Below are 57671 nucleotides of genomic sequence, written 5' to 3' on the forward strand. Positions count from 1 at the left end.
CATGTGTCCTATTTTATAACACTTTTTTTACTCTGCTTACTTTTTTTCTCTGCTACCCCTACTTATTGAGCGGATACAAAAAAGAGGCGATCGCTTAGCTCAAAGAGCGATCGCACGCTGATCAATTTACCAGCGACGTTACGCTTGAACTACCGGATCGAACACCACACTCAATCGATCCGCCGGAACCATCCGTTTGAGAATTTTCAAGTGACCGTCTGCATCAGACCAACTGCGAAACTCACCCACAACAACCTTTTCCACATTTGGAAGCGAGCGAACTATAGTCCACGGCTTGAGACGTTTTTCTTGCAACATACTAAATAAATCTCCTTGGTAAATTGGAGCCAAAGCCAGTCCCCCTGCTTTTGCAGGGCCGAGGACTGGCTTTTGACTTTGCAAACTTGCCCTTCTCTAAGAACATAGCACAAAAAAAAGGGTTTGTGATTATATCTTATTTTTCGCTTTTTTTAGGGCTATTTTCTACATAACAGATAATTAAACTCAAAACTTGTTAACTCTTTAATTCGCAACTCAAAACTATTTCATGACTATAGCAATCCTCGCATCATTTGTGAATTTCTTACTCCCTCCCCAAGGCATCGGGGAGGGTTGGGGTGGGGTAAAAAAATTACGACTCCTGCAAGGATTGCTATAACACTTGGACTACGCTTGGGGTGCAGCCTGACTAATAAATTCTGCCTTCTACCTTCTACCTTCCCTTTACAAATCCCGCCGCGACAGCAGAAACCAGATCCCACCCAAACCCAAAACACCGCACAAAACCCCGCCTTCCCACCCAAAAACAGTCCCCCCCGGCAAATGTCCAGGCTTTGCTTTAGAAGTAAAATTCAGCTCCGAATAGTATACCCACTGACTGTTAACCCGCCAGCCCACGCGATCGCCAAACTTCTCCCAAACTGTAGCATCATAAACACCAGGCTTTCCCCCCAACTTGAGCCACAAACCCTTTTGCACAGAAAAACCAAATCTGCGGTGACTGTGCCGCACCCAAAGTTGATCGATAGTCTGCAAATCCTTAGCTGGAAACTTCCTAATATCTTCCTCACTCAAATAACCCCGTGAATTTTGCTGCATCACCTCCAGCATTTTCGCAGAAGTTTCCTCATCAGCACCACGCCAATTTTTAGCAGCCAGCAGCCTTGCCAAGTGAGAATAATCAATACCTTTTTCCGACTCTAAATTCACAGAAACTAGCTGAGTATCAGTCACAGGTTGAGTAGGAACCGAAGGACTAACAACAGTTGCCTGCTGCGACTTTTCCAGCACGGGGACAACAACAACAGGAGGTTTTAAAGCATCCAAAACTTCCACAGCAGATTTGTAGCGATCTTTAACATATTCCTGAATCAACTTATCCAAAACCTGACCTAAATCTTCGCTAATTTGTGTTCCTTTTGGCAAAGCCTCTCTCCAAAGCCACCGGCCTTCAAGGGGATCGTAAAGGTCATCGTGAATGTCCCCGTAGATATCCAGATAAGGCATAACAGAAGTCAGCAAGCGAATGCAAGTCACCCCCAAACTATAAAGGTCGCTAGCAGGAACAGCCCTACCGTGACGCTGTTCGAGAGCCGCGTAGCCGGGAGTTCCCAACTTCGTTCCTGTTTTGGTCGGAGCAGCAGCTACTACCTGTTTGGAAACCCCAAAATCTATCAGCACTAACTTACGATCGCGAGCTCTGCGGATCACATTCTCCGGCTTAATATCGCGGTGAATTACATTTCGGTCGTGAACAAACTTCAATAAAGGCAACAAATCTAACAGCAGTTCGCAAGTTTTAATTTCGCTATAAGCACCGTACTTATCTAACTCATCCTTTAAATTATTGCCATCAATAAACTCTTGCACTAAATACAAGCGCCCATCTTCCTCAAAATAAGAAATTAACTGAGGAATTTGCGGGTGCTTCAGTTCGTATAACCGCCTTGCCTCTTGTTCAAACAGTCGAACATATTTTTTAAAATGACCGGGCTTCCGCTGAAACTCTTGAGGTGGTGACAACTGTTTAATCACGCACAATTCCTCAAATTTTCCATGATTAACAGCTCGGAAAGTCCTGCCAAATCCCCCATCGCGCAGCGGTTCAGTTGCTGCATAAAGGTCTTTTAGCAGCAGCTTTGAACCACAATTAAGACAATACTTTGTGCCTGGTGGGTTCTGACGCTTGTCTCTTGGGCAATCGAGATTAAGGCAGTATGTCATATATTAAAAAAATGCGAACAAAATTAGTAGGAAGGGTTTTATATTATTCAAGAGTCCGATCGCGAGCTGGTTTTTGTAGAGGCGAAACCTCGAACCTTACGGAGGCGGCAGCCACCCTCGCCATCAGAGGGGGCGCTCTCACCAGACTGCCGCCCCTGAGCAAGTATAACTCTCTTGAGGGTTTGACCTCAAACTCGAAGTCCACATCTAACCTTAGACTCCGCTGCGTGCAATACATTTGATTTAGCGGTCAAATAGCCCGTATATCAAACAGAAATAGTCATTTATTGCCAGCCCCGTGAGCACTGCAACGCCAAAAAAACTAAGGATTCCGCCTGAGATATAATTTTATTGCCAGAGAGAAGCACACTAACGGGAGCCACAGCTTCCGTCAAGTTCGATCGACCTTAATATTTTACCCGTAAAATATTTAACTTAACCAGGCATAATTAACAATCCAAAAATCCCCAACAAACGCACGTTAAAATAAAGACTAGCTTCCGCGATCGCCATCCGAGCTCGATCGGACACTTAGCCAGTTTTCCCTGTTTCCTTTTTTCAGCTATTACCAGTTACATCTATTTCGATCGGTCTACTTAATTAGGAACCGCTAGTGACACCAAAACTACTGCCCTCTCCAACTCCAAACTCCCGCAAAAAATCACCAAAAGTACCTTGGTTCGAGCGGTTCATGGCACTGGTCGCCCTAGGAAATTTAAGCCTAGTATTATTTGACATAACTTACGTCCCCGGACGAGATTTCTACTTCCGGCAACTCCCAGTTCTAACTCAAGTATACGACCCATTTAAAGGAATTAAACCGCACCGAGACACCCAGCAATATCTGGAAACCTTAGAAGAATTAAAAATTCAAGTAGTGCAAACAGGATTGCCCTCTCCCCAAGTAGCAGCAAAATTGCAGGAAATAAACAATCTGAGCGCGAAAATGATCGATGAAGATCCCTTTCGAGTAGCATCAAAAAGTGGCACCCTAGAAAAAATAAAAGACCGGATGCGCGATCGCGTCCCGAATCCAGAAGACTCCGCTAAACAATCATTCCAAAGATTTTGGAGCCCTGACTATTTAAACAAACAAGACTGGCAAAAAGAAATCCAGTGGTTTGACTCCAAAATCAAGCCATTAATCGCCACCAACTATTACCGCGCGATCGGAGACAACGGCGAATTCACCGATAACTTCTGGCTAATTGACCTGCCATTCATTGCCATATTCGCGATCGAATTTCTAGCCCGTACCTACTCGATCAGCCGCCGCCACCGCAGCGTCACTTGGCGATCGGCCATGCTCTGGCGATGGTACGACATCTTCCTGCTGCTCCCATTCTGGCGCCTGTTGCGAGTATTACCCGTCACAATTCGCATCCACCAAGCCAAAATGCCGGATCTCCAACCCATACGCACCCAAATCAGCCGAGGTTTCGTCGCCAACTTCGCTCAAGAATTGACCGAAGTTGTAGTAATTCAACTCATCAACCAGATGCAACAATCAATCACCACAGGCGAACTCGCTCGTCAACTCTTTAAATCCCCAAAACAGCGCTATCTCGACATCAACAATATCAATGAAATAGAAGCGATCGCCACCCATCTCGTCCAAATAACCGTCTACAAAGTCCTCCCCCAACTCCAGCCCGACCTAGAAGCCCTCCTCCGGTACAATATTGAAAGCTTCCTCAAACAATCCCCCCTCTATCAAGGATGGAAGCAAGTACCCGGCCTGGGAAACCTGCCCGAACAGCTAGCACAGCAATTAGTTGCAGAACTCTCAAAATTAGCCACCCTCGGCCCCCAAGATGCCTACGAAGCCTTCAAAATCGCCACCGAAGACCCCATAGGCATGAAACTCTCAAGCCAGCTAGTCCAACATTTCGGGCAAGCTTTAGGAACCGAACTGCAACAGCAGCAAACCTGGCAAGAAATACAACTGCTGCTGTGCGACTTTCTAGAAGAGTTCAAAATCAACTACATTCAGCGGTTGAGCGAAGAAGACTTCGAGAAAATTTTAGAACAAGCCAAAGAACTGCAACGGATAGCCCCGCGTTAGGGCAAGTCTCCACCGCTTTACTTATTTTTTTCTTCCCCAATTAGCAATTAGCAATTACCCTGCTTTAACTCCTGCCAATGAAACTTGCTGGAATTTTAAAGTTTCATGTGCGATGCCCTTGTCTACGAGAGTCATTCACAGGGTTGTGCATCAAATCTTCAGCGCGGTAGTGAGTTAAACCGCCGTTAGGGTTCTCAGCGGCCTGGCGTTTCATGTTTTTAGCGAGAAAGGTCAATCGATTTTCGATTTTCGATTTTCGATTTTCGATTTTCGATTTTCGATTTTCGATTGAAGCATTGACCCCACGGATAAATTCGGGGGCAAGTTTCATCGGATACAGGTTTTTTATTTCTGGACGGATGAATCGGGGGGCTTGTATCCTGGATGCTTGATTGTCAATCGATTTTAGATTTTAGATTTTAGATTTTAGATTGACTTGCGCGAGATAAATGCGGGGGCTTGAGGATTTTCGATTTGCGATTTTGGATTGATTCCACGGATAAATCACGTGGCGGGTACCATCAAGAAATTTGTGGTCAGTTTTTTTAGACGTACATTATATCAATTTATATGTAAGTTTGATGAGATTCTACTTTTTAGAGGCTCTCTGTAAAGTAAAGTTAAAAACTGCTACACATAGCTCTAAACCAAGTAATCTATTAGATATGATTGCTAACTGGTTTCCTAAAGGCTCAAATAATTTACCAATGCTAGAAAAATAAGGCGCATCAGTATCTTTAGTCAGATATTATTATACCCCTGGCATAAAAAATACGTAAGTAGCCCTTCTTGTTTAAGCAAGTTACTGTCTCAAACTTTTCACTAACTATTATAGATGGCTTTTCAAGATATATTTCCTCAGCCTCATTTCACTCAATCCACTGAGATTTTTCAGCCAACTCGTTACCCCAGGAGTAACACCAATAAATGTCACAGACCTCTGCAACCACTTTCCTGTCAAACCGTTATAAAAAAAAGGTGTCCCTGCGCCTGATTTTAGTATTCCCATTCGTTCTGCAAATATTTGCTGCCGTCGGGCTCACAGGCTGGCTATCCTTACGCAACGGGCAAAAAGCAGTCAACGAAGTTGCTAGTCAGTTGCGGAGTGAAATTACGGCCCGTATCCAGCAGCAGCTCAACACTTACCTAGACACAGCTCCTCGCGTCAATCAACTGAATGCCAATGCCCTTCGCCTAGGATACTTAAATCCAGACGAATTGGAGAGTATGGAGCGCTATTTGTGGGAGCAAATTCAAGCCTTTCCTTCTCTGCCGCAGATGGGTTTTGCTACTAAAACGGGAGAGTTCATTGCCATTGAACGCCAAGAGAATGGCAAAATTTTTTTTAAAAGAGTACATAAGGATAGTCGTACTGAATTTCATATTTACGAATCGGATAGCAACGGCAATCAAACAAAGCTCTTAAACATTTCTCCTAGCAACAATATACTCAACCGTTCTTGGTATAAAGACAGTGTACGCTATAGCCGGCCCACATGGAGCGAAATTTTTCCGCTTACAGGTCAGAAAACGCTCTCCCTCCCTGCCGGACATCCAGTGTATGACGAAAGTGGCGAACTGCGTGGAGTATTCGTTGCTAATTTATTGATCTCTTTCCTCAGCGACTTTCTGCAAAGCTTAAAAATGGGTCGATCGGGACAGACATTCATTATGGAACGTTCGGGACTCCTAGTAGGCAGTTCAACTCTCAAAGAAGCCTTTATCACCAACAATGGCAAACTCGATCGCCTGAATGCTTTAGACAGCACAGATGATTTAATTCGGCTGACAACAGCGCATTTAAAAGAACACTTTGGCGACCTAACTAAAATTAATAGCTCTCAGCAATTGGATTTTACGATCGCCGGCCAGCGGGAATTCCTCCAAGTTATGCCCTTTCAGGATAGCCGAGGATTGGACTGGCTGATCGTCGTCGTCGTTCCTGAAAGCGATTTCATGGATCAAATTAACGCCAATACCCAGACTACCATTTTGTTGTGTTTGGGAGCCTTGGCGCTGGCTACCGTTCTGGGAATCTTAACCGCACGCTGGATTACCAGCCCGATTCTCCGTTTGAGCGAAGCTTCTAGGGCGATCGCCAGTGGCGACTTAGAGAAAAATGTGCAGGTAAAAGGCATAGAAGAACTAGAAGTCCTGGGTCAGTCTTTCAACCTTATGGCACAACAGTTGCGCGAATCCTTTGAGGCGCTAGCCAAAACCAATTCCGAGCTAGAAATCCGAGTAGAAGAACGCACCGCCGAACTCACGGAAGCCAAACAAATCGCTGATACTGCCAACCAAGCTAAAAGTGAATTTTTAGCGAATATGAGTCACGAATTGAGAACGCCACTCAATGGAATTTTAGGATACGCTCAAATCCTAGAACGCTCAAAAACGATGGCTCCGAAAGATATCCAAGGCATCAGTATTATTCACCAGTGTGGTTCCCACCTGTTAACCCTGATCAATGACATCTTAGACCTCGCTAAAATTGAAGCCCAGAAATTGGAACTGTACGCGAAAGATTTCCATTTTCCTTCCTTTTTGCAGGGAGTCGCGGAAATCTGCCGCATCCGAGCCGAACAAAAAGGAATTGCTTTTGTTTATCAACCCAGTTCGGAAATTCCTGCTGGCATCTACGCTGACGAGAAACGCTTGCGACAGGTACTAATTAACTTGCTGAGCAATGCAATTAAGTTTACCGACTCGGGACGAGTGACTTTTAAGATAGAACATCTGGAAAAGGGGACAGGTGAAAAGGTACAAAGCCATGACCAAAAGCCAGCCTCACCAATTCACAAAATTCGGTTTCAAATAGAAGATACTGGCGTTGGTATGACACCAGAACAATTAGAAAAAATATTTTTGCCTTTTGAACAGGTAGGAGACAGCAAGCGTCAGGCAGAAGGAACCGGACTCGGTTTAACAATTAGCCAGAAAATTGTCGAAATGATGGGTAGTACAATCCAAGTAAAAAGCCAGTCAGGAGTCGGCAGTGTTTTTTGGCTAGATTTGGATTTACGGGAAGCGGCCGACTGGGCAAATACAGTCACGATTGCCAAGCAAAGAAAGCTGGTTGGCTACCAAGGTAGAAAACAGAAAGTTTTGGTTGTGGATGACAAATGGGAAAACCTCTCGGTGATTGTCAACCTGCTGGAACCCCTCGGCTTTGAAGTAACCGAAGCTAAAAACGGTCAAGAAGGTTTAGAAAAAGTAGAAGAGTTTAAGTTCGATTTGATTATCACTGACTTAGTGATGCCAGTGTTAGATGGCTTTGAGATGATGCGCCGTATCCGAAATTTGTCACACTATAAAGATGTGGCAATCATTGCTTCATCTGCCAGTGTATTTGCTACCGACCAACATAAAAGCTTGGAGGGGGGAGCCAACGATTTTCTCGGTAAGCCTGTGCAGGCAGAAGAGCTATTTGAGATGTTGCAAAAGTATTTAAAACTTGAATGGATATATGAGGAACTAAAGAATGAAAAAATCAGCACTATTCCTTTTTCATCAGATGGTCAATCACTTTCTGAATCGCCCTCTGTAGTCGCTCCCCCGCCCGAAGAAATTGAACTTTTATTTGAACTGGCGATGAGAGGCAACGTGAAAGGAATTGTGAAGCGCAGTGAGCACCTAGAGAAGTTAGATCAGAAATTTGTGTCCTTTGCTGTTGAGCTGCGCCAGTTAGCCCAAGGCTATCAGGTGAAAAAAATAAAAGAGTTTATTACATCCCACAGGATAGAAACAGAATGAAGGCAGCAAATATTGAAACAAGTAGCATCTTAATCGTCGATGATAATCCTAGCAATCTGGACGTGCTTTCTGAAGCTTTAGCGGGTTTTGGATGGGAGATATTGGTAGCAACTGATGGCGAAACTGCCATCGAACAGGCTGAATATACTCAGCCGGATTTGATTCTGTTAGATGTAATGATGCCAGGAATTGACGGGTTTGAAACCTGCCATCGCCTGAAGGAAAGTCCGTTGACGAACGAAATTTCGGTAATTTTTATGACGGCTCTTTCTGACATAGGAGATAAGATCAAAGGCTTTAATCTAGGGGCGGTGGATTACATTACTAAGCCCTTTGAACAAAAGGAGGTGTTAGCTCGCGTCAACCTCCATTTAAAACTGCGTTCTTTGACTAAAACTCTCGCCGACCAAAATCTGCTTCTCAAACGGGAAATTGAAGACAGGCTCGCAGCAGAAGCAGCGTTACATCAGCTCGCACAGGAGTTAGAAAAACGGGTGGAAGAACGAACGGCTGAACTTTCTCAAGCTTTGGATAATCTTAAAAAAGCTCAGGTGCAAATCGTTCAAAGTGAAAAGATGGCTTGTCTTGGTCAACTTGTAGCTGGGGTAGCTCACGAAATTAACAATCCAGTTAGTTTTATCTCCAATAATATCCCTATTGCCAAGGAATATATTGCCGATTTGATCGAGATGACTCGGCTTTGCCAGCACAACGTTACTTCGACATCAGAATTTGAGGAGAAGTCCCAGGAGATTGAGTTAGATTTTATTGTTGAAGATTTGCCCAAAATTATTGATTCAATGGCGCTAGGAACAGAGCGACTTTACAATCTTTCTATGTCACTGCGTAATTTCTCTCGCTTGGATACATCGGCACTAACGCCAGCTAATATTCACGATGGGCTAGAGAGTACCTTATTAATTTTAGGGCATCGACTGAAACCTAAAGGAAGTTTCCCAGGAATTGCCGTGATTAAAGAGTATGGCGAATTGCCGCTAGTAGAGTGTTATCCGGGGCAACTTAATCAGGTGTTTATGAATATATTGGCGAATGGAATTGATTCTTTAGAAGAGTCTACGATTAGTTGTCCGCTGTGCGGAGAAAAGAAACAGAGCAATGACACTCCACAGATTCGGATCTGCACTGAAATGCTTCAGGATGACAGAGTGGTGATTCGGATTGCTGATAATGGGGTTGGCATAACTCAGGAAGTAATGCAGCATTTATTCACGCCGATGTTTACTACTAAATCAGTAGGTAAAGGGACAGGTTTAGGTTTGTCTATTAGCCGTGAGATCGTAGAACGAAAACATGGTGGTAAGCTGACCTGCATTTCCTCGCCAGAATGGGGGGTAGAGTTTGTTATTGAGCTTCCTATTCAGCATTAGTAATGGGGATTTTTTAGGGTGAATCTTAGTTGGGCTATTTTGTCAATATATCGTTAATCTGGCGATCGCCCATGTCTAATCTACCAATCACCATCACTGTCAAACTCTTGGCCGCCTATCAAGAAGCAGAGGGCTTGTCCCAAGTGAAATTAGAATTTCCCAAAGCAACTCCCGTATCGCAAGTCCTAGAACGCCTGAGTGCCACTTCCCCCCTGTTCTAGGCTCGATCGCACATCTTGCACCATTGTCAATAAGCTTTTTAGGAACAGGCTGGACGGCCTGTTCCACAAGAAAATCTACTCTTTGTGGAACAGGCCGTCCAGCCTGTTAAGCGAGAATGGTGCAACATCTCAGATTGATCGCACCTGCTTGAATATCAACCAGGAATTTGCCCTCGCCCCACCCCACTCCAAAACGGTGATGAAGTCGTCCTCATTCCCCCTGTGATCTCTCCCCTTCTGCCCTCGGACAGCCCGCCGATGGCGATCAGTTTGTCACCGGGCGGGCGATCGAGCTAAACTGAGAACTGAGGCCTCCCTTCGATCGGAAGAAGTCCTCAAACTTCTTGGAAGAAATTGTTTTACCTAGGAGTGGGTCAAGCCCACTTTTTTTGTTGCATTAGTCGCAGGAAAAGAGATCAGGGCGTCTGACTTGCAAGTTGAGGACTGATTTAGTAGGGGTACCCCCCCGCTTGAGATCCCTGCTGGGATGTTGGGTAAGTCCCAAAGTTGAAGACGAAAGTCGCAGCCACCTAATCAAACCACCTCAAAACCAAGCAATCTCAACAACAAATTTTTCCTTGCCGTGTCCGAGTTTAGGAGTTTTAACTTAAGTATTCGATATGACTCATCCCCTAATCCCACAAATCATTGACTTAGCTACCCCCGTTGCGGAAACACTGGGATTGGAAGTAGTGGGAGCAGTGTTTCACACCAACCAAAATCCTCCCGTCTTGCGGGTAGACATCCGCAACCTCCAACAAGACACTGGTTTAGCCGACTGCGAGCGCATGAGCACAGCCCTCGATGCCGAGTTAGAGGCAGCCGACATCATACCCGATGCCTACGTGCTAGAGATTTCCAGTCCCGGAATATCCCGATTGCTCAGCAGCGATCGAGAATTTATTACCTTTAAAGGTTTCCCCGTGACAGCCAAAACCACCGAACCCGACTCGCGAATCAAAGAGTGGAAAGGCCTACTCCTGGGCCGGGATGAAACAGCGGTTTATCTCAATCAAAAAGGGCGACAGGTTAAAATTCCCCGCCCTCAGATTGTCAAAGTTGAACTAGACGAAGGAAAGGAGATGTAAAGGGAAATTTTGAGTTTTGAGTTGTGAGTTGTGAGTTTTGCGATTGCCTCGCAGCAAGCTGAAAACGCTTGGCTGCGAGTTAATTTTTAACAATCACATCTGTAGCAGCGGGTTGAAGAGGAACAACAAATAAATTGTTACTGCACCTAGCTTCCCTAATCCTATCCAGTAACTCATCACTCCTCGTCATCATTTTTCCTGAAAATTTTCCAAGTACCAATTACCGATTACCAGTTACTTATTACCACAGCAAAAAAGGAGAGTTTTATATGTCAATGGTTCCCCTGCCCGGACTAAAAGAAATGGTCGAAGGTATTAGCAAAGAACGCAATTTACCCAAACACGCCGTCCAAGCAGCCTTGCGAGAAGCCTTGCTCAAAGGATACGAACGCTACCGCCGTACCCAAAAACTCGATCACTTCAGCGAAGAATACTTCGACAACTTTGATGTAGAACTAGACGCAGAACAAGAAGGTTTCCGCGTTTTAGCCAACAAAACTATTGTCGAAGAAGTCATCAATCCCGATCACGAAATCTCACTTACGGAAGTGCAAGAAGTAGCCACGGAAGCTCAACCTGGGAGCATCGTGCTCGTAGACGTAACACCAAATCAAAAAGAATTTGGTCGCATGGCGGCGATCCAGACCAAACAAGTTCTCGCTCAAAAACTGCGCGACCAACAGCGCAAAATGATTCAAGAAGAGTTTAAAGATTTAGAAGAAACCGTTCTTCAAGCAAGAGTGCTCAGGTTTGAGAGGCAGTCGGTAATTTTAGCTGTCACCAGCAGCTTCGGTCAGCCAGAAGTAGATGCCGAACTCCCTAAGCGCGAACAGTTGCCCAACGACAATTATCGGGCCAACGCTACATTCAAGGTTTATCTCAAAAAAGTAGGCGAAGGCTCAACTCGTGGGCCGCAGTTACTTGTTTCTAGAGCGGACGCAGGTTTGGTGGTTTACCTGTTTGCTAACGAAGTACCAGAAATAGAAGATGGTGTGGTGAGAATTGTCGCCGTAGCCAGGGAGGCAAATCCGCCATCCCGGCACGTCGGCCCCCGGACTAAAATAGCAGTTGATACTCTCGATCGCGACGTAGACCCTGTAGGAGCCTGCATCGGAGCGCGGGGATCGCGGATTCAGGTAGTAGTCAACGAATTGCGGGGCGAAAAAATCGACGTGATCCGCTGGTCTCCAGACCCAGCAACTTATATTGCTAACGCTCTGAGTCCCGCTAGAGTAGATGAAGTGCGTTTAGTTGCTCCAGAAGGCAGGAGAGCTCACATTTTGGTCGCTGAAGACCAACTGAGTCTTGCCATTGGCAAAGAAGGTCAGAACGTGCGTCTCGCAGCCCGCCTCACCGGTTGGAAAATCGATATCAAAGATATTGCTAAGTACGATCGCGCGGCCGAAGACAGCAAATTGGCAGCAGAAGCAACTAGGCTCGAAGAACTAGCAGGGGACTACGACGAGGAAGCAGGCGACTACGACGAGGAAAGCGCAGAATTTGAGCAAGAGGAGGCAGCCGCTACGGAGGAAACCGAAGCCGCTGTCTAAAAACTGTGACATTTACCGAAGAAGAATTCAGAATTCAGAATCCAGAATGGGTTCTGTGCGACAGGATGGAGAATCGAGCTTTAAAGCCCCCGATTTTAATCGTGGAACACCAAAAATTTTTTCCGTAACCCTTACCCCTGACTTGAGGCATGGCGTATTTTGAATTCTGAATTCTGTCTTCTGACTCCTTGTCCTAAGATTTTCTATCTTCGCCAGACAAGGAGGAGTTGTCCCCTACTCCCTCCTCTCCCCCCAGGGCGGTTTCATTCTCAGGAAAACCGCGATTTTGACTCTTGTAGTGCCAAGAATGCCTACCCCCCCCACAGACGATTTCACAGGCCTTTGGGACATGGGGCAACCACGGGGGGATTGCCCCTACGCAGAATGAAACAGCCCTGCCTCTCCCCCTACTCCCCCTCTGACAAGAAATGAAACCGAACTACCGGTGCTGTGCAAGTTGTCGAAAAATAGCTCCTAAGGAAGCTTTTTGGCGAGTAGTCAGGCTCTATCCTTCTCATCAGGTACAATTAGATCGTGGCATGGGCCGTTCTGCTTACCTTTGTCGGGAAGCCGAATGCCTCAAAGCAGCTCAGAAAAAAAATCGACTTGGGCGATCGCTCAAAGCGCCTGTGTCTGACGAACTCTACCAAACACTTTGGCAGCGTTTAGCCACATCTGACTGTACATCTTACTCGGGCCTAGCCGGACGAAAAACCGACAATAGTTCGGCATCGACTGTATAAACCCTCTTGGCAGCCCTACCAGTAATTACCGGTAGCGCCAGCTATAAAACCCCAATCCGATCTGCCCACCAGTCTGGAAAGATTTGTGTCAGATTAGATAAGGGTAGGGTACTAGCAGAGGTATCCTCAAGGTGGAAAGGCAAACTTTGAAGCTTGAGAGAGTGGGTTTTGCCAAAACTCAGACTTCGGAGTTCCAAGTTCCCAAACAGACTTGAGAATTCTTCAACCGCAGACTTCAGCGAGTTGCATCTTTTAGATAAAATTGCTGAGCGAGTACCAAAACCCCGATTCCTGACACTGAATCAATCACACCGAATGATGTCGTCATTAGCACAAAAAATCACAATGTAAAAACTGGTTGGCACAAAAGAGGGCAGAGTGGATGAACAACGGCAAAGTAAGAATTTACGAATTATCACGGGAACTAAATTTGGATAATAAAGACATCTTGGCAGTTTGCGAGCGGCTCAATATTTCAGTCAAGAGCCACAGCAGCACAATTACAGAATCCGAAGCAGAGCGCATTCGCAAAACGGCGGAAAAATACGTAGCCAGTAGCCACTCTTCCCCCGGCAAGCCAGCTCCACCCGAAAGAGCAGCAGCGCCATCTAGAGAATCTGGCCCTCACCCTAACGACCAACAAAAAAAGCAGCAAATTTTAGAAATACGCAGTCCAAAAGTACGCCCGGCTGGTGCTTCCTCCCAGCCTGCAGGCAACGAGGAGAACCAAAACCAGCCCGCGGCAACCGTGGCAACTCCTCCAAAGTCGCCTGCAGCTCAACAACTCCAGCCTCCAGCTAAACCGAATATCAATCGACCTGTACTGTCGAAGCCAAATGTGGCTGTCCCGGCGGCTCCGTCAGAAGTGTCGGAAAATGTAGGTGCGATCGCCCCGGAAACCACCGCCCAGGCTCAGGCACCGGCGGCACCTCAACCGCCGTCGTCCAAGGCTCCAGAACGCACCCAGCAACCGCCGATGGCCCCTCCTGCGCCCTCGGCAAAACTCACGTCGCCGCCCGTCAGAGGGGCGTCCGAGTCGGCTAGCCGTACCCCACAAAATCTGGGGAACAAGCCGGTACTCAAACTGGCAAAAACCGAGCAAGAGCAATCAGGACAGTCAGAAACTCTGGAAGCGCCGGCTAAACCGAGCCGCCCCAGCAGACCTGCACCGGGAGGTACCGAATCTCGCGACGCGCAAAGACCGCGCCGGGAAGGCCCTGGTGGCCCAGTCAAAACTCCACTGGCCGATCGACCCCAGCCCGGTGGGCCGCGCCGGAGCCTGGCCCCCGCAACGTCAGCTACCGGGCTGCGTAGCCGGGGCGGTGGCACCGGAGCCCTAGGGGATGACACTGATGACAATGAAGAAGATAATACGCCGTTGCTGGAGATTCCTCTCCTCGAAAGGCCCTCCCTCCCTCGTCCTGCCAAAAAGACATCGGTCATTTGGGAAGAAGATGATGACGAAAACTCAGATGCTGCCAAAGCTGCCAAAGCTGTTAAGGCAAAACGTTCTCGCCTAAAACCCATAGACGAGGATGACGATGACTTAGAAAACGGCTTGGATCTGCCAGCACCAGTCACGGTCAGCCTGTCCCTAGCCCGCCCAGCGAAAGCGAAGGGACAAGCAGCACCCAAGTCAACACCAACTCCGGGCGCACCCGGAAGCAGCGGAAAAAATAAGAGACCAGGCCCTTCTCACGATAAAAGTTCTTCAGGTTCGAGCGGGGGACGCGGCAACCGGGGCAAAACAGCCGAAGCTAAGGTAGAACGTCCAGAAAAGCTGCTGCTGAGCAGGCCGATGACCGTTCAAGAACTAGCAGTTACTCTGGCTGTTCCCGAAACCGAAATTATTAAGCGGCTTTTCTCTAAAGGAATTGCGGTAAATATTACCGAAACCCTGGACATTCCAGCGGTGAGGATGGTAGCCGAAGAAATGGGCGTAGAGGTGGAAACCCCAGAAAAAGTAGCCCCAGCTATCAAAGTGATCGAGATGCTGGACGAAGCGGATTTGGAATACCTCGAACGCCGTCCCCCAGTAGTAACGATTATGGGTCACGTGGATCACGGTAAAACTACCTTGCTCGACTCGATCCGCAAAACCAAGGTGGCTCAGGGAGAAGCTGGGGGCATTACCCAGCACATCGGTGCTTACCACGTGGATGTGGTACACGAAGGCAAGAGCCAGCAGGTGGTATTTTTGGATACGCCCGGTCACGAAGCCTTTACAGCGATGCGGGCTCGGGGAACACGGGTTACGGACATCGCCATCTTGGTGGTGGCGGCGGACGACGGCGTGCGACCCCAGACAATTGAAGCGATCAGCCACGCGAAAGCTGCGAAAGTGCCAATTGTCGTGGCTATCAATAAAGTTGACAAGGAGGGTGCTCAGCCGGAACGGGTGAAGCAAGAGCTTACTGAGTACGGCTTGGTGGCAGATGACTGGGGCGGCGATATCACGATGGTTCCAGTCAGCGCGATCCGAGGCGAAAACCTGGATACGCTGTTGGAAATGATTCTGACAGTCGCGGAAATGGAAGACCTCAACGCCAACCCGCACCGACCGGCTAAGGGTACTGTGATTGAAGCTCACCTCGACAAGGCAAGGGGGCCAGTGGCAACTCTGCTGGTTCAGAACGGCACTCTGCGAGTGGGCGATATTGTGGTCGCAGGCTCGGCTTTGGGCAAGGTGCGCGCCATGATCGATGACCGGGGCGAACGCGTAGAACACGCAACTCCATCCTTCGCGGTGGAAGTGCTAGGGCTGCGGGAAGTTCCTCGCGCCGGAGACGAGTTTGATGTCTTCGCAAACGAAAAAGAAGCTGCGGCGATCGCAAGCGGAAGAGCTACCTCCCGACGAGATTCACGCCTGCTGCAAGGCGGCCGGATCAGTCTCAGCGGCTTCTCTCAACAAGCTAAGGAAGGCGTTCTCAAGGAACTCAACTTGATCTTGAAGGCAGATGTCCAAGGCTCCCTCGAAGCAATTGTCGGCGCTCTGACTCAACTTCCTCAAAAAGAAGTTCAACTCCGACTGCTGCTATCTGCTCCTGGGGAAATTACAGAAACGGATATTGACCTCGCAGCAGCCAGTAATGCTGTAATTATCGGGTTCAATACTACTCTGGCCACCGACGCTCGCCTCGCGGCTGACCAAGCTGGCGTAGACGTGCGGGAATACAGCATCATCTACAACCTCTTGGATGACATTCAAGGGGCGATGGAAGGCCTGCTGGAACCCGAATTGGTGGAAGAACCTTTGGGTCAAGTCGAAGTGCGCGCTGTCTTTGCGATCGGTCGCGGGGCTGTGGCTGGATGTATGGTACTCTCTGGCAAAGTCATCCGTAACTGTAAGGTGCGGGTGCGCCGGGGCAACAATGTCGTTTACGAAGGTGTCCTCGACTCCCTAAAACGGATGAAGGAAGATGCCAAGGAAGTCAATGCTGGCTTTGAATGCGGCATTTCCTTGAGTGGGTTTAGCGACTGGGCGGATGGCGATATTATTGAAGCCTACCGGATGGTTACTAAACGCCGGACTCTCTCTCAATAGTTTTGAGTGGTGAGTGTTGAGAGGGAAGAGAATTTTTGAGCGATCGCAACTAAATTGCCGATCGCTCGCAACTCTTCTCTTCACTCAATACTCCCAAAGTCATCACTCCCAAATTTTGTTTTTAACTTATAGCAGAAGCAAGAAGCCAGAAGGCAGAAGGTTTTAGTTATCTAGGAGAGAAGGAAGAAGTAAGAAAAGCAAATATATCCACAATTAACAACGTCCTCATCGTCTTGGCTGTTGCTAAAAATTCAAAATTTAAAACTCCAATAAGACTTACGCACAGCAATCGAGTTTCCTCCCAAAATGCTTGGTGTTACCTCTAGAGATGTACTCTTTGCACCAGGTTTATTGCTTAAGAATGCGTCCCCGACTATCAAAACTCAAAATTCAAAACTCATAACTCATAATTATTTTTTAAAGTGCGTTCTTTTTGGTCAGATCCTTTCTTGTGGATTCATCTTTCTGGGGCGGCTGCACTGCCGATATTCCTAGGAGTGTGCTTGCTGGGACTCGCAGTGGGTTCTCCCCTGCTCCCTGTCTGGTTAGAAATATTTTTAGTGGCTGTAGCAGGTATTGTTCCTGTGCTTTGGATGCAGTGGTTCCGCCCTTTTTACATTTTTAGTATTTTAGTTGTGGCGGTGAAACCGCAGAATTTAACTTGTTTGCAGCAGCGGCTTCTGACTCGGTTTAAAACAAAGTTAAATCAAGGAATCGCTCTTTTTGTTGCTGTTTTGCTGGCAATAATTTTGTGGCAACTCTACCGATTGGCTCCCCTCGCGGCAACGGTTGCTCCCTTTCCTCCTTCCTGGCGCGGGACTGGATTGTTGTTGGCAGTTGCTGCTTTTTTAGCTAGCAATTTGTTTTTGCAGGTGTCTGCTAGTGTCATGGCGGTTTTGCTGACGCCGGAATCAGAATTTGCAGCGACACAGCCTCATGTTTTAGAAAAAATTCGGCAGGATTTTACGATCGCGCCTTGGCAAGTCGATCGACTTTTGCCGGCTTTGGCAGCCGAGACAACTGCCGCTGTGGCTGCACCTGTAGAGTCAATTGGTTCAGCATCCACAAGAGGGAATTCGTCAGTCGGCAGTATTGTCAACCCAAAACCTGCTGACTCCAACGGCGTTACATATCTACCCGAAGAGTCGATCGAAAAAAAGTGAAATAAAAAATTAATAAGGGGACAATTGTAGTTTAAGCTACTTTAATTTGTACAGATGTATGCTGTGAAGAAAATAGGTAACACCCCTCTTGTGATAGAGATTATTAATAGTCTTAATATTTAATTTTTAATCGCAGGTTGTGGATATTTTAGGTTGGCTCTTTGGAGAGAAGAATCTATAATAGAGAGTGTCAAGGTCAGCTTTCAATCCTTACAGGGGATTAAAACAGAGGTATAACAATATGGCGAATTATCTACCGATCGCACAAGAACCTCAAGCCGCCGAGCCGATCGAGCTGTGCGAAGATTCTGAAATCTGGGGCAGTCTCAAATCCGCGATCGGCGCAAGTTCAGGATTTCAACGCTGGCAGCTAGAACTCAATTTTGAGCGTCAGCACCAAAATGCCACCCTCGATCAGCAGGTTCGTTCCTATCTGCGAGAAACTTTAGAAACTTTGGCTTATTGAGCGCCGTAAAACCAAATATTGTCACGATTTGTGAACTTTATAGCCCAATTCTGCTGGCATCCCCTCCAATATGCTAACTGAGTACCGATAGTGAGTGTCGAGAGTGAGTGTCGATCGCAACTTCGGAGATCAAATTGCAGGGGACAGTATTTCTCCTTACTTAGTCGGGATTAATTCCCGCATTCTACTTGCAACACACTCTCAGATACATCAAGAGAAAATTAGCCTGAAACCCCCAATACAAAGCGACTGCGGCCGCTATCTATTGACCTGGCTGTTGCCGAAACTCTTTATAATAAGACTGAAGCAAAATAAAATTAATAGTGCGGTTGTGGCGGTACCTCAAACCGTCCCGATCAACCTACTTACACATCTTTTGCATCGTAAGTCCTATTAAATACTTTACAACCAGAGTTGAGGAAAATGCGCTTAGTCATAGTTCAGTATGCCGGCGATTACGCAGAAGCCTTTGATCGTTTAGCCAAAGGTGGAAGCGAAACATACTACGCTCAAAAATATTCTGTTGATGCCGTCACCGAGATGGCAAAACGAGCTGAGTCAGTAACGGTTATTTGCTGCATGACACCCGAATTTAACGATCGGGTTCTAGAAAACGGCGTGCGGGCGATCGGTTGCGGATTTAATTACAAAATTGATCCCCAAAAATTGATCGACTTAATTGCCCAGCAAAAGCCGACTCATTTAGTCATGCGGACGACTTTTCCAGACATTTTTAAGTGGGCAATAAAAAACACAATTAAAACCATCGCTGTATTTGCAGAATCTATTGCGACAACAACTTGGCGCAATAAATACCGCAACTATTTCCTGTCCCAATTGTTGAATAACAAGCAAATAGAATGGGTTGGAACTTACGGCATTACGTCATCTTTATTGTTCCAACAAATAGGAGTAAAAGCTGATAAAATAATTCCCTGGGACTTTCTCTTAGAGACCAATCCCGGCTCTTTGTCGCCGAAAAAAATCCCTGCGGACATCAAAAAAATTCAACTTTTTTACGCTGGTTCGTTAGTACAAAGTAAGGGAGTGGGTGATATATTGAGAGCCGTAGCAAAGTTAAGAGAACGGAATAATATATCAGTTCACTTAAAAATGGCAGGTAAAGGTGAAGAGGAGTTTTTTGCCCAGCGAGTCGAAGAGTTGCAAATTAAAGATTGTGTAGATTTTCTGGGAATCGTGCCAACTCAGAGTTTAGAACCTTTAATGAGAGAATCCGATCTCGTGTTAGTTACTAGCAGGCACGAGTATCCCGAAGGCTTTCCCCTGACTATTCAGCACGCTTTACGGACTAGAACACCGATAGTAGCTTCAGATCACCCGATGTTTAAAACCCACTTAAAACACGGTATTAATTCGATGATTTTTGAGGCGGGGAACTCTCTGGCTTTAGCAGAATGTATCGAAAAAGTTATTTCGGATTCAGCGCTTTACCACAATCTTTCTGTCGCTTCTCACTCAACCTGGCAGGAGTTGCGTCTGCCTGTCAAATGGGCGGACTTGATCGATCGCTGGCTGGATGATTCTCCTGAAAGCAAACAGTGGTTATTTGAACAACGACTAGCTTCTGGAGCCTATAACGCGTCGCGTGAGAACCCCGGTATTTCAAGCAGGGGATGAAACGCAGTTGTAGTCTTTAGGCTACCAGTGTTGCGGATTATTTATTTCTTTGTTCTTCAATATATTTTCTGACGGTTTCAGTTGAGACATTGCCAACACTACCGACAAAATAACTAGGAGTCCACAAGGTAGGCAATTTTCACTATTCAGGAAACTCTTTTCTTAAGTAACTGGAAGCCCTGCCTTTGACTCTTTGCAGGACAAAGCTAGCGACATCAGTCGGGTTAACGTTAACCAATAAATGTACATCCCACATTTTGCAAGTCTTTAAATAGAATTGATGGTTATAAATTTTAAAAATTCCAGCCTGAAGTGATGGGTCCGTAATCACTTCAGGCTTTTTTGAGTTACAATGAACGGATTAGGAACCCAGAGGAAAAAACCATGAATGAGTATCAAGAAGCCATAAAAGTCCTAAATTTAGACCCTAAACGGAATAGTAGCAGGCATAATAAGCTGTCAAACATCTAAAACAATCGAACCACGGCGCAAGCCCCTTTTCTCCATTAACTATCATTCTCTACCCTCCTTAAGTATCTCAGGAGTTTTCTGCACCACTAAGGGGGCTGCACAAAAATCTATTCGATCTGCGCCGCATGGCAGTGGTTCACAATCTTCATGTTTTGGCAAGAAGTTTTACAGAAAGTCAACTGGTATCTGCCTAACTAAAAAAATACTTCAGTTAGATATTATATTTTTTATATTGAACGAAAGCCAGATTTATTGGTAACAATAAAGAGGCTGAAATTTTGGATTGGTAATTTTACTCGCTCGCTGGGTTGCAACTTGAGTTTTGGATGCTAAGCCGTGATTTTTTTTGTACACCATACTTGATAGTTTTTGTCAACCTCTTTTACTGGACTGGCGCTTTAGTAAAGGGAGTGAAAAGTTCCAGAAATATCTGCGAAAACATCAGTCAATAATCCCAGATTACCAAAATTATCTTTATTCAGGGTATTGACATTGGTTCGGGAGCTGTAGAGTCTTTAATTCAACAGATTGGAGCAAGAATTAAGATTGTAGGTGCACAGTGGAACGAAAAAAATGTGCCTCAGATTTTAAGACTCAGATGTGCCTATTTAAATAACGACATCAAGCTTAAGTATTTCTGCCTCGTTAAACAGCGGGATGCTCCCACTTGGTTTGGTACTTTAGTAGGGTTGAGCTTTTTAGGCATGGGCGCAGCAAAATGCAAAATTAAGCGCAAGATTTCCTAAGTTAGGTAGGGTGTGCATTAAGTACCTTACGAATAGCTGTTATGCACACCTTACGAATAGCCGCAGTGCCTCACAATTTGCTAACAGTAGAGTAAATTATGGATAGATAAAATGTGCCCAAACATTCCCATCTGGCCCAGCAACTTGATTGACATAACTGTAGGGATACATCAACTTTCTCCCCTCAGTATCGCTGTAACCAGTGAGTGCATTTCCCCAAGGATCTTGCACGATATAACCTTGAGAATTGTAGCCAATGACAGTAAGAATGTGACCGGCAGCAGTAAAATCTCCTGCTAAAACTACTGGCCGCCGATTTAGCAATTCCGATCGCACCTCGGCCCATTTGCGAGTCGTACTAAAACTCGTCTTAAACCCGTAGGCCTGAATCAGCGCCGAAAGCACGCTGTGATCGGTTTGAGATCCCTGGCCGGCATAGTCGAAACACCACTGCAACAACTCATCCTCCAACTGTCCGCCCCACTCAGAACGAAGACCATAATAATAAAGCACCATGGCGATCGAAGTTACGTTGCAAGTAGACCAGTCAAAACGCGGATTGTCTCGCTGCGAAAAATACGGCACGTTCAATTCCACATTGTTCGGAACCGGATCGAAAATTTTATCTCCCCGCTTGAACTGAACAAAACTAGGAAAAACATAACCTGTATTGCCCAAATTCGGCAGTTCTTCAGTCAGAGAAACTTTCAGGTGAGATCCTTCCGCACCGTAGCTGTTCACGCCGTAAACTCGACCTAAAGGCAGCGTAGTTTTCTCGGTACTGCTCAGGCTAGAAGAATCTACCGGCCGTTTTTTAAAGACAGTTGCTTGCAGGATTGTCATCGTCAAAGCATCCGGGTCAAAGGGAACTTCTTTGCCGTCTTTTTTAATTTTAACGTCCTGCCAATAAATAAATCCGATATTGCCGAAACCGGGAATAGATTGGGCGAGAGTTACTCGGAAATGCCCCAAAATGCAGGCATAACCAGTAATGGCATAGGTGCTGCCTAAAAGTAGGTCAGCAATTTGATCTGCAGGCAGTTTCGATGAATCTTCGGGTTTAGCTTTAATCTGAGTTGTTTGAGTTACCAAAAGTTGAGCGCTGACGTTGCTATTGGGTACGTCAGCCAGGTCAAATCTTAGGATTTGAGTACCTTTTGCCAACTGAACGTCGGGTTCATAAAAATAGCCAAAAGTGCCGATCGGCCAAATTGCTGAATCCAGAACCACCTTGAGATGCCCGTCAATAAATCCGTATTTGCTAACGGCCAACGTCTGGCCTGCTTTGACAACAACTTTTTGCTGATTGTTGAGCCTGGAAGAATCAAGAGGAACTACCTTAAACAAAGTGTCAGAAACTATCTTTAAGGTCAAACCTCGTCCGACAGTTAGCGGATCGGAAGTTACGGCAATGTAAATTATTTGGCTGCCAGTAACGTTGCCTTTGCTGTCAGTTGCCCGCAACCTGAGCCACCGAGCTCCAGCTACGCTAAATCCTTTAGACAAATTAACTTGCCAAGTGCTAGTCTCTTGGTTTAGAGTGACGGTTAGGGGAAATTTATCCTCAGCTATCACGTCAATTTTTGCTGCTTGTTGCCGGTCAAAAGTACCCCGAAGGACGATCGGCTGATTTACTAAAACTTCTGACGGCCCTTGATAAGTTAAATTCACAGCGGGATTAAAAGATTTGCCACCGCGGCTGAATTGCACAAAATCGGGATAAATGAAACCTGTATTGCCAAATTGTGGCAAATTCTCGGTCAGCGAGACTTTAATGTGGCTTTGTTCGATCAAGAATCCGGCAATTCCGTAAATCATTCCCGCCGGCAAGGTGATTTTTTCTTCGGGTGGCAGGCTAGCCGCATTTACCGGGCGCTTTTTAAACACAGTTGTTTTGATGATTGTCATCGTAACTGCATTTCTATCATACTCAATTCCCCTCCCGTCTCGCAAAATTTGGACGTGCAGCCAGTACAGAAATCCCGAAGTTCCTAAGTTAGGAACTGCCCGAGCAAAAGCGACTCTGAAATGGTTTTCCACGCAAGCGTAGCCGAGAAGATTGAAAGTTTCTCCTGGGTTAAATAGTAATTTCTGAGTTGGGCCTAAAGTTCCAGAATCTGCGGGGGTGAACTTTAACCAGGTCTTTTTGATCACCCACAGTAACTGCATTCCAGGAGGCGGGGTCGGCAACTCGGCGCGATCGAATATGAGAATTTTTGCGCCTTTGGTTATGAGTACGTGTTTTTCGTAGAAAAAGCCGGTTTTTCCCACCGGATAAATTGGATTATTTAGTTGAACATTCAGATGTCCGTCTTCTAACTCGTAGTCGCTAACTGGATAAATTTTCCCTGCTGGTATGTCCGCTTTTTGCAGCTCGTTGAGATTGCTGGCGGGCAGTGTTCCGGCTTTGAATTTGGTATCTGTGAGAGTAATTAACGTGAAAATTTGAGCGGGTGCCCCAGAAGCAGGATTAACTTTGATGTTAATTGTTTGTTGGCCGATAACTTTGCCAGTCTTATCAGTTGCCCTCACCTGCACTGTGCGAGTTCCTGCGCTATCGAATCCTTTTTCTAAACTGATGTTCCAAATGCCTCTAGAGAGATTTATTCCGACATTCAGGGCATTTGAGCCTTCTAATGCTGAAATCGCTGCCACTAGATTTTTGTCAAAAGTGCCAACTAAGACAGTGGGTCTATTGACCTCAATTTCTCGCGGGCCTAAGTAACTCAAAATAATGTTGTTGGTTGTCATTATATATCCCTCTACCTACTTAGTTATTCAGCTAAAGCAAGGATAACTTCTGATTTTATCAAACACAATGACCCGAACCAGGAAAAAATCGCCCTTAGATTCAGCCTACGGGCGGTTAATGCCTTTTCCAGCATAAGTTTTTAATTATTGGCGGGAGTTGCGCCACAAATCTCACTTTAGACGTACAATAAGCACCTTAACCGAATATATGCCTGGTTGAGCGGATTTGTGGTGGAAGTTTTGAGGGAAGGAATTTAGTTCGAGTAGGTTGTTTCCCCCTGTACCCTTGACCCCTCACTGGCTGAGTCAATCGATTGCGCGATTTTAGATTTTAGATTTTAGATTTTAGATTTTAGAATTGAAGGATTGACCCGACGGATGAATGCGGAGGCTTGTATCCTGGATGCTTGATTGTCAGGACTTAGGATCGCGAATTAAATAACTTACAATTTTAATTGTTATTGTGGGATGGGCGGGACGCCCATCCTTTTTGGACGGGCGGGACGCCCATCCCACTTTCAAGAGTGGAAGTTATTTAATTCTCATTCCTTACTAAAAAAACCCGGTTCCTAGGAGAATATTGCTTATAGCAACGAGGCATCTAGGAAGAAACCGGGTTTTTAGCCGTTTGGTGCGTGCAGGAGTGTTAGTGCGATCGACTAAATTTCGACTAAACTTCGACTAAACTATGGTGACGAGAATATCTTGAGCGTGAGTGTCAACTTTCATGGTTTCCCCTTCATAAACCTGAATGATTTTGCCGGTACCGTCGATGACAAAAGTAACGCGCTTGGCATAATCGCCTTTCTCGACATCGTAAGCTTTGGTAATCGTGCCATCAACATCTGCTAATAGCTGGAAAGGTAAACCGTATTTTTCTGTGAACTTTTGGTGCGATTCCTCGTTGTCGCGGCTGACACCGAGAACTACTATATCTTTGCCCTTGTATTCTTCATGGGCTGCTTTGAAGCTTTGGGCTTGTCTGGTGCAGCCGGGGGTGTCATCTTTGGGGTAGAAATACAAGATTACGGTTTTACCTGCGAATTGGGAGAGGGATACTGTGTTGCCGTTGGTGTCTTTGGCGGTAAATTGAGGGGCGGCGCACCCAACTGGTAATGTCATAGTTTTGTTTCCCTTGCGATTTACCAACCTATTTTAGTTGATTTTGTGCTGCTACCGTCAATGTTTTGAATGCGAGGTTCGGGATTGAGTTCATCCCAAGGAAAATTTGCGCTTGGAAATAGTTCGATTGGGCGATTTTCTGCGTTGACTTGCGGGCGATCGCGTGTTAGATTATCGGCGTGCTCTCCTGATTTTCCTACTCAATAAAAATTAATTTTCCTGTAAAATATGATTGATTTCTATACTGTGATTCTCCGAACAAGTGCTGATTATTGGGTTTCTTTGTGTTTAGAAAATGGATTGGTGGGACAAGGCAATACTCCAGAACAATCTATTGATAAACTCAAACAAGCTATTGAGTCATTTTCCGAAGTCTATGAATCCAAGTCTGATGTTTATCTCAGCCCTCTTTCTATTAATGAGTTACACGAATTTCTGACTTTAGAAGATGCGGAAGCTTCAGATACTTATGAATTCAGGAAAGTTTATGCCTAAAATAATTAGACTTACAGGACTTACGCAGGGGCCAGAAACCGGGTTTTTTTTACGAAAATACTGAATTACAACCCGCAGATTTGGTAAAAAACCCGGTTTCTTTGGTAGAAGTGCGTCCAGGACTGGATTTAACTAGCATTTTTATACAACAGGCCGCGAACAGGGAGCGACAACAGGTAATCCCTCAGTTTCTCGCTGTGCAACTTCAAAGTTTAATTCTAATAGAAACTTTAAGGGGTCTTGGTTGGGTTTGATATCGTAGGCTTTGCAAACGAGTTGGTCTAATTGGGCGTGGAGTTTGGCGAGTTGGCTGGCAGCTTCATTAAAAAACTCGTTGTATAATTGGGTAATACCACACTGTTTGCGCTCCATATACTCTGTACGATAGTCATGGAGAACCTGCATGGCTGCTCGAATTTCAGTTTTGGTTTTTTCTGGGCAATTTTGGGGAAAGGGAAATGTTTCAAAACAGGTGTTGTGAGTGTAACGTGTATCGGCTTTAAGGGTTGAGCTTTGTGCTTTTACCCACTGACGATGCAGATTTGAAGTTAGGATGCCAAGAACATAGAAGTCATCTGAAGCCACAGGATGACAACTATTTCCATGCAAGTAATTACAATCAGAAATTAAAAATATCGACCACTTTGAAGTTTCTGGGACGGCGAAACAAAAGGGTAAAGTTGCTAGAGCTTTTCGCATTGCTTCATTCGTGCGCTTGAATCGCCACCATTTTTCCCGCATGACGGCTTCTCGATTAGATTCTCGTTGAGGCTTGACGTACTTTTTAACATGATCGAACGGTAGCTGGTAATCACTAACCTCTTCTAAACTGCGATTGTCAAAATCAATAATCCAACGCTCTGGCTTTCCCTGGGGGTTCTGTGCCAGATTCGCACCCGTTGAAAAGAGCTTGAGAATATCTTGATTTTTAGGATCGGCTTTAATCCATTGCTTTACCTCTCTTTCAGTTACAATAAAACCCTTATCATTAGGTTGCACTCCTACGAAACATTGATTTAAGTTGGCTTTAATCTTTACAGCTTGAGAAGCATCGACTTCTGCCTTGAGAGAAGAATTGATATGAGAAACAACTTTATAATCAATACGGCAGGTTAATTCTTTACTCTCAGAAGTTTTGAGCCAATTGACAATACTAATGTGTACTTTCGCTTCACCAGACCAAGGCTGAGTAGAAATTGCATCATAAATACAACCACCATTTTGAATGATGTAGTCTAAAGTAGCTTGACGAGTTTGACCTTGAGAGATGGTGTTTGTTGCGACTAAGCCAGCCCGGAAATCTTCCCTTAAGTGATTATGAGCAAGGCGAAACCAGTAGGAACAAAAATCTACTTTACCTTTTACATCAGGAAATTTGGCAAAAATACGATCGACATAATCATCACTAAGGGTTAGTCGCAGACGATTACCACCCAAAAAGGGAGGATTGCCAATAATTACATTAACTTGTTCCCACTCGCAAAACAGAGCATCATCACAGCGGATATTGCGATCGAGATTATCGAGCGGCAATGCTTGCTCTAGTTCCAATGCCAGGTTCAACTGTACCGTATTGAGCAACTGGTTTTCTTCATCTAAGGCTAACTTTTTGGCAAGCATCAGCGTCACTTTTGCCAATTCCACGGCAAAGGGTTTGATGTCAATGCCGTAAAACTGGCTTGTCTTCACCAGCGACATCGTACCTATCGCATTAGCAGCACGAGAGAAATTTTCATGAATTTTAGTTAGCAATTGTGCCTCTAGTCGCTTCATTTCCCGATAAGCAACATAGAGAAAATTACCGCTGCCGCAAGCGGGATCGAGAACTTTGAAATCAAGTAATTCTTGCCGCAGTGCCAACAAATCTTTCAGCGTCTTCGCAGCTTCAATCCGTTCTCGCCACGGGCGGATAATCGTAGGCAAAACCACTTTTTGAATATCTGCCTCGCTGGTATAATGAGCACCCAAGGCATGACGTTCCTCTTTGCCCATACTGGACTCAAACAACGCGCCAAAAATCGCAGGTTCTACCTTTGACCACCGTTCCTTTGCTGCCTCCAATAGCAGATCGATTTCGCTGCGAGTCAGGGCGATGGGTTCAACAACTGAGAAGATACCGCCATTAAAATAGGATACATCCCGATAGCGGCTGTCTTTAGGTGCGGGGCGATCGCTCCCCATTTGCCGAAACAATCCCCCAATCAAATCGTAGGAACTGACTCGATTCATCTGGCAATCACCTAAAAACTCGGTGAATAAACCGCGCGGCAACAAATCGATATCTTCAGCAAACAATGCTACTACACACTGAAGGATAAACCTTTGAGCGGTTTCTACTTTTTCGCCTCGCTCTACTAACCGATTGAAAACTAGAGCAACTTTGTCAGCGGCAGTTCGCGTTACATCAATTTGGTTGTTATTGAATAAAGGCTGGCGATTTTCGGGGAAAAGAAAGTTTAAGGCTGTGAAGCGAGCGGGTATCTCTTCCAGATTTACGCGGTCTACCGGTTCCCGCAGTTGCAAATCGAAGTCATAAATCCAAAATTCATCAAAGTTGCAAAGAACCACATATTTAGGACGCTGCGGCACTAGCTCCAGCCAGTATTCAAAGGCTTGTTGATAGTGTTTTTCCAGTTTTTCGCCCCGTTTTTTCATCTCCAGCAACAACCTGGGTCGCCACAGCAAATCGGCAAATTTCGTAGTTTTGCCTTTCGCCTTTACTCGAAATTCTAGTTCGGCTCCCGCTTCCTTGTAGCCTAGATGACCGAAGGCTTGAAACAGGCGATCGCAGAATACCTGTGCCTCGCCTTTTTCGTCTCCCTTCAAAGTACGAACGTATTCAACAAACCTGTTGATATTATTTAGTGTATCGGTCATAATAAGTGTAAAATTAGGATCGATAGGGTGAATCAGCCCGCTCAGATATCTGTAACAATTAAAAATATAGTACCTGTTCAGAGGTTTTTTGAATGACTTTTATTCCATCTGAAGCATTTAAATCTATTAGTTATCCCGATCGCACTGTCAAAAGAGCCGATCGCGCGGTCCGGTGCAGCCCTTTTCAATTACACTTCTTCCAGACGATCCGCGATAACAGCGTTTTCCTAACTGCGATCGCCTCAAATTCTGGTGTCGAAAGCGGCTACACCCGATCGCCCGTATCCGAACTCGTAGCCGAAAACTCCCTGCTGTGGCTGATCCAAGTCGGTGTACTGCGGCGGGAAGTAGACGGACAAGGGATTACCGACAGTTTTCGCCTCACGCCCCTAGGCCGCCAACTCGTGGAAAAATGGGAACAGGAAGGAGACAAAGTGCCGGATGCTTCATTGTGCGATCGTATGGGAAATGCCGTTAGCCGCGGATTGGGAGTATTTCTTTAAGCGTTTATTGCTTGTCCGACAGTCCGACAGTCCGACAGTCCGACAGTCCGACATTCCGACAGTCCGACAGTCCGACATTCCGACAGTCCAACAGTCCGACAGTCCGACAGGGAATGAATTCCCTGTCTCATAGCGAAAGTCGGTTAAAACCGACTGCAAGTCTAAATTCAATTCGATGTTGAGTTTCGCATAAAAGCGACTGCAAGTCTAAATTCAACTTGATCTTGAGTTTCGCATTTCACGTTAATCAACATCCTCAGTCCTCTTGCAGAGGACTTGCGCTATGAGACAGGGATTTCAATCCCTGTCGGACTCGCCGTCAAACGAGTTAGACCCCTTAAAGCCGTCAAGCGAAGGACGGGGTTTTAGACCCATTTTCTTGATAAATTAAATGCACGATCGCTTAACTAATACAAATTAAACTTAAATCCAATTAAAATAATGGTTCAAACCGCTTCTAAACCTTTGACTCTCGATGAATTTCTCCAACTGTCGGAAACCAAACCCGCCAGCGAATTCATCGATGGTCAGATTATCCAGAAACCTATGCCCCAAGGAAAACACAGCACAATTCAAAGCGATTTGGGTGCTGACATTAACCGGGTACTCAAACCCCAACGCATCGCCCGCGCCTATCCAGAATTGCGCTGTACCTTTGGAGGTCGATCGACAGTACCCGATCTTGCAGTCTTTACCTGGGAACGCATTCCCCGCGACGAAAACGGCGAAGTAGCAAACACTTTCGCCATCGCCCCCGACTGGACAATCGAAATTCTTTCCCCCGACCAAAGTCAAACTAAAGTCGTCCGCAACATTCTCCACAGTCTCGCCCACGGAACCCAGATGGGCTGGCTGATTGACCCGGAAGAAGAACTGGTATTTGTCTATTTTGCCGATCGCACTTTAGCAGTTTTTGAAGAACCGGGCGATCGCATCCCGGTTCCCACCTTTGCCGAATCCTTTAATCTCACTGTCGGCGAAATGTTCAGTTGGCTGACTGAGTAGCGCCACCTCGATTTGTGAAGGATTTTTTAACCGCAGAGGGCGCAGAGGGCGCGGAGGAAGAGAAGAGAGGAAAGGACTTTTTTGTGGGTGGGGGCGGGTTTATTTGACCTGTCTGCAACCTTTATATCTGTTGGTGAACCCGCCCCTACAGGTTTTGGAGCTTTGATCGAATGTGCTGTCGATCGCCTATACTAGAATATCTGGTTGTCACCTCTTCAATGACGAGAGATGACTAAAGTTATCACTATTAACTTACATTATGATTATTTAACCGGACTTGATATCATCTCTCAAATAACCCCTAACTACTAACAACTAACTACATAAAACGTTTCTCAAAAATGGAAGCTAAATCTTACAAAGACACGGTAAACCTGCCCAAAACCAAGTTTGATATGCGCGCCAACGCCGTCAAACGGGAACCAGAATTGCAACAATTTTGGGCGGATCAAGAAATCTACGATCGCCTTTCGGAAAATAACCCAGGCGATTTGTTCATCCTCCACGACGGGCCACCCTACGCCAACGGACAACTCCACATCGGCCACGCCCTCAACAAAATCCTCAAAGACTTTATCAACCGCTACCAAATGTTGCGCGGCAAAAAAGTCCGCTACGTGCCCGGTTGGGATTGTCATGGATTGCCGATCGAACTTAAAGTATTGCAGAACATGAAATCGGACGATCGGCTAAATCTTACGCCGATCGAACTCCGCCGCAAAGCCGCCGCCTTCGCGCAGCAAACAATGGAACAGCAGCGCGAATCCTTCCAGCGCTACGGCGTTTGGGGCGACTGGGAACACCCGTATTTAACTCTGAAGCCCGAATACGAAGCGGCTCAAATTGGCGTTTTCGGTCAAATGGTGCTCAAAGGCTACATCTACCGGGGCTTCAAACCGGTTCACTGGAGTCCGAGCTCGAAAACAGCCCTCGCCGAAGCCGAATTGGAATATCCCGAAGGTCACACGTCGCGCAGCATCTACGTCGGCTTCCATGTGAAAAAATTGTCAAAATCGTTGCAATCGAAGGTCAAGCGCTATATGCCGAGCCTCTGGGCGGCGATTTGGACGACTACTCCCTGGACAATTCCGGCAAACTTGGCGATCGCAGTTAATCCCGAATTGACTTATGCGGTGGTGGAACCGCCGGCAAATTCCCACATCGCACAACAATTTATGTTAGTAGCTGTCGATGCGGTCGATCGGCTGTCGGCAACTTTTAACACTGAATTAAAAATACTTGCCACCTTCAAAGGCAAAGAATTAGAAGGTTGCAGCTACAAACACCCGTTGTTCGATCGCGAAAGTCCAATAGTTGCCGGCGGTGACTACATTACCGCTGATTCTGGGACGGGATTAGTGCACACCGCACCGGGGCACGGACAAGAAGACTTTATCGTCGGAAAACGCTGTGGTTTACCTGTTTTAACACCCGTAGATGAGAACGGAAATTTCACCGCAGAAGCCGGACAGTTTGTAGGTTTAAATGTCCTCGGAAACGGCAATGCCGCAGTCATTGATGCCCTTGCTGACGCAAATTGTTTGATTAAAGAGGAAAGTTACGCTCACTCTTATCCTTACGATTGGCGCACGAAAAAGCCGACCATTTTTCGGGCGACGGAACAGTGGTTTGCCTCCGTTGAAGGGTTCCGAGATGAAGCCTTAAAAGCGATCGCCGGTGTGAATTGGATTCCCGCCCAAGGGGAAAATCGGATTACTGCAATGGTGGGCGATCGATCGGATTGGTGTATTTCTCGTCAGCGGACTTGGGGCGTTCCCATTCCCGTATTCTACGACGAAGAAACCAACGAACCGCTGTTAAATGAAGAAACGATCGCCCATGTGCAAGCCCTTTTTGCCGAACGCGGTTCCGATGCTTGGTGGGAATTGTCGATCGATGAATTGCTGCCGGAATCTTACCGCAATAACGGCCGCACTTACCGCAAGGGTACAGACACGATGGATGTGTGGTTTGACTCCGGTTCTTCCTGGGCCGCAGTTGCCAAAGGGCGATCGGAATTAAACTATCCGGCTGATATCTATTTGGAAGGTTCAGACCAACACCGTGGCTGGTTTCAATCCAGCTTACTTACCAGTGTAGCAACTAACGGCATTGCTCCTTACAAAACTGTTTTGACTCACGGTTTTGTGCTCGATGAAAAAGGCCGGAAAATGAGCAAATCTGAAGGCAATGTCGTCGATCCAGCGTCAGTAATTAAGGAATATGGAGCCGATGTTTTGCGGTTGTGGGTGTCTTCGGTAGACTACTCGGCTGATGTGCCTTTGGGCAAAAACATTCTCAAACAGCAGTCGGATGTTTACCGCAAAATCCGCAATACAGCTAAGTTTTTGCTGGGCAATTTGCACGACTTCGATCCGGCAAAAGATGCCGTTGCTTACGAAGAATTGCCGGAACTGGATCGCTATATGCTGCACAGAATGGGCGAAGTTTTTGCGGAAGTTCAAGATGCTTTTGAAAGCTTCCAATTTTCCAGATTCTTCCAAACTGTGCAGAATTTTTGCACGGTGGATTTATCGAATTTTTACTTGGATATTGCCAAAGATAGACTTTACATCAGCGCGACAGATACCCTTCGCCGCCGCAGTTGTCAGACGGTGATTGCAATTGCTGTGGAGAATTTGGCAAGGGCGATCGCACCTGTTTTGTGTCACATGGCTGAGGATATTTGGCAGTACCTTCCCTATCCGACTCCTTACAAGTCCGTGTTTGAAGCAGGCTGGGTGCAAATTGATGCTTCATGGCATAATCCAGAATTGGCTACTCGCTGGCAGTATTTGCGACAAGTGCGGGGCGAAGTTAACAAGGTTTTGGAAAAAGCGAGGATTGAAAAGGCGATCGGTTCTTCTTTGGAAGCTAAGGTTTTATTGTACGTTCCCGATGTTGAGAAAAGAGAGCAATTGCAAGCTTTGAATCCCAGCAGTGAAGAATTGGTGGATTATGTGCGATCGCAAAATTCAGTCATCGAGTTAGCGGCCCAGGAGAAAGCAAAAGCAGCACAAGATCGACAGGAAGAACAAGCGGCAAAAGTTGCCAAAGTCTTGACAGAAAACAAAATTTATGTTGAGCCGAAAACGATCGCACAAAAGAGCGATCGACCTTCTCAGATAGTAGAGTATTCTGTCCCTGAACTGTCGGCTTCAGATTCTGGGCAAATCTTAGATCAAGCCGCCGAGTTTGTGGCTAATTTGCCTGAATACGCAGGCAACTTTTTTACAGAATACCAACAAGCGCTGGTAACACTTGGACTCTTAGCTTCTGTGTTGATAACGGGCCGAGTAACGCTGGCGATTTTGGATACGATGAATCAGATTCCGCTTTTGGGAGGCTTCTTTGAAGTCATCGGCATCTTATTTACAATCTGGTTTGCTTTCCGTCACTTGCTGTTTGCCGCCAACCGTCAAGAAATTGCACAACAAATTGATTTCCTGACAGCAGATGTGGTGGGCCGGAGTACGGCGCTTGTACTTGCAGAAACACAGGCGATCGTCCTGGCACCGGCATTAGATACAGCGCTTGTGCTTGTAGAAACAGGGGCGATCGCACAAACAGCCCCAGCCGAAAAAGTGTTTGTAGAAACACCCCAAATCCCGGAAGCAGAATTAGTTGCGATCGAACCCAAACCAGAAATTCCTGCTGAAATAGCTGCAGGGCACCATTCTACAATGACCGGCAAGGGTGTAGATGAATTGCGCTATTTGTTCATTACTTCGGAAGTGGAACTGGTAGAATCGAATGCAGCCATCCAGGAATTGCCGTACAGTTATCAGTCTCCAGAGTTGGCGATTGGTGTAGTCAAAGCAGACGGCCAAAAGTGCGATCGTTGCTGGAACTACTCTACTCACGTCGGAGAGTCGATCGAACATCCGCTAATTTGCGAACGTTGCGTTTCAGCAGTAGACGGCAAATTCTAACCGTATGATGTACACCGCACACCGCTGTAACTGTCATTGCGAGCTATAGCTGGTAAAAGTATAGTCATTTATAGGCATGGGAGGCTTCAAGTCCCTCCCCCTTCACTTTTACTTTCAGCGGATCGACCCGCCTCGGCTGAACTACGCAGCTCCCTATCCCATTGCTAAACGCATTTGGGATTGCTTTTCTGAGAATGTTATACGCTGCATTCACGTCAGAATTGATTAACTGACCCGTCGATGTTTTGTACAAACCTCGCTTGATCCGTTTACCCGTGAACACAGGCTCTTTTTCGGTTTTTCCATAAACAGGAATTGGATCTAAACCTAAAAAACTGGATCGGGATGTGTAGGATTCTTCCTGCACAATTACTGTGATTCCCGCCAACCGAGCTTTGTACTCCAACATTTCAATTAATCGAGAGTGAGGAATACTGACAAAATTTTGGTTGGTTTGTTTACCTAGATTGATATCGGTTTTCCACTGTGCATTTTTGCCGATTACCAGCGTTCCAATTTGGTTCACTACCAAATGGTCAACCATCACACGACTAGCATGATGCAAGTAATTATCAACTTTCTGATTACGACAGCGAGTTAATCGCTGAATCCTGGGTGAGGTTTGACGATTCCCTTTTAACTGGGATTGTAATCGGGATTTGCGTTTGTTGTAGAACTGGTTAATCGATTTTAATGGTCGCCCGTTAATCAACAAAGGGATAAATCCCGGTTGATTTGAAGTTAACGCCACTAAATTATCCAGTCCCAAATCAATACTAGCTACAGAGTTGGCATTGCCAAGGGTGGACTCCGCTTCATCATAAATCACCTCAATTACATAGGAATCACATTTCGGAACCAGTCTAACTTGACAAATCTGGTTGGGATTGAGTTGGGTTTTAATTGAAAGTTCAGTGCCGGAAAGTTTAATGATTCCTTTCTTCAACTGTTTGCTGCTAATTGCTTGAATCGTGTAGACGAGAAGGTTTCGCCCTTTAGTCTTATCTTTGTACTTTGGCAATTTTGGGCTACCCGTGAATCTTGAAGAGTCAGCTTTGTAAGCTTTAACGGCTTCAAAAAACGATTTCCAATTCTTGTCTAGCACCATCAAGATTTGCTGACTTACTTTAGCAGGCAAAGCCTTATATGCTTCATGAGACTTCATCAATCGGTTCATTTCGTTATAACTGACATAACCCCATCCATAAATAAAGCTCTGACGAATGACGTAATTGGCGGCATTGTAGAGGTTTTTGGACTTGAAAGCTAGTTCGTCTATTTGGGCGAAACGGTGTGACGTTGATTTAATGATGTGCCTCTGTGTTAGTTGCATTTGATACTTGCGTTTTTTGGGCTATGCGTATTCCTTGTTCAACACTCACAAAAATAGAATACCATTATTGTTTATAATTGCTTATAAACTCAATGAAGTTTTACAATACGCGAAGCAATCGCAGACTCCGTGATTGCTTCACTATCTACTCGTTACCAGGCTCCTGCCTGGTAACGCAGATCCGGAGGCTCTGCCTCCATCTTCCCAGCCGAGGCAGAGCCTCGCTTATATGGGTTCCAAGGCAGAGCCTTGGAACCAGTTAAATCAATCAAACAATGAGTGGGATGGGCTTCTAGCCCGTCACAAATATGCTATTTCTTAAAAAAACTGCAGACGATTTCACCAGGGTTGTTTTGTCCAAACGCCAAAACAGTTCCATCTTTCTTAACTGTAGTGCGATCGCGGCAATTGTAGACTTCCAGAGGCTGTTTCACTCCATCAACACTCAGAATTACCCTGTATTCCCAATAATTTTTTGCACTGCGTTTGATATCGACAATGCAAATCTCGCTTCCTCGATAATTGCGGCAAACAGAGGCGTCAGCAGGAAGGGCGGCCCCGAAAAAAGATATTAATAACAAAAAGTAGCAAACACATTTCATCATCTGCGATCGCCTTTTCCTTTACGCTACTCCGAGCCCAGTATGCGGACGCTTGTAAGGCGGATGCAACCCCAACACAATATCATCCTCAGACACTCCCATCTCGACAAATTCCCGTGCAATATCCACTTCTGTCATATTGCGCTGAATCCAAATTTTGCTATCCTTAATATCCAAATGAATGAAACAGTTGTATATCCGCTTTAGTCCTTCCCAGCCAACATCTAGTAACTGATAGTGGTCATGTTCCCAATCAAAAACAAGCTGGCATTCAACGTCTGGATTAGGCTTTTCTAGCGTTGCTTGTTGAGTTAGCAATTTTCGGATACACTGGCGGTAATGCTCTACTCTTTCCATTCCACAATTACCTCCTTTTGCGGATCGTAAACGACGAGTTTAAGTTGATACACATTGACCGCTTCTTGTATAAATGGCTCTTGAAAAAACGAGTCAAAAGTATCAAATGGTACTGCTAGATACAGAGTTCTGTCCGGTTCTTTGATTTGTAAGGCAAGCCGATAATTCAAAAATTGACCCAAGGCGAGATGAAAGTCAGTAATTGCAGAGTTGTTGAGAAAGCTTTTAATTTCAACAGCAATTTTTTGCCCTAATTTTTCCGCCGCCAAAATCTTCTCTGCGGCTAAATCAATCTCAAACTTAACACCCTGAATTTTGACGATCAGCGGATCTGCGGTGATTTCCCACTCCTCCTTCTGAAGCGCTTTTTTTACAGCATCGTGAAATAAATCTCTAGCAGCCATTTCTCCCTCATACAGCTTCTATATCTATCTTATAGCAGCCAAAGCCCACAAACTGCTGCGATCGCCCTCAAGTCGCGACATCGTAAGATAGCTGAACCATACCAGAACTGTATGTCTGACATCCAGTTAACTGCAAAGATGTAGTGTTTATGGGATTAACAAATAAAGGGATTCCCTCGCCCAAAATAATCGGGTGCACCGACAGAATCACTTCGTCAACAAAATTTTGATTCAGGAAATCGCGAATCAGCAGAGAACCTCCCACCAACCAAATATTTTTGCCCTCCAGCAAGCGCAAGTCATTGACAAAACTCTCTAAATCTGTTAGCACTTCCACATCCGAAGTAGCTTGAAAATCTAGATTTTTTGTAAAAACATAACTTTTTTTTTCCTGGTACGGATACTCGCCAAAAGTTAGAACTTGTTCGTAAGTTTTCCGACCCATGAGAACCGTATCGATGCTATCTAAGAATTTACTATAACCGTAATTTTGGTCTGTAAACAGCCAGTCAATATCGCCGTTCGATCGGGCGATATAACCGTCCAGACTAGATGCAATGAATAGTACAATTTTACGCATGGCAACACCTAGGTTTTGGGAATGATTGGGGTGATCGTCGCCCCAACTTGAATTTTAAATGATTCAGTGTCCTGACGGTAGCTTGAGTTCGATACCCACTTGGTCTCTCGGTAGTCTTGATTTTATTGTGACAGGATTTTTCACTGGGTGGGGATTAGCCCGCGCGTCACAATCAAAGAAACCGAGTTTTTTGGGGTTTCTACACTGTCATGCGTCTTCTCAACAAAAACCCGGTTTCTGGCCTACGCATCAGGGAGCATCTCAATGAAAGCAGCCACGCTAAAAATTGGAGTTTTGAGGCCCTCTTGCTGGGGAGCATCTCAATGAAAGCAGCCACGCTAGAAATTGGAGTTTTGAGGCAGGAGGGAAGAGGGAAGAGGAAGAAGGAAGGAGCCAGAAGAAGTGTTTTTACAAATATGAGATGCTCCCAGTACACACAATCCTGTAGTAAGCATCGGTGCGTCGCCACCCGTCAATCTGCAAGTTCTATTTAAAAGGTTGCAGATCCGCACCCTACATATTAAAATCACACAATATAAATATAGCGGCTACTGTACTTCATCAACCACCGAATCTGCTGTATGATTTACTAAAAATTAAAAACAGTCGAGCGAGCAGACTTGACAATTTAACAATGATTCCCAGGGAGGGTTTTATGAAATCCATGGCTAAAAACAGCCTCCACTAGACTTACTCAGTGGCTAGTTTCTGTCTCCTTTTCGCAATACAGCAACAAAAAGCTACAGCAGCAACGCTATCTAACGGCTGGAATTACGCGATCGATTCCTGGAACGACGGCGTGACAGGGGCTCAAATCGGCGGCGGGGAATTTGAATTTTACGGCATCGCCATCAAAGAAACATCAGATACAGCTTTCATCGCCATCAATTCTAATCTAAGTTTAGCCGGATATGCCGACTCACTAGCTCAAAGAGGCAACATCAACTACGGCGATTTATTCTTCAATTTTTCCGGTCAAAATTTCAATACAGCTAACGCAAACGGCAGCTTGTTTGGTAAGCTGTTGTGCATTTAAATTGTATGTTGAGGGCGGGCTATAGCCATCCTAAATCATTTGTGAATTTCTTACTCCCTCCCCTTGGGTTCGGGGAGGGCTGGGGTGGGGTAAAAAATTTATGACTCCTGCAAGGATTGCTATATGGGGCGTGATTTTGTAGATGCCGAGACCGGATTCTATTAATAATTCGATTGTTTGATTAATAATTTTCATAAATTGTCTTTCATCGCCAGCCCTGTTCAATATACCTCTCCAATAATTATTGTGGAACAGGCATCCTGCCTGTTCAAGACAGGCTTTGCTGGAGATGTCTAATAATTATAATTACCTTGGTTGGGATGACTTCATTCCTCAAACTCTTCAAATGCCGATCGCGCACAGCAATTTTACCATCAGCGTTCAATCTAAAAGCCTCTTCATTGAGCGTCAAAACTGTAAATCACGACTTTTTCTGTAAGTGCCGCCCAAAGCTAGAATTGGATAGTCAAAAAAAATCATACGGCAAGAACGATCGCACGTTTTTAGAACACCCAATCAACTTCCGGCCCTACATCCGCTGCAGGCATCGTGGGTTCCTTCTAACTCTGCCGGTGGTTTCTGTACTCTTAGGCGCTGCATGAATCAATCAAATTTTTAAATCCTGTTAATATATCGCCGACAGTTCGTTGACTATCTTGACTCTTCCCTTGATCACAGAACGCAGCAGGCGGTTGATCGAATGTCTGTATTCATCGTCGAGAGAGTCGTCCAAAACAGCGGCCATCAAGCCGTAGCGATCGGCTAAAGTCAAACAACCCGTCTCCGTAACAGAGGCAAGCATTTCGGAAATAGCGCCGGGGATAAGTTGAACTAAAAGCATGAGACGTTCCTTAAATTCGATGCTTATATCATCTCTCGTTCTGGGAAAATTAATAGTGACGCTGGCATAGCACACAATGTGATGTTTTGAGGCAAACTGTGTGACAGCGACCGCTCTAATCTTGTGACGATCTCGTTTTAAGTCTGCGATCGCAATCACAAAATTAATTTTAGATATTCCAATTTCCCCCTTTCCCTCCTAAATCTAAAGATTTAGAGAGATTTTTCGGTTTTGGGGGTCTCTTTACCCATTTCCCATGTATAAAACGCATCGGCATTATGCGAAATATTCATAAAACTCAATATTTTGTAAAAATAGATACGAATATTTACAATCGGGGGCTTTACATTAGCTCATAACAAAGGTGCATCGAAACAGAGCGATCGACCGAATCATCGGTAGCAACTATAACCATAAATAGTTTGGCGACGTTCGAGCTAGCACCCAGTCAAGCTCAAGTTTACAGAAGACCAACCATGCTTAAAAGAAATTCCATCTAGTAACTAAATATACAGTTTTAAATCCATACAGTCACTAAGGTTAGCAGGAAACACACACTTTATGCTCCAAGTCAATACCTCCCCACACAAGCCAGCAGCGAGGGTAAACCGATGACCCAAACAGTAGAACCCAAAGCCCAAGCGAGCCTGAACAAGTTTGAAAAACTCAAAGCCGAAAAAGATGGCTTAGCATTAAAAGGCGAACTCGACCACTTCGCCGCAATCGGCTGGGAAGCAATGGACGAAATCGATCGCGAGCACCGCCTCAAATGGCTCGGCATCTTCTTTCGGCCAGTAACCCCCGGCAAATTCATGATGCGGCTGCGCTTGCCCAACGGCATCATTACTAGCAATCAAACCAGAACGCTAGCAGAAATCGTCCAACGCTACGGCGACGACGGCAGCGCCGACATCACCACCAGACAAAACCTGCAATTGCGCGGAATTCGCATCGAAGACGTACCCGACATCTTCCGCCGCCTCAAAGAAGCGGGCATGACCAGCATCCAGTCTGGCATGGACAACGTGCGTAACATCACGGGTTCCCCAGTCGCGGGGCTGGACGCCGACGAACTGATAGATACGCGGGAACTGGCGAACCAAGTCCAAGACATGATTACGAACAACGGCGAAGGCAACCCCGCGTTTTCAAATTTGCCGAGAAAGTTTAATATTGCGATCGCAGGCTGCCGCGACAACTCAGTCCACGCAGAAATCAACGACATCGCCTTCGTACCCGCTTACAAAGACGGCAACATCGGCTTTAACGTATTAGTCGGCGGTTTCTTCTCCGCCAAACGCTGCGACGCTGCAATTCCTCTCAACGCATGGGCAAGTCCCAGCGACGTTGTAGATTTGTGCAAAGCAATTTTAACTGTGTTTCGCGATCAAGGCCCAAGAGCAAACCGCCAAAAATCGCGGCTGATGTGGCTGATTGACGAACTCGGAATCGAAAAATTCCGAGCCGAAGTCGAACAAGAATTAGGGCGCACTTTGCCCGCCGCCGCGCCCAAAGATGAAATCACCTGGGACAAACGCGACCACATCGGCATCTACGCCCAAAAACAATCAGGGCTCAACTATGTAGGGCTGCACGTTCCAGTTGGACGCCTACAGGCATCGGATTTGTTCGATTTGGCCAGAATTGCCGAGGTTTACGGTAGCGGCGAACTCAGGCTCACTGTGGAAGAAAACGTGATTATTCCCAACGTTCCCGACTCGCGGATAGAATCGCTGGTCAAAGAACCGCTGTTGCAGCGTTTTTCCATCGAGCCCGCACCGCTGACACGAGCCTTGGTTTCCTGCACCGGCGCCAAGTTTTGCAACTTCGCCCTCATCGAAACCAAAAGCCGATCCGTGGCAATGATTGAGGAACTCGAAGCCGAACTGTCAGTACCCAAACCGGTCAGAATTCACTGGACGGGTTGCCCCAATTCCTGCGGTCAACCCCAGGTAGCAGACATTGGTTTGATGGGAACAAAAGTTCGCAAGAACGGCAAAACCCTCGAAGGTGTAGACATTTACATGGGAGGCACAGTTGGGAAAGACGCTCATTTGGGTGCTTGCGTCCAAAAAGGCATCCCTTGCGAAGACCTCAAACCGCTGCTGCATCAACTGTTAGTCGAGCAGTTTGGGGCAGTTCCTAAAGAGATTACAGGGGATGTAGCTGTGCTGAACCGGCAACTGCAATTGACGGTTGAAGAGGGCGAAACGGCAGTCCCGGCAGTCAAACCTCAGACATCTACTGTCATTTTCGCTCGATCGGGCAAAGAAGTTGCTTGCAGCGAAGATGAGTACATTCTCGATGTTGCCGAACGGGCCGGGGTCGAACTTGACAGCAATTGCCGGTCAGGAAGCTGTGGCACTTGCAAGCAAAAACTCCTAGAAGGCCAAACAGTCTACGACAGCAAACCAGACGCGGCTGCTGACTTAGAACCAGGGTTCATTTTAACTTGCAGCGCGCGGGCGATCGGCAAAGTGTCGATCGACGCCTAATCTAAATAATGTCAGATGCGATGCGAAGGTCGCGAATCAATCTCACATCTCACATTTCCACCATCTCCAAGTACAACAACAATTCAAGACAAATGAGCAACCTTTCTAGAAGAAAATTCATCATCACCGCTGGAGCAACAGCAGCCGGCACCCTCCTAGCCCACGGTTGCAGTTCCAGTCCCACCACATCTAACGCAACTCCCGGCGGCGCTTCGCCCACCGCCGCCCCAGCAGTCAACATCAATCCCGCCGACGCCCCAGAAGTTACCGCAGCCAAACTCGGATTCATCGCCCTCACCGACGCAGCACCCTTAATCATCGCCCAAGAAAAAGGGTTATTTGCCAAGTACGGCATGAAAGACGTACAAGTTACCAAACAAGCATCTTGGCCAGTTACTCGCGACAACTTAGAACTCGGTTCCGAAAAAGGCGGCATTGACGGGGCCCACATCTTATCCCCCATGCCTTACCAAATGACATTAGGCACTATTACCAAAGGCAATCAGCCAGTGCCGATGTACATTCTCGCCCGGTTAAATACTAACGGTCAGGCAATTTCGCTCAGCAAAAAATACCTAGATTTAAAAGTAGGTACAGACAGCGCACCGCTGAAAGCAGCTTTTGCCAATCAAAACGTTCCTATTGCTATGACGTTTCCCGGCGGCACCCACGATTTGTGGATACGCTACTGGCTAGCAGCAGGCGGTATTAATCCAGATACAGATGTTTCCGTGATTCCCATACCGCCGCCCCAAATGGTAGCGAACATGAAATCTGGCAGCATGGAAGCCTTTTGCGTAGGCGAACCTTGGAATGCTCAGCTAGTTACTCAAAAGGTAGGATACACCGCCTTAATAACTGGAGAAATGTGGAAAGATCATCCTGAAAAAGCTTTAGGTTTAAGAGGAGATTGGGTTGACAAAAATCCCAAAGCTGCAAAAGCACTTACCATGGCCGTACTGGAAGCCCAGCAGTGGTGCGACAAGCCAGAAAATCACGATGAAATGTGCCAAATCATTTCTCAAGATAGGTGGTTAAAAGTGCCAGTAGCAGATATTATCAGTCGCTCTAAGGGCCAAATTGACTACGGTACCGGTCGCGTTGAAGCCGCCAGCCCTGTGGCAATGAAATTTTGGGCAGATAATGCTTCTTATCCCTACAAGAGTCACGATGCTTGGTTCTTAGCTGAAAATATTCGCTGGGGTTATATCCCGGCAACTACCGATATCAAAGCAACGGTTGATAAAGTTAACCGCGAAGATATTTGGAAAGCAGCAGCGACAACACTTGGCGTCCCCGCAGCCCAAATTCCTACTAGCAGTTCTCGCGGTGTAGAAACATTCTTTGACGGCGTGAAGTTTGACGCCGAAAAACCAGAAGAATATCTGAAGAGTTTGGCAATCAAAAAAGCATAATTAGTGCACAGTTGACAGTTGACTGTTCACTTTTGATAGTTGACCGATTTTTTAATTGAGTGGAGTTGGGTTTCCTAACTCAACCCACCCCAGACACGGTGAACACTTCAAAGTATCTACAAATAATCGATTATTCACAATCTTGGAAAAAGAAAAATGGCAACAAACCTCGCTGTTACTAAAAGCAAAAATCCAGTAAATTTCGTTCTGGATCAGGTTCAGAAAAACCGCCGGAAAATCATCCGCCCGCTGGTAGCAATTGCAGTTCTGCTCATAATCTGGCAAATCCTCTGCAACAGTCCAGAGTCCAGCTTGCCGGGGCCAATCAAAACAGTCCAAGAAAGCTGGAATCTGATTATCAATCCTTTCTTCGACAACGGCGGTACAGACAAAGGCTTGTTCTGGCAAATTTTGGCTAGCTTGCAGCGGGTGGCGATCGGCTTTACTTTGGCAACAGTTCTCGGCATCAGTTTAGGAATCCTGATCGGGACAAACTCCCTAATGTTCGATGCTTTAGATCCGCTGTTTCAAGTATTTAGAACTATCCCGCCCCTGGCTTGGCTGCCGATCGCCCTGGCCGTATTTCAACAGTTCAATCCCTTTGAAGGCATGGGGGTGAAAGCTAACGAAGTTTCTGCACTCTTCGTAATCTTAATTACAGCAATTTGGCCGATTCTAATTAACACCACAGTAGGCGTTCAACAAATACCCCAAGACTACAGAAACGTCGCCCGCGTCTTGCGCCTCCCCAACCAAAAATACTTCTGGAAAATCCTGCTTCCCTCTTCTGTTCCTTACATCTTCACTGGCTTGAGAATTGGCATCGGTTTGTCTTGGCTGGCGATCGTAGCTGCGGAAATGTTAGTCGGCGGCGTCGGCATCGGCTTCTTCATCTGGGACGCTTACAACAGTTCTCGACTAAGTGCAGTGATTATAGCAGTGCTTTATGTAGGAATAGTCGGTTTGATTTTAGACAGAATCGTTGGTTTCATTGCTTCCAAAGTTGTTCCTGAAGAACAGAAATAGAATTTGGGCATCGGGCATCGGGCATCGGGCATCGGGCATGGCGAATGGGGAATGGGGAATGGTTGCCAACTACAAACTGGTAGAAATGAGTTGTAAATTAATGCCCAAGGCCCAAGGCCCAATGCCCAATTAATAATCAGCATCATACAAATTACAAACTAACCTAAAATTACCATGTCAGTATTTGTTGAAGTAGACCACGTTGACCGCGTATTTAACTTGCCCAACGGAGAGCAATACATTGCTCTTAAAAATATCGAACTGAAAATTAAAAAAGGAGAATTCATCACCTTAATTGGGCACTCTGGGTGCGGCAAATCTACGCTGCTAAATATCATCGCCGGCCTCGACAAAGCAAGTCAGGGCGGGATTACTTTAGAAGGACGGGAAGTCCGCGATCCAGGCCCGGACAGAATGGTGGTGTTTCAAAATTACTCGCTACTACCTTGGCTGACGGTGCGCGAAAATATTGCCCTAGCAGTAAATGAAATTTACAGCGGTAACTCTCAAGAAGATCGGGAGTTGGTGATCGAACACCACATTAAATTGGTCGGACTCGGACACGCGGCCGACAAACGCCCAGGCGAAATTTCTGGGGGGATGAAACAAAGAGTTGCGATCGCCCGCGCCCTGGCGATTCGCCCGAAATTGCTGCTGCTAGACGAACCCTTCGGCGCCCTTGATGCCTTAACTCGCGGCGGTTTGCAAGACCAGTTGATGAAAATTTGCGAGGAAAGCAAAGTCACCAGCGTGATGGTAACTCACGATGTGGATGAGGCTTTATTACTGAGCGATCGCATTGTGATGCTCACCAACGGCCCGGAAGCCCAAATCGGGCAAATCCTCGAAGTGAACATTCCCCGCCCCCGCAAGCGCATGGAAGTTGTCAACCATCCGAGTTACTACGCGCTGCGTAACGAAATGGTTTACTTCCTCAACCAGCAAAAGCGGGTTAAACAGCGCCGGGCCAAACAACAACCCGCTGTCATCGCCCGCAACGGTTTGGAAAAAATCAACCTGGACATCGGCTTTATTCCCCTCACCGACTGCGCCCCCTTAGTAGTAGCTAAAGAAAAAGGATTTTTCAAAGCCCACGGCTTGGAAGAAGTTACTCTCAGTCGCGAACCGGGCTGGAAAGCGATCGCCAAAGGAGTCGCCGAAGGACGGCTGGACGCGGCGCAAATGGTCGCAGGAATGCCGATCGGGATGCTGTTGGGCCTCGACGGTGAAGCCCCTGTACCCGTCTGTAGCGCCATGACGCTCTCTCGCAACGGCAATTCGATTGTTTTCAACAAAGACCTTTACAGACAAGGCATTCGGACATTAGAGGATTTCAAAGCTGCGATCGCCAAGACTCCCGATAAAGTTCACACCTTGGGCATGGTACACTCGGCCTCCATGCACAATCTGCTGTTCCGTTACTGGCTGGCCGCCGGCGGCATCGACCCCGACCTCGACGTGGGCTTGACCGTGATTCCGCCCCCGCAGATGGTATCAAATTTAAAAGCAGGCAACATTGACGGCTACTGTTCAGGCGACCCCTGGAACTCGCACGCAGTCAACAGTGGTACGGGTTTTGTTATGGCCCGTTCCCTGGATATTCTGCCCGGACACATCGAAAAAGTTCTCGGTGTTAGCGAAGATTGGGCTCAGAAATATCCTCAAACCCACCTCGCCCTCGTCAAAGCGCTTTTGGAAGCCTGCGAATACTGCGACGATCGCCGCAACCGCGAAGAAGTCCTAGGATTGATTAGCCAAGAACAATACATCGGCGCCGATCCCAAAGACATCCGTCCAGGGTTCATCGATCCGTACAACTCCGGTACGGAGGCAGAACCAGAAATGCTCTACAATTTCAACCAGTTCTCTGTTGACAAAACCAATTTTCCAGACCGCCTAGAAATGGTGTGGGTGATGGCGCAGATGGCTCGGTGGGGACTGATCCCGTTCCCGAAAAACTGGGTGGAAGTGGTCGATCGAGTTTTGCGGCCCGATGTTTTCGGTCAAGCAGTACGGGAATTGGGTTTGCCGGATATCGCTAGAGATCGCCGGACGATCGAGCTATTTGACGGCACTGTGTTTAATCTCGACGACCCGATCGACTATCTTCACAATGTCAAAATCAAACGCGCCGTCCGCATTGAAGAAATCTTAATTGAACAAATAGGCAGTCAGTGTTCCATCAAACTGCCAGCAGCATAACCAGCAAATAGGAAGAGGGAATGAGGAGCCAGAAATCAGGAAACAAGACTCCACATTTTCCGCTTCCTAACTCCCTAATTTCAAATTCTCAATCGAAATTTGTCATGTCTAATTCATCAACCCAAAATCCAAATCCTGAAAATATGCAAACTATCAAAACCCCCCAAAAAACGAAAATAGAGACGCCCAAGCAAGACTTTCTGACTATTAAAGACGTATCGAAAGTCTACGAAACTCCTAAAGGCCCTTACGTGGTTCTCGACGGTGTAAACCTGACTATTAATGAAGGCGAATTTATTTGTTTGATTGGTCACTCTGGCTGCGGCAAATCAACTTTGCTGAATATGATCGCGGGATTCAACGGGCCGACAAACGGAGAAGTAGCCCTGGAAGGTTCGCAGATTACTGAACCAGGCCCCGATCGCATGGTGGTGTTTCAAAACTACTCGCTACTACCATGGCTGACTGCTACAGAAAATATTCACCTCGGCGTTGAAAATGTTTACCCGGAAAAGTCCGCAGACGAACACAATACGATCGTCAAGGAACACTTGGAATTAGTGGGGCTGACCGAAGCTTGTCACAAAAGACCGGGCCAATTGTCCGGGGGGATGAAACAGCGGGTGGCGATCGCCAGAGCCCTGGCAACTCGTCCCAAACTGTTGATTTTGGACGAACCTTTCGGAGCTCTGGACCCGATTACCAGGGAAGAGTTGCAGGAAGAATTGCTGAAAATTTGGCGGCAGGAAAAAATTACCGTCATTATGATTACTCACGATATTGATGAGGCTTTGTTTTTGGCCGATCGCATCGTGATGATGACCAACGGGCCAGCAGCTTCCATCGGCGAAGATATGCACATTCCGTTCAGCCGTCCCCGCAACCGGGCGCGGATTATGGAAGACCCGAAATACTACGAACTGCGTAACTTTGCTTTGGAGTTCCTGTTTTCTCGCTACGCCCACCACGAAGAAGGTGAAGAAACGGACTCGGAGACAGAAGCCGTCGCGCTACCGATGCCATTACCTGCTAGCAAAAAGCCTGCGGTTGCTGATAGGCCTCTTGCACCTGCACCTTTTGTGTCTCACGCTGCCGAACCCCCAGAAGCCTCGTCGATCAAACGTGGCATCCTGGCAGCCTCGTGGTTCGTCGCAATGTTTACTTTAGCTGCGGTCAATATGTCGGTTGTTTCCAGCCAGCTAAAGCAAGCGAAACTAGCAGAAACTGCACCTCCGGCGCCGACTGCCGGGGCGATTGTGAGTTCTCCCCCCAGCCCGCCAATCGCAGCAAGTTCGATCGCACCGAATCCTAGTCCTGCACCCATTGCTGCTGCAAGTCCTGCACCCATTGCTGCTGCTGCCACATCACAGATTTCTGACCAAGCCGAACTCGATGCGATCGGACAGAAGTTGTATGCACAAATCGACCAACAATGGAGAACAACTCCGACATTTACCGAAAGCTTGACTTATCGGGTCAAAGTAAAACAAAACGGCGATATCCTACAGTTCGATCCCACAAATAAAGCAGCTAAAGATTTCGTCAAAGAAACTCCTCTGCCGGTTTTGCAAACTCCTGCCGGTGCCACAGCAGGCGCTGCTGAAAAAACTGCTGAATTCCAAGTAACTTTTAGCCCCAGCAACGGCGGCGTATTAGAAGTTAAAACAGAGAAGTAGGCGACATAATACTCCCGCACTAAATCTCAGATTGCTATCAACTACCAGGCCAAAAGTAGTACAGGCGCGCTGTTTGAGTCATGCAAAAAATTCTCCTAGCTCCCCCTAGGTGGGGTGACAAGATTTAGGGCAAGAGTACCTCTGTTTGAGAGGTATTTAGGAGCGAATATCCACTGACTACAAACCCGATGGCTCGCGAGTTTTAGTAAGATAGCGGTTAATTTTAATTCAGGGTATTGTCCGTTGCTGTGAAGCATTTTTGCGGTAAGTTAGTAATGATTAAAACATTATTTGCAGGAGCCCTCTGTTCCGACTATAATGACGAATTACCAATTACCCATTAGCTTTCAAAAATTAGCATCTAAAATCACCAGATGGAAACTATAAAAACTCTTTGCCCATACTGCGGTGTAGGTTGCGGTCTAGAAGTTGTTCCCGACAAAAAACAAAGTTGGAAAGTGCGGGGCGATCGCAATCACCCATCGAGTCAGGGCATGGTTTGTATTAAGGGAGCAACCGTAGCAGAGTCCATTCGGAGCGATCGGCTACTGTATCCGATGATGCGAGATACTCTCGACGAACCGTTCCGCCGCGCTAGCTGGGACGAAGCTCTCGATGCAATTGTTAACCGCATCCAAACAATTCGCAGCACCAGTGGCCCCGATGCTTTGTGCGTTTATGGTTCGGGTCAATTCGCAACAGAAGATTATTATATTGCCCAGAAACTACTGAAAGGTTGTCTGGGTACTAATAATTTTGATGCTAATTCTCGCTTGTGTATGTCTTCAGCAGTCTCTGGATACGTTCAAAGCTTTGGCTCGGATGGGCCGCCTTGCTGTTACGACGATTTAGAATTAACAGATTGCGCTTTTATTATTGGTAGCAATACAGCGGAATGCCATCCCATCGTATTCAATCGATTAGCAAAATACCACAAAAAGCATCCCCATGTCAAAATGATTGTGGTAGATCCAAGGCGGACTCCGACTGCGGAAGCGGCGGATTTGCACTTAGCAATTAAACCGGGTACGGATATAGATTTGCTTAACGGAATTGCATATTTGCTGTTACGCAGGCAAGCAATAGATTCTGAGTTTATTGAAGAATGCACGGCGAATTTTTCAGCTTTTGCTGAGGTTATTAGCAGCTACACGCCGGATTTTGTAGCCTCGCGCTGCGGCATTACTGTGGGCGAGTTAGAAACGGCGGCAAACTACTGGGAACAGTCGCAGCGCGTTTTGTCTCTGTGGTCGATGGGAATTAACCAGTCGTCGGAAGGCACGGCAAAGGTGCGATCGCTGATTAATTTGCACTTGATGACTGGTCAAATCGGCAAACCGGGATGCGGCCCGTTTTCCCTCACCGGCCAGCCAAACGCGATGGGAGGGCGGGAAGCCGGAGGACTGTCTCACTTGCTCCCAGGCTACCGTTTTGTGAAAAATGCTGAACACAGAACCCAAGTCGAGGAGTTTTGGGGAATCGCACCGGGAAGTATTTCCCCGAATCCAGGCCGCACAGCTTGGGATATGATCACCGGTTTGGAAACTGGCGAAGTTGAGTTGCTATGGATTGCAGCTACTAATCCGGTGGTGAGTATGCCGGATTTGGAACGTACTAAAGCCGCTTTGCTGCGATCGCCCTTTACTATTTATCAAGAAGCTTACTATCCCACTGAAACCTCCGCCTACGCTCACATCCTGCTGCCGGCAACGCAGTGGAGCGAAAAAACCGGAGTAATGACCAATTCCGAACGCCGCGTTACCTTTTGTCCCGGTTTCGACACTCCCTCCGGGGAAGCCCGCGACGACTGGAGCATTTTCGCCGAGGTGGGACGGCGGTTGGGTTTTGCCCAACACTTTGCTTTCGAGAACAGTGCGGAGGTTTTTAATGAGTACGTGCAGTTGACGCGGGGCCAGCCTTGCGACATGACCGGCCTGAGCCACGAATACATCCGCCAAGAAGGGCCGCAGCAGTGGCCTTGCCGGGAAAACGAGCCTGTGCATCCAGCGAACGAAGCGAAACGGCTGTATACTGACAGGCGTTTTCACACTCCTGACGCGCGGGCAAGATTTTCGGCCTATCACTCGCGGGGACTGGCAGAACCTCCCGATCCTAATTATCCGTTTGTGTTGACGACAGGGAGACTTTACGGACACTGGCACACTATGACGCGGACGGGTAGAACAGAGAAAATTAATCAATTGCACCCCGATCCGTTTTTGGAAATTCACCCCCGTGATGCTGCCAAATTGCAGATTAAGGAGGGGGATTTGCTGGAAGTTCGATCGCGCCGCGGCAAGGCGCAGTTTCCGGCAAAAGTCACAAAGGCGATCGCCCCAGGTACGCTATTTGTACCGATGCACTGGGGTTCTCTGTGGGCCGAAGGCGCTGAAGCCAATGCCATGACTCATGCTGCAAGCTGTCCAGATTCCAAACAGCCTGAGTTAAAAGCTTGTGCGGTGCAGTTGGTGCTGGTTGGGGCAGAAACTGTCGCAGAAGTTGAGGAATTTAATTGGCAAAAATCCACCCTCGCCGTCACTTCTTGAGCTGCCCTCGAACGACGGGATGCTACACATCACCGCCGAACGAGCGGGAACCAGCGGGCGATCGACATGGGGAGGAACCGGGTTGACTTTCGGCGAGCGCGAGCGTGGAACTATTTGAGATTTACTCCACAGATGAATCTGGGAGTTTGAACAAGAGTCGAAAATTTTGATCTCTCCACGGCTCCTGTCGGGGCATTGTATCCGTTTTTGGGGTAACAACCTCTCTCGATCGAGCAATTTTGAGCCCGGACGCACCCTACACATAAATCTCAAATCCCAAATCTCAAACCTAAAACCTAAAATCGTTATGCCATTACGCAGCCTAAAAGCTGCGTTTCCCCGGCAGAGCTAGGGAACAAGGAAAATTAAATTTATTTATTCTGAGTTTTTCCTTCTTGATTGGGCGTTTTTCCTTCGGGAGAATGTCTTCTGGCGAAAGCCTTCTGCCTTCTTTTTAATTAATCGAGTCAGACAATTGCAGTTTGCACCTATAGGTGCTATGATTTTTTTACAAGGCTTTATTTTCGGCAGTACAGTTCGTTCGATCGGCGTTCCTCCGGATTTAAATCTCTACACCCTCTGATTCTGGAGAATGTTCAATGTCAATCTATGTCGGCAATTTATCCTACGAAGTAACGCAGGAGCACCTCAACCAAACTTTTGGAGAGTACGGTACAGTAAAGCGCGTTCAGTTGCCTGCTGACCGGGAAACAGGTCGGATGCGGGGCTTCGCTTTTGTAGAAATGTCTACTGAAGCCGAAGAAGCCGCAGCCATTGAGGCTCTTGACGGTGCTGAGTGGATGGGTCGCGACCTCAAAGTCAACAAAGCAAAACCCCGTGAAGAACGTCCTAGTGGCGGCGGTAACTGGGGTAACAACGATCGCGGTGGCAATTCTCGTCGCTACTAAACCACCCGAGCTAAATTTTTAGCTATCTTCTATATTGCGTCGGAGCAAGCTGGGAGTCAACCATCATTCTCTGTTGAGAATAGATAGTTAGTTCAGTATTAGCACCGCGCCTTAAAAGCCTCAAAATATTGCTAGACAATAGTTTGAGGTTTTTTTATGGCAAAAATTTATTAAGCAGGAGTTCATCGCGTGCGATCGATTCCTAGCTGACACGAAAAACTATAAAATATAACAGGCAGAGAGAGTCGCCTTCCCCAGTGCCCGGATTGCCGCCGTGAAACCAGGCAATCAGAGAGTTTTGCGCTTGCAAAGCGTACCGAAAAATGACAAAATCATCAAGAATGATGACTAAATCACTGGTATGCTAAAAAAAATATTTAGGCAAATTGCGAAGTTAAGCAATGATGAAAATTTTCTGCATTTTACAGAAAGTGTAGAAGTAATAATATCGAAAGTTTTATCACTGGCGATGATTTTGGTAATTATCGTCAGCGTTGCCGATTTGGTGATTTTTTTAGCACAAGAATTGGCAAACCACACTGATAATTTTTTAAAAGACACGTTGTTTGTGATATTTGGGTTATTTTTAAATGTTTTAATTGCATTGGAAATATTGGAAAATATTACAGCTTATCTGAAAAAGCACGTAATTCAAGTTGAGCTGGTTATTGTAACTTCTTTGATAGCAGTATCTCGAAAAATCATCATTCTTGACCTGGAAAAAAAAACCGCAGCCGACTTGATTGGTTTGGCGACTGCAATTTTCGCGCTTTCCATCAGTTACTTGATAGTGCGGTACACAAATAGAGGAAATGATTAATATTGGGAATTGGGAATTGGGGATTGGGGATGGGGAATTGTTAATAACTAATATCATCTCCTGCCCCTCGACCGGACATGATATTATTCCAACAAACCAGGAGGAGGCACAATTTCAATTCTGCCTTGTTCTAAGTCAACAATTGGCACAATCTCTTCCACAAAAGGAATCAATATTTTTGTGGATTTAGGCTCTTTAACACGAATTTTCCGTGGTTTCCGGGTATTTCTGGGGTCAGCGTTTGCTTGGGGAGTTTCAGGCTGTTTTGGCTTTTCTAATTCTGCTGGGACTGTTTCCGGCGCAGTTAGATTCGTTTCTACTTCTAAAAGGTCGTTACCTGCGGGAATAATATCACTTACCTTGCCTAGGATTTCCCCGGTTAACTGGTTAAAAACTTCCATACCGATCAAATCTTGGACGTAAAACTCATCAGATTCGAGGTAAGGTCGATCGGTCTTTTCAACAAACAACTTACAGCCCCGCAGCGCCTCAGCACTATCGCGGTCTTCCACACCCTCTACCTCTACAGCATACAGCCCTTTGCCGGGAATGTAGCGACCGCCCAAAAACTCGATCGGTTCGGGTTCACTTTTGTTAGGGCGCAAAATCCACCGCTTCCCCGGTTCGATAAACCTTTCCGGGAAATCAGAATCGGGATAGACTCGCACTTCCCCGTCCAAACCTTGAGCTGCTACAATTTTACCGATTTCTATCCATTCAGACATAAACTTTTTGGGAATTGGGAATTGGGAATTGGGAATTGGCAATTGGGAATTGGGCATGGGGCATTGGTAGCAGAAAAGCCTTGGTAACAAACAACAAATAACTACTGACTAATGACTAATGACTAATGACTACTGACTTCTTTACACCAATCCAGTTCTCAGTGCTACAACTGCGGCTTGCACGCGGTCATCCACTGCCAACTTATTCATAATACCGCGAACGTGAGTTTTAATAGTATTTGGGCTCAAGTAAAGCGCCGCTGCTATCTCAGGATTGCTGTTACCTTCCACCATTAATTTTAACACCTCCAATTCCCGCTGCGACAACTGACCAAAAGTAGTTGTAGAGGCAGGTATGGGGGGTTTCAGGTGTTCGATGACAGTCCGGGCAATTTGAGGGTCAAGATATGTAGCCCCCTCTGCGGCGGCTGCAATCGCTGCTAACAGCCTGTCTACAGAAGCACCTTTAATACAATAAGCATCAGCCCCACTAGAAAGGGCAGCAATAATTTCAGTTTCTGCCGTGTGAGAAGTTAACATTACTACTCGAACTTCTGGGAGTTGTGCTTTAATTTGCTGCGTCGCTGCTATGCCGTCGAGCCGTGGCAAACCGATATCCATTACAATGATATCAGGTTTAAGTTTCAGTGCTGCTGCTACGCCTAAATAGCCGTCTTCTGCTTGTCCTACTATTTCTATTTCTGGGGAATCGGCTAAAACTTGCTCTAATCCCAGTTGCATCATCGGGTCATCTTCAACAATTAAAATTTTCATAATTAATTGGCAATTGGTAATTTTTCCGGCTGACTGTTGACTGTTGACTGCCAACTAACTACTGCCAACTGACTACTGTCAACTGACTAATGACTAACTTTTAAAACCTCCACGAATTCGCCCGGTAAAATCCCGGTTTCCGCTGGCGGCAAAACTGCTAAACCACTTGTATTGGCGAGATTAATTAAATTCGCTGAATTTTGGCTGCCGCTAGCAGGTTCAAATTCCCACACTCCCGCAACTAAATGTAGTTTACCCCAAACATAAGTTTCGCGTCGGCCAGGCGATCGCAATTCAGCATTACACCTAGCTTTGACAAACTCCGGCCCCCAAGCATCCGCGCCTAGCCCAGAAATTTTTCTCAAAGCAGGCACAACAAACCGCCAACAGCAGACTAAAGCCGAAACCGGATTTCCCGGCAAACCAAAATAGAGACAATCCGAATTTTTTTCACCTCGTTTAAACCCAGCAACCGTTAAAGGTTTTCCCGGCTTAATCGCCACCGAACTAATGTGAACTTTTCCTCCCAAATCCCCCAAAATTTTCTCAATATAATCGTAGTCTCCTACCGACACGCCCCCCGTAGAAAGCACCACATCCGCTGTTGCCACAGCCCCGGAGATCGCCTTATTTAACGCCTCTTCATTATCAGGAACAATCCCCAATCGAATCGGTTCAAATCCCATTTGGGCCAACAAAACTGTCAAAGCATACTGATTCGAGTCTACCAGTTTCCCCGGTGCCAAAGGTTCGTCTGGCGATACCAATTCGTCACCAGTAGAAAAAATTGCCACCCGCAGCCTCCGATAAACGGGAACTTGAATGCACTGGGCAGTTGCTAACACTGCCATTTCTGGGGCGTTGATAACTGTACCGGGAGTTAGCAAAGTTGTTCCTGCTTGATAAAAAGCGCCTTTGTGTCTGACAAATGCTTGCGGTTTTTCAGGAGAAACTAAGATAAAAATACGATCGCCCTCACGCCTCGTTTCTTCCTGCATTACCACCGTATCAGCACCCGCAGGCATCACGCCACCCGTAAAAATTCGCGCCGCTTGCCCCGATTTAACGGTATTTTGAGGCTGATATCCGGCTGGAATCTCTTCAACTACTTCGAGTACCACTGGTTTTTCGGCGCTACAGTTTTCCACATCCGCAAACCGCACCGCGTACCCATCCATTGCTGAATTATCCCAATAAGGAAAATCAAGGGAACCAGTGACTGCCGCAGCCAAAATGCGCCCCGATGCTGCCAGCAAGTCTACAGTTTCTACATCCCGCTGACTGTCGAGGGGTTGCGCCAAATTTAGAACGATCGATTCTGCTTCTTTCACTGACAGCATGACTGTCTCCTTGTTTTGATAACACTCATGATTAAGTTTAGCAAAATATCCAGAGATATTGGTGATATAATTTTTTTTGATTTGGGCAGTCAACCTAATTTTTGGTGTTAATTGCTTATGACTATTTCTCGTTTGGTTGTTAGGCTCAATTGTTTATCCTTATTTGTGGTGGCTATCTTGATATTTTTCACTCAACTTTCAGGGTTAAAAGTCAGCGATTTATTCTTTCCGCCTTATTCTTATTCCCATCCCAATGTCGCCTTGTTAACTCGGACTTTCCAGATTTTATGTTCTGTACCCGTCATTGTTTGTAGTTTTACCTATAAATTAGCTCAAAGTATTCAACCGCGCACTTCAGAAAATCGATTTATTCTGTTTTCGGCTTTGTTAACAGGTGGATTTTTACTAAATGAAATTTACAGAATTCATATATATATGGTAGCAGGGGGAATTCCTAAGCTAGGAGTAAGTCTTTTGTACGCCGTTGTTTTGTCCTCCTACGGATGGTTTTTTCGGCGAGAACTACAGTTAACTCCCTACCAAATATTGTTAGCGGGTGTAGGCTTGTTGTTTTTTGCGATCGGCGTCGATGCCCTGCATATAAAAAACAAAATATTCTCCAGTTTACTAGAGGGACTACCTAAACTGTTTAGCGAAATCAACATTGCATTTTATTATTGGTATGTCTGTAAGTGTTTCCTCCAAAAAGCGTTTGATAAAACTATTAATAGCTAGTTATAAGGATGTGATATAATGAGCAAAAGTGCATAAAAAGATATCCATTAAATCCTCTTAACCCTTAATAATATTTACAGCATCTGCATCGCTCGGCCTTGAGCCGCCTTCATATACATAATCTTAAAAGTCCCAACGCATCCTGATAAAATACCATGATAGCAGTTACAATCAACTTCAACTCGATCGCCAAAATAACCGACGACCAATTTTATCAACTGTGCCGCGAAAACCCAGATGTCAAATTTGAACGCAACGCCAAAGGAGAAATAATCGTCATGCCACCCACAGGAGGAGAAACCGGAAATTACAATTTTGAAATAGCTACTGATTTTGGAATTTGGAACCGACAAACTAAACTGGGAATTTGTTTCGATTCTTCAACTTGCTTCAAACTGCCAAGCGGTGCCAACCGTTCTCCCGATGTCTCTTGGATTGAAAAATCAAGATGGGATGCACTCACCCCCGAACAAAAACAAAAATTTCCTCCCATTGCCCCGGATTTTGTCTTAGAGTTAATGTCGCCGACAGACAGCCTCAAAGATACTCAAGACAAAATGCAAGAATACATGAATAACCAAGTAAAATTAGGCTGGTTAATCAACCGCAAAACCCGGCGAGTCGAAATCTATCGCCAAGGACAAGAAATAGAAGTTTTGGAATGTCCAACAGAACTTTCAGGAGAAGATGTTTTGCCCGGTTTCGTGCTAAACTTGAAAACACTGTGGCAATAACTTGACATCTTGCATCTATCAGCGTTTATTTGCGTTCATCTGCGGTTAAAAAAAATCTAATGGAAACCAATACAGAAACTACTGCAACCACTGGCTTAACAGCCCAACAACACAAACAGAAAATGCAGCGCCGCCAAGAAGTGCAATCACAGCGAATCGCTAACTCTTCCAAAGAAAAAGGTTTAATTATAGTCAATACGGGTAACGGTAAAGGCAAAACCACGGCCGCTTTGGGAATGGTTGTGCGATCGCTCGGTCACGGCTACCGCGTCGCTATAGTACAATTTATCAAGGGAGCTTGGGAACCCGCAGAAAAAGCCGTTTTTCAACTCTGGGAAAAACAGCTAGAATTTCACGCAATGGGAGAAGGCTTTACCTGGGACACGCAAGACCGCGATCGAGATATCGAAACAGCTCAAAAAGCCTGGGAAAAATCCCTAACTTTTATCTGCAATCCCGAATTTAAATTAGTTCTTCTAGATGAAGTCAATATAGCATTAAAACTAGGTTATTTGCAAGTCGAGCAAGTGCTTTCCGGCTTAGACCAAAAACCAGAAGAAACCCACATTATTTTAACAGGCCGAGGCGCCCCGCCCGCGCTAATCGAACGGGCCGACTTGGTGACAGAAATGACTTTAGTTAAGCATCCATTCCGAGAACAAGGGATTAAAGCTCAAGCAGGTATTGAGTATTAATGTTGTTGGTCTTCAAAAGTTTAGTCCTAATTAGCTAAAAGCTGATTGGGAGTGGACTGAAGCCCTGACTACAAACCGTATTTATGTTGTTTCTATTCAGCACTTTTTACCCAATCTAAAATCTAAAATCTAAAATCTAAAATCGAGCTATGCTGGCAACATCAGAGTAAAAGTTGACCCCTTGCCAAACTCGCTAGTCACAGTAATTTCTCCCCCCAGCATCTGAGAGTATTTCTGCGCTATTGCCAAACCCAAACCCGTTCCTCCGTACTTGCGGGTAGTCGAAGCATCCGCTTGCGTAAAAGGTTGAAATAACTTTTCTAGCTGTTCAGGAGTTATCCCAATCCCCGTATCAGTACACTTAAAAATAAACCGTTCAGAACCCCAACTCTTCTCGTCATTTTTAATTCTTTCAACGCTGAGTGTAACTGTTCCTTTATGAGTAAACTTAGCTGCATTGCTGAGCAAATTAAACAAAATTTGAGTAAACTTAATTTGATCGGAATACAATTCGCCAATATTATTAGGACACTCCACATTCAGGCGATTACTGTTTCGCAAAAATAGCGGTTCAACAGTTTTGGCTACATCTTGAACTGCCTCAGACACGTCAAAAATTTCTAATTCAAGTTCCGCGTGACCAGCTTCAATCTTCGACAAGTCCAGAATATCATTAATTAAGG

General features: G+C 46.1%; 44 protein-coding genes and 3 pseudogenes (1 of these 47 running past the window's edge). 29 read left to right on the forward strand and 18 right to left on the reverse strand.

Translation table 11 applies throughout. The features are described from left to right. Positions 1–138 precede the first annotated feature (138 nt). Both QUB26_RS14380 and QUB26_RS14385 read right to left on the reverse strand, forming a co-directional pair. Complete coding sequence (locus QUB26_RS14380) at positions 139–402, reverse strand: hypothetical protein (protein WP_333239244.1); 264 nt, start codon at positions 400–402, stop codon at positions 139–141. A 321-nt stretch (positions 403–723) separates the two neighbouring features. Further along, positions 724–2223 carry a GUN4 domain-containing protein gene (locus tag QUB26_RS14385; protein ID WP_333318549.1) on the reverse strand — a complete coding sequence of 500 codons (1500 nt, stop codon included), beginning with the start codon at positions 2221–2223 and terminating at the stop codon, positions 724–726. Positions 2224–2836: 613 nt separating this feature from the next. Between QUB26_RS14385 and QUB26_RS14390 the strand changes: the two genes are divergently transcribed. Continuing rightward, positions 2837–4288, forward strand: a complete 1452-nt coding sequence (locus tag QUB26_RS14390) for a hypothetical protein (RefSeq protein ID WP_333239248.1) — start codon at positions 2837–2839, stop codon at positions 4286–4288. Positions 4289–4391: 103 nt separating this feature from the next. Here QUB26_RS14390 and QUB26_RS14395 read toward each other — a convergent pair whose 3' ends face one another. Beyond that, positions 4392–4619, reverse strand: a complete 228-nt coding sequence (locus tag QUB26_RS14395) for a hypothetical protein (protein WP_333252952.1) — start codon at positions 4617–4619, stop codon at positions 4392–4394. 596 nt (positions 4620–5215) lie between these two features. Between QUB26_RS14395 and QUB26_RS14400 the strand changes: the two genes are divergently transcribed. From QUB26_RS14400 to QUB26_RS14445, 10 genes are all read left to right on the forward strand, one after another. Continuing rightward, positions 5216–8041: an ATP-binding protein gene (locus tag QUB26_RS14400; protein ID WP_333239250.1), complete on the forward strand. Its 2826-nt coding sequence runs from the start codon at positions 5216–5218 to the stop codon at positions 8039–8041. After that, positions 8038–9429 carry a response regulator gene (locus tag QUB26_RS14405; protein WP_333318551.1) on the forward strand — a complete coding sequence of 464 codons (1392 nt, stop codon included), beginning with the start codon at positions 8038–8040 and terminating at the stop codon, positions 9427–9429. The genes QUB26_RS14400 and QUB26_RS14405 overlap by 4 nt, the downstream gene beginning before the upstream one ends. Positions 9430–9500: 71 nt before the next feature. After that, the gene (locus tag QUB26_RS14410) at positions 9501–9650 is read left to right on the forward strand and encodes a thiamine S protein (protein ID WP_333239254.1); all 150 of its coding nucleotides are present in this window, start codon (positions 9501–9503) and stop codon (positions 9648–9650) included. Between the two features lie 620 nt (positions 9651–10270). Continuing rightward, the gene (gene rimP / locus QUB26_RS14415; protein WP_333040953.1) at positions 10271–10738 is read left to right on the forward strand and encodes a ribosome maturation factor RimP; all 468 of its coding nucleotides are present in this window, start codon (positions 10271–10273) and stop codon (positions 10736–10738) included. A 269-nt stretch (positions 10739–11007) separates the two neighbouring features. Then, positions 11008–12288, forward strand: a complete 1281-nt coding sequence (gene nusA, locus QUB26_RS14420) for a transcription termination factor NusA (protein ID WP_333239257.1) — start codon at positions 11008–11010, stop codon at positions 12286–12288. Between the two features lie 428 nt (positions 12289–12716). Then, positions 12717–13031: a YlxR family protein gene (locus QUB26_RS14425; protein ID WP_333057840.1), complete on the forward strand. Its 315-nt coding sequence runs from the start codon at positions 12717–12719 to the stop codon at positions 13029–13031. A 382-nt stretch (positions 13032–13413) separates the two neighbouring features. Next, a complete protein-coding gene (gene infB / locus QUB26_RS14430; RefSeq protein WP_333239259.1) occupies positions 13414–16575 on the forward strand; it encodes a translation initiation factor IF-2 in 3162 nt (1053 codons plus the stop codon). A 422-nt stretch (positions 16576–16997) separates the two neighbouring features. Next, entirely contained in the window at positions 16998–17738 is a 741-nt protein-coding gene (locus QUB26_RS14435) for a low-complexity tail membrane protein (RefSeq protein WP_333318554.1), read from the forward strand. 241 nt (positions 17739–17979) lie between these two features. Beyond that, positions 17980–18204 (forward strand): hypothetical protein, encoded by a 225-nt coding sequence (locus QUB26_RS14440; RefSeq protein ID WP_333057837.1) that lies wholly within the window; start codon positions 17980–17982, stop codon positions 18202–18204. 423 nt (positions 18205–18627) lie between these two features. After that, complete coding sequence (locus QUB26_RS14445; protein ID WP_333318556.1) at positions 18628–19842, forward strand: glycosyltransferase family 4 protein; 1215 nt, start codon at positions 18628–18630, stop codon at positions 19840–19842. Between the two features lie 37 nt (positions 19843–19879). On the opposite strand, the pseudogene tnpA reads toward QUB26_RS14445, so the two are convergent. Then, positions 19880–20089: pseudogene (tnpA, locus tag QUB26_RS14450) on the reverse strand (IS200/IS605 family transposase); the annotation flags it as partial. Between the two features lie 642 nt (positions 20090–20731). On the opposite strand from tnpA, the pseudogene QUB26_RS32000 reads away from it, so the two are divergent. Beyond that, positions 20732–20936 (forward strand): annotated as a pseudogene (locus tag QUB26_RS32000) (ISKra4-like element ISMae18 family transposase); the annotation flags it as partial. A gap of 219 nt (positions 20937–21155) precedes the next feature. Here QUB26_RS32000 and QUB26_RS14460 read toward each other — a convergent pair. Both QUB26_RS14460 and QUB26_RS14465 read right to left on the reverse strand, forming a co-directional pair. Further along, entirely contained in the window at positions 21156–23810 is a 2655-nt protein-coding gene (locus QUB26_RS14460; RefSeq protein ID WP_333239265.1) for a C39 family peptidase, read from the reverse strand. A 681-nt stretch (positions 23811–24491) separates the two neighbouring features. Then, positions 24492–24932, reverse strand: a complete 441-nt coding sequence (locus tag QUB26_RS14465; RefSeq protein WP_172192900.1) for a peroxiredoxin — start codon at positions 24930–24932, stop codon at positions 24492–24494. Positions 24933–25160: 228 nt separating this feature from the next. Between QUB26_RS14465 and QUB26_RS14470 the strand changes: the two genes are divergently transcribed. Further along, positions 25161–25427 (forward strand): hypothetical protein, encoded by a 267-nt coding sequence (locus QUB26_RS14470; protein ID WP_333239267.1) that lies wholly within the window; start codon positions 25161–25163, stop codon positions 25425–25427. A gap of 141 nt (positions 25428–25568) precedes the next feature. On the opposite strand, the gene QUB26_RS14475 is transcribed toward QUB26_RS14470, so the two are convergent. Then, positions 25569–28304 carry a DNA methyltransferase gene (locus QUB26_RS14475; protein WP_333318557.1) on the reverse strand — a complete coding sequence of 912 codons (2736 nt, stop codon included), beginning with the start codon at positions 28302–28304 and terminating at the stop codon, positions 25569–25571. A gap of 92 nt (positions 28305–28396) precedes the next feature. On the opposite strand from QUB26_RS14475, the gene QUB26_RS14480 reads away from it, so the two are divergent. Then, positions 28397–28807 (forward strand): Npun_F0494 family protein, encoded by a 411-nt coding sequence (locus QUB26_RS14480; protein WP_333232592.1) that lies wholly within the window; start codon positions 28397–28399, stop codon positions 28805–28807. Here the strand turns inward: QUB26_RS14480 and QUB26_RS14485 are convergent. Further along, a complete protein-coding gene (locus tag QUB26_RS14485) occupies positions 28804–28938 on the reverse strand; it encodes a hypothetical protein (RefSeq protein WP_333239271.1) in 135 nt (44 codons plus the stop codon). The genes QUB26_RS14480 and QUB26_RS14485 overlap by 4 nt on opposite strands. A 310-nt stretch (positions 28939–29248) precedes the next feature. On the opposite strand from QUB26_RS14485, the gene QUB26_RS14490 reads away from it, so the two are divergent. Beyond that, positions 29249–29812 carry a Uma2 family endonuclease gene (locus QUB26_RS14490; protein WP_333239273.1) on the forward strand — a complete coding sequence of 188 codons (564 nt, stop codon included), beginning with the start codon at positions 29249–29251 and terminating at the stop codon, positions 29810–29812. A gap of 341 nt (positions 29813–30153) precedes the next feature. After that, complete coding sequence (gene ileS, locus QUB26_RS14495) at positions 30154–33744, forward strand: isoleucine--tRNA ligase (RefSeq protein WP_333239275.1); 3591 nt, start codon at positions 30154–30156, stop codon at positions 33742–33744. 64 nt (positions 33745–33808) lie between these two features. Here ileS and QUB26_RS14500 read toward each other — a convergent pair whose 3' ends face one another. The 5 genes from QUB26_RS14500 to QUB26_RS14520 form a co-directional block, all read right to left on the reverse strand. Continuing rightward, the gene (locus QUB26_RS14500) at positions 33809–35077 is read right to left on the reverse strand and encodes a transposase (RefSeq protein WP_333318559.1); all 1269 of its coding nucleotides are present in this window, start codon (positions 35075–35077) and stop codon (positions 33809–33811) included. 311 nt (positions 35078–35388) lie between these two features. Further along, a complete protein-coding gene (locus QUB26_RS14505; RefSeq protein ID WP_333318561.1) occupies positions 35389–35682 on the reverse strand; it encodes a hypothetical protein in 294 nt (97 codons plus the stop codon). Positions 35683–35700: 18 nt separating this feature from the next. Then, positions 35701–36036: a XisI protein gene (locus QUB26_RS14510; protein ID WP_333239281.1), complete on the reverse strand. Its 336-nt coding sequence runs from the start codon at positions 36034–36036 to the stop codon at positions 35701–35703. Then, positions 36024–36440 carry a XisH family protein gene (locus QUB26_RS14515; RefSeq protein ID WP_333201260.1) on the reverse strand — a complete coding sequence of 139 codons (417 nt, stop codon included), beginning with the start codon at positions 36438–36440 and terminating at the stop codon, positions 36024–36026. Before QUB26_RS14515 ends, QUB26_RS14510 begins: the two co-directional genes overlap by 13 nt. A 67-nt stretch (positions 36441–36507) precedes the next feature. After that, complete coding sequence (locus QUB26_RS14520; RefSeq protein WP_333318563.1) at positions 36508–37020, reverse strand: dihydrofolate reductase family protein; 513 nt, start codon at positions 37018–37020, stop codon at positions 36508–36510. A 697-nt stretch (positions 37021–37717) separates the two neighbouring features. On the opposite strand from QUB26_RS14520, the gene QUB26_RS14525 reads away from it, so the two are divergent. After that, positions 37718–38056, forward strand: coding sequence for an XDD3 family exosortase-dependent surface protein (locus tag QUB26_RS14525; RefSeq protein WP_333318565.1), 339 nt, complete (start codon positions 37718–37720; stop codon positions 38054–38056). A 625-nt stretch (positions 38057–38681) separates the two neighbouring features. Here the strand turns inward: QUB26_RS14525 and QUB26_RS14530 are convergent. Further along, positions 38682–38897, reverse strand: a complete 216-nt coding sequence (locus QUB26_RS14530; protein ID WP_333056184.1) for a hypothetical protein — start codon at positions 38895–38897, stop codon at positions 38682–38684. A 611-nt stretch (positions 38898–39508) separates the two neighbouring features. On the opposite strand from QUB26_RS14530, the pseudogene QUB26_RS14535 reads away from it, so the two are divergent. From QUB26_RS14535 to QUB26_RS14575, 9 genes and pseudogenes are all read left to right on the forward strand, one after another. Further along, positions 39509–41047, forward strand: a pseudogene (locus tag QUB26_RS14535) (ferredoxin--nitrite reductase); the annotation flags it as partial. Positions 41048–41065: 18 nt separating this feature from the next. Continuing rightward, a complete protein-coding gene (locus tag QUB26_RS14540; protein WP_333239323.1) occupies positions 41066–41392 on the forward strand; it encodes a 2Fe-2S iron-sulfur cluster-binding protein in 327 nt (108 codons plus the stop codon). Positions 41393–41484: 92 nt separating this feature from the next. Continuing rightward, on the forward strand, positions 41485–42807 hold the full coding sequence (locus QUB26_RS14545; protein ID WP_333056183.1) for a CmpA/NrtA family ABC transporter substrate-binding protein: 1323 nt from the start codon (positions 41485–41487) through the stop codon (positions 42805–42807). Positions 42808–42963: 156 nt separating this feature from the next. Continuing rightward, on the forward strand, positions 42964–43833 hold the full coding sequence (ntrB, locus tag QUB26_RS14550) for a nitrate ABC transporter permease (protein WP_333056182.1): 870 nt from the start codon (positions 42964–42966) through the stop codon (positions 43831–43833). Positions 43834–44007: 174 nt separating this feature from the next. Then, positions 44008–46035, forward strand: a complete 2028-nt coding sequence (locus QUB26_RS14555) for a nitrate ABC transporter ATP-binding protein (protein ID WP_333239287.1) — start codon at positions 44008–44010, stop codon at positions 46033–46035. A 104-nt stretch (positions 46036–46139) separates the two neighbouring features. Further along, positions 46140–47711 (forward strand): nitrate ABC transporter ATP-binding protein, encoded by a 1572-nt coding sequence (locus QUB26_RS14560; protein ID WP_333239289.1) that lies wholly within the window; start codon positions 46140–46142, stop codon positions 47709–47711. A gap of 374 nt (positions 47712–48085) precedes the next feature. After that, positions 48086–50257: a nitrate reductase gene (locus tag QUB26_RS14565; RefSeq protein ID WP_333239292.1), complete on the forward strand. Its 2172-nt coding sequence runs from the start codon at positions 48086–48088 to the stop codon at positions 50255–50257. A gap of 599 nt (positions 50258–50856) precedes the next feature. Continuing rightward, positions 50857–51165, forward strand: coding sequence for an RNA recognition motif domain-containing protein (locus tag QUB26_RS14570; RefSeq protein ID WP_015179102.1), 309 nt, complete (start codon positions 50857–50859; stop codon positions 51163–51165). Between the two features lie 361 nt (positions 51166–51526). Continuing rightward, positions 51527–51985, forward strand: a complete 459-nt coding sequence (locus QUB26_RS14575) for a phosphate-starvation-inducible PsiE family protein (RefSeq protein ID WP_333239294.1) — start codon at positions 51527–51529, stop codon at positions 51983–51985. Positions 51986–52068: 83 nt separating this feature from the next. Here QUB26_RS14575 and rimM read toward each other — a convergent pair whose 3' ends face one another. From rimM to QUB26_RS14590, 3 genes are all read right to left on the reverse strand, one after another. Further along, a complete protein-coding gene (gene rimM / locus QUB26_RS14580; RefSeq protein WP_333239325.1) occupies positions 52069–52710 on the reverse strand; it encodes a ribosome maturation factor RimM in 642 nt (213 codons plus the stop codon). A gap of 141 nt (positions 52711–52851) precedes the next feature. Beyond that, positions 52852–53484: a response regulator gene (locus QUB26_RS14585; protein WP_015179099.1), complete on the reverse strand. Its 633-nt coding sequence runs from the start codon at positions 53482–53484 to the stop codon at positions 52852–52854. An 86-nt stretch (positions 53485–53570) separates the two neighbouring features. Further along, entirely contained in the window at positions 53571–54824 is a 1254-nt protein-coding gene (locus QUB26_RS14590; RefSeq protein ID WP_333318568.1) for a molybdenum cofactor synthesis domain-containing protein, read from the reverse strand. Positions 54825–54941: 117 nt separating this feature from the next. On the opposite strand from QUB26_RS14590, the gene QUB26_RS14595 reads away from it, so the two are divergent. The 3 genes from QUB26_RS14595 to cobO all read left to right on the forward strand — a co-directional run bounded on the left by QUB26_RS14595 (position 54942) and on the right by cobO (position 56988). Next, positions 54942–55559 carry a hypothetical protein gene (locus QUB26_RS14595; protein ID WP_333239298.1) on the forward strand — a complete coding sequence of 206 codons (618 nt, stop codon included), beginning with the start codon at positions 54942–54944 and terminating at the stop codon, positions 55557–55559. Between the two features lie 155 nt (positions 55560–55714). Next, positions 55715–56293, forward strand: a complete 579-nt coding sequence (locus QUB26_RS14600; RefSeq protein ID WP_333239299.1) for a Uma2 family endonuclease — start codon at positions 55715–55717, stop codon at positions 56291–56293. Between the two features lie 59 nt (positions 56294–56352). After that, complete coding sequence (cobO, locus tag QUB26_RS14605) at positions 56353–56988, forward strand: cob(I)yrinic acid a,c-diamide adenosyltransferase (protein ID WP_333103560.1); 636 nt, start codon at positions 56353–56355, stop codon at positions 56986–56988. A gap of 147 nt (positions 56989–57135) precedes the next feature. On the opposite strand, the gene QUB26_RS14610 is transcribed toward cobO, so the two are convergent. After that, positions 57136–57671 carry the 3' end of a CHASE4 domain-containing protein gene (locus QUB26_RS14610; protein ID WP_333318570.1) on the reverse strand. Its footprint extends 2002 nt past the window's final position, so the window shows 536 of its 2538 coding nt (coding positions 2003–2538); its start codon lies off the right edge, out of view — the gene reads right to left on this strand; the stop codon is at positions 57136–57138.

Origin of the sequence: Microcoleus sp. B4-C1 (genome assembly GCF_036705285.1) — a bacterium.
Classification (GTDB): domain Bacteria; phylum Cyanobacteriota; class Cyanobacteriia; order Cyanobacteriales; family Microcoleaceae; genus Microcoleus.

Excerpts from the sequence above, each read along its gene's own strand:
- QUB26_RS14385 (WP_333318549.1), bottom strand. The coding sequence starts at position 2,223 with ATGACATACTGCCTTAATCTCGATTGCCCAAGAGACAAGCGTCAGAAC.
- QUB26_RS14395 (WP_333252952.1), bottom strand. The coding sequence starts at position 4,619 with ATGAAACTTGCCCCCGAATTTATCCGTGGGGTCAATGCTTCAATCGAA.
- QUB26_RS14400 (WP_333239250.1), top strand. The coding sequence starts at position 5,216 with ATGTCACAGACCTCTGCAACCACTTTCCTGTCAAACCGTTATAAAAAA.
- QUB26_RS14405 (WP_333318551.1), top strand. The coding sequence starts at position 8,038 with ATGAAGGCAGCAAATATTGAAACAAGTAGCATCTTAATCGTCGATGAT.
- QUB26_RS14410 (WP_333239254.1), top strand. The coding sequence starts at position 9,501 with ATGTCTAATCTACCAATCACCATCACTGTCAAACTCTTGGCCGCCTAT.
- rimP (WP_333040953.1), top strand. The coding sequence starts at position 10,271 with ATGACTCATCCCCTAATCCCACAAATCATTGACTTAGCTACCCCCGTT.
- nusA (WP_333239257.1), top strand. The coding sequence starts at position 11,008 with ATGTCAATGGTTCCCCTGCCCGGACTAAAAGAAATGGTCGAAGGTATT.
- QUB26_RS14425 (WP_333057840.1), top strand. The coding sequence starts at position 12,717 with ATGAAACCGAACTACCGGTGCTGTGCAAGTTGTCGAAAAATAGCTCCT.
- infB (WP_333239259.1), top strand. The coding sequence starts at position 13,414 with ATGAACAACGGCAAAGTAAGAATTTACGAATTATCACGGGAACTAAAT.
- QUB26_RS14440 (WP_333057837.1), top strand. The coding sequence starts at position 17,980 with ATGGCGAATTATCTACCGATCGCACAAGAACCTCAAGCCGCCGAGCCG.
- QUB26_RS14445 (WP_333318556.1), top strand. The coding sequence starts at position 18,628 with ATGCGCTTAGTCATAGTTCAGTATGCCGGCGATTACGCAGAAGCCTTT.
- QUB26_RS14460 (WP_333239265.1), bottom strand. The coding sequence starts at position 23,810 with ATGACAACCAACAACATTATTTTGAGTTACTTAGGCCCGCGAGAAATT.
- QUB26_RS14465 (WP_172192900.1), bottom strand. The coding sequence starts at position 24,932 with ATGACATTACCAGTTGGGTGCGCCGCCCCTCAATTTACCGCCAAAGAC.
- QUB26_RS14470 (WP_333239267.1), top strand. The coding sequence starts at position 25,161 with ATGATTGATTTCTATACTGTGATTCTCCGAACAAGTGCTGATTATTGG.
- QUB26_RS14475 (WP_333318557.1), bottom strand. The coding sequence starts at position 28,304 with ATGACCGATACACTAAATAATATCAACAGGTTTGTTGAATACGTTCGT.
- QUB26_RS14480 (WP_333232592.1), top strand. The coding sequence starts at position 28,397 with ATGACTTTTATTCCATCTGAAGCATTTAAATCTATTAGTTATCCCGAT.
- QUB26_RS14485 (WP_333239271.1), bottom strand. The coding sequence starts at position 28,938 with ATGAGACAGGGAATTCATTCCCTGTCGGACTGTCGGACTGTTGGACTG.
- QUB26_RS14490 (WP_333239273.1), top strand. The coding sequence starts at position 29,249 with ATGGTTCAAACCGCTTCTAAACCTTTGACTCTCGATGAATTTCTCCAA.
- ileS (WP_333239275.1), top strand. The coding sequence starts at position 30,154 with ATGGAAGCTAAATCTTACAAAGACACGGTAAACCTGCCCAAAACCAAG.
- QUB26_RS14500 (WP_333318559.1), bottom strand. The coding sequence starts at position 35,077 with ATGCAACTAACACAGAGGCACATCATTAAATCAACGTCACACCGTTTC.
- QUB26_RS14505 (WP_333318561.1), bottom strand. The coding sequence starts at position 35,682 with ATGATGAAATGTGTTTGCTACTTTTTGTTATTAATATCTTTTTTCGGG.
- QUB26_RS14510 (WP_333239281.1), bottom strand. The coding sequence starts at position 36,036 with ATGGAAAGAGTAGAGCATTACCGCCAGTGTATCCGAAAATTGCTAACT.
- QUB26_RS14515 (WP_333201260.1), bottom strand. The coding sequence starts at position 36,440 with ATGGCTGCTAGAGATTTATTTCACGATGCTGTAAAAAAAGCGCTTCAG.
- QUB26_RS14520 (WP_333318563.1), bottom strand. The coding sequence starts at position 37,020 with ATGCGTAAAATTGTACTATTCATTGCATCTAGTCTGGACGGTTATATC.
- QUB26_RS14530 (WP_333056184.1), bottom strand. The coding sequence starts at position 38,897 with ATGCTTTTAGTTCAACTTATCCCCGGCGCTATTTCCGAAATGCTTGCC.
- QUB26_RS14545 (WP_333056183.1), top strand. The coding sequence starts at position 41,485 with ATGAGCAACCTTTCTAGAAGAAAATTCATCATCACCGCTGGAGCAACA.
- ntrB (WP_333056182.1), top strand. The coding sequence starts at position 42,964 with ATGGCAACAAACCTCGCTGTTACTAAAAGCAAAAATCCAGTAAATTTC.
- QUB26_RS14555 (WP_333239287.1), top strand. The coding sequence starts at position 44,008 with ATGTCAGTATTTGTTGAAGTAGACCACGTTGACCGCGTATTTAACTTG.
- QUB26_RS14560 (WP_333239289.1), top strand. The coding sequence starts at position 46,140 with ATGTCTAATTCATCAACCCAAAATCCAAATCCTGAAAATATGCAAACT.
- QUB26_RS14565 (WP_333239292.1), top strand. The coding sequence starts at position 48,086 with ATGGAAACTATAAAAACTCTTTGCCCATACTGCGGTGTAGGTTGCGGT.
- QUB26_RS14570 (WP_015179102.1), top strand. The coding sequence starts at position 50,857 with ATGTCAATCTATGTCGGCAATTTATCCTACGAAGTAACGCAGGAGCAC.
- QUB26_RS14575 (WP_333239294.1), top strand. The coding sequence starts at position 51,527 with ATGCTAAAAAAAATATTTAGGCAAATTGCGAAGTTAAGCAATGATGAA.
- rimM (WP_333239325.1), bottom strand. The coding sequence starts at position 52,710 with ATGTCTGAATGGATAGAAATCGGTAAAATTGTAGCAGCTCAAGGTTTG.
- QUB26_RS14585 (WP_015179099.1), bottom strand. The coding sequence starts at position 53,484 with ATGAAAATTTTAATTGTTGAAGATGACCCGATGATGCAACTGGGATTA.
- QUB26_RS14590 (WP_333318568.1), bottom strand. The coding sequence starts at position 54,824 with ATGCTGTCAGTGAAAGAAGCAGAATCGATCGTTCTAAATTTGGCGCAA.
- QUB26_RS14595 (WP_333239298.1), top strand. The coding sequence starts at position 54,942 with ATGACTATTTCTCGTTTGGTTGTTAGGCTCAATTGTTTATCCTTATTT.
- QUB26_RS14600 (WP_333239299.1), top strand. The coding sequence starts at position 55,715 with ATGATAGCAGTTACAATCAACTTCAACTCGATCGCCAAAATAACCGAC.
- cobO (WP_333103560.1), top strand. The coding sequence starts at position 56,353 with ATGGAAACCAATACAGAAACTACTGCAACCACTGGCTTAACAGCCCAA.